Annotated in this window: 49 protein-coding genes and 2 pseudogenes (2 of these 51 running past the window's edge); 20 read left to right on the forward strand and 31 right to left on the reverse strand. The window is 71.3% G+C overall.

The window, feature by feature from the left end; translation table 11 throughout:
- Positions 1-1,016, forward strand: the end of a protein-coding gene (locus tag J7E93_RS10940) for a RecQ family ATP-dependent DNA helicase (RefSeq protein WP_215067875.1). It extends 1,168 nt beyond the left edge of the window; 1,016 of the gene's 2,184 nt are visible here — the last part of the coding sequence; its start codon lies beyond the left edge, outside the window; the stop codon is at positions 1,014-1,016.
- A 216-nt stretch (positions 1,017-1,232) separates the two neighbouring features.
- Positions 1,233-1,862, forward strand: a complete 630-nt coding sequence (locus J7E93_RS10945) for a hypothetical protein (protein WP_215067877.1) — start codon at positions 1,233-1,235, stop codon at positions 1,860-1,862.
- 148 nt (positions 1,863-2,010) lie between these two features.
- Here J7E93_RS10945 and J7E93_RS10950 read toward each other — a convergent pair whose 3' ends face one another.
- The 6 genes from J7E93_RS10950 to abc-f all read right to left on the reverse strand — a co-directional run bounded on the left by J7E93_RS10950 (position 2,011) and on the right by abc-f (position 9,127).
- The gene (locus tag J7E93_RS10950; protein WP_215067879.1) at positions 2,011-2,640 is read right to left on the reverse strand and encodes a hypothetical protein; all 630 of its coding nucleotides are present in this window, start codon (positions 2,638-2,640) and stop codon (positions 2,011-2,013) included.
- 92 nt (positions 2,641-2,732) lie between these two features.
- The gene (locus tag J7E93_RS10955; RefSeq protein WP_215067881.1) at positions 2,733-3,443 is read right to left on the reverse strand and encodes a ribonuclease HII; all 711 of its coding nucleotides are present in this window, start codon (positions 3,441-3,443) and stop codon (positions 2,733-2,735) included.
- A gap of 389 nt (positions 3,444-3,832) precedes the next feature.
- On the reverse strand, positions 3,833-5,623 hold the full coding sequence (locus J7E93_RS10960; protein ID WP_215067883.1) for a DUF4173 domain-containing protein: 1,791 nt from the start codon (positions 5,621-5,623) through the stop codon (positions 3,833-3,835).
- Positions 5,624-5,898: 275 nt separating this feature from the next.
- Positions 5,899-6,810, reverse strand: coding sequence for an ADP-ribosylglycohydrolase family protein (locus tag J7E93_RS10965; protein ID WP_215067885.1), 912 nt, complete (start codon positions 6,808-6,810; stop codon positions 5,899-5,901).
- 12 nt (positions 6,811-6,822) lie between these two features.
- On the reverse strand, positions 6,823-7,482 hold the full coding sequence (locus J7E93_RS10970) for a histidine phosphatase family protein (protein ID WP_215067886.1): 660 nt from the start codon (positions 7,480-7,482) through the stop codon (positions 6,823-6,825).
- A gap of 34 nt (positions 7,483-7,516) precedes the next feature.
- Positions 7,517-9,127, reverse strand: a complete 1,611-nt coding sequence (gene abc-f / locus J7E93_RS10975; protein WP_215067888.1) for a ribosomal protection-like ABC-F family protein — start codon at positions 9,125-9,127, stop codon at positions 7,517-7,519.
- Positions 9,128-9,302: 175 nt separating this feature from the next.
- Here abc-f and J7E93_RS10980 point away from each other — a divergent pair.
- Positions 9,303-9,902: pseudogene (locus J7E93_RS10980) on the forward strand (TetR/AcrR family transcriptional regulator C-terminal ligand-binding domain-containing protein); the annotation flags it as partial.
- Between the two features lie 147 nt (positions 9,903-10,049).
- Here J7E93_RS10980 and J7E93_RS10985 read toward each other — a convergent pair.
- Together J7E93_RS10985 and J7E93_RS10990 are read right to left on the reverse strand one after the other, a co-directional pair.
- The gene (locus J7E93_RS10985; protein ID WP_215067891.1) at positions 10,050-10,655 is read right to left on the reverse strand and encodes a YdbC family protein; all 606 of its coding nucleotides are present in this window, start codon (positions 10,653-10,655) and stop codon (positions 10,050-10,052) included.
- Positions 10,656-10,688: 33 nt separating this feature from the next.
- Positions 10,689-11,507 carry an arylamine N-acetyltransferase gene (locus J7E93_RS10990; RefSeq protein ID WP_215067893.1) on the reverse strand — a complete coding sequence of 273 codons (819 nt, stop codon included), beginning with the start codon at positions 11,505-11,507 and terminating at the stop codon, positions 10,689-10,691.
- A gap of 173 nt (positions 11,508-11,680) precedes the next feature.
- Here J7E93_RS10990 and J7E93_RS10995 point away from each other — a divergent pair, with 173 nt between their 5' ends.
- Positions 11,681-12,211 carry a TerD family protein gene (locus J7E93_RS10995; protein ID WP_215067895.1) on the forward strand — a complete coding sequence of 177 codons (531 nt, stop codon included), beginning with the start codon at positions 11,681-11,683 and terminating at the stop codon, positions 12,209-12,211.
- A 143-nt stretch (positions 12,212-12,354) separates the two neighbouring features.
- Here J7E93_RS10995 and J7E93_RS11000 read toward each other — a convergent pair whose 3' ends face one another.
- Both J7E93_RS11000 and nrdR read right to left on the reverse strand, forming a co-directional pair.
- Positions 12,355-15,243, reverse strand: a complete 2,889-nt coding sequence (locus J7E93_RS11000) for a vitamin B12-dependent ribonucleotide reductase (RefSeq protein WP_215067897.1) — start codon at positions 15,241-15,243, stop codon at positions 12,355-12,357.
- A gap of 159 nt (positions 15,244-15,402) precedes the next feature.
- Positions 15,403-15,915, reverse strand: coding sequence for a transcriptional regulator NrdR (gene nrdR, locus J7E93_RS11005; RefSeq protein ID WP_215067906.1), 513 nt, complete (start codon positions 15,913-15,915; stop codon positions 15,403-15,405).
- Positions 15,916-16,396: 481 nt separating this feature from the next.
- Here nrdR and lexA point away from each other — a divergent pair, with 481 nt between their 5' ends.
- Positions 16,397-17,188, forward strand: a complete 792-nt coding sequence (gene lexA, locus J7E93_RS11010) for a transcriptional repressor LexA (RefSeq protein WP_158991227.1) — start codon at positions 16,397-16,399, stop codon at positions 17,186-17,188.
- A 153-nt stretch (positions 17,189-17,341) separates the two neighbouring features.
- Here the strand turns inward: lexA and J7E93_RS11015 are convergent, their stop codons facing one another.
- The 5 genes from J7E93_RS11015 to J7E93_RS11035 form a co-directional block, all read right to left on the reverse strand.
- Positions 17,342-19,315 carry an ATP-dependent DNA helicase gene (locus tag J7E93_RS11015; RefSeq protein WP_215067908.1) on the reverse strand — a complete coding sequence of 658 codons (1,974 nt, stop codon included), beginning with the start codon at positions 19,313-19,315 and terminating at the stop codon, positions 17,342-17,344.
- A gap of 38 nt (positions 19,316-19,353) precedes the next feature.
- On the reverse strand, positions 19,354-21,147 hold the full coding sequence (locus J7E93_RS11020) for an IucA/IucC family siderophore biosynthesis protein (protein WP_215067910.1): 1,794 nt from the start codon (positions 21,145-21,147) through the stop codon (positions 19,354-19,356).
- 61 nt (positions 21,148-21,208) lie between these two features.
- Complete coding sequence (locus J7E93_RS11025) at positions 21,209-21,943, reverse strand: GNAT family N-acetyltransferase (protein ID WP_215067912.1); 735 nt, start codon at positions 21,941-21,943, stop codon at positions 21,209-21,211.
- A gap of 41 nt (positions 21,944-21,984) precedes the next feature.
- Positions 21,985-23,913, reverse strand: coding sequence for an IucA/IucC family siderophore biosynthesis protein (locus J7E93_RS11030; protein WP_215067914.1), 1,929 nt, complete (start codon positions 23,911-23,913; stop codon positions 21,985-21,987).
- 42 nt (positions 23,914-23,955) lie between these two features.
- A complete protein-coding gene (locus J7E93_RS11035; RefSeq protein WP_374105372.1) occupies positions 23,956-25,401 on the reverse strand; it encodes a diaminobutyrate--2-oxoglutarate transaminase family protein in 1,446 nt (481 codons plus the stop codon).
- A 321-nt stretch (positions 25,402-25,722) separates the two neighbouring features.
- Here J7E93_RS11035 and J7E93_RS11040 point away from each other — a divergent pair, with 321 nt between their 5' ends.
- Complete coding sequence (locus J7E93_RS11040) at positions 25,723-26,898, forward strand: serine protease (RefSeq protein ID WP_215067918.1); 1,176 nt, start codon at positions 25,723-25,725, stop codon at positions 26,896-26,898.
- Positions 26,899-27,074: 176 nt separating this feature from the next.
- Complete coding sequence (locus J7E93_RS11045; RefSeq protein WP_215067920.1) at positions 27,075-28,259, forward strand: serine protease; 1,185 nt, start codon at positions 27,075-27,077, stop codon at positions 28,257-28,259.
- A gap of 82 nt (positions 28,260-28,341) precedes the next feature.
- Here J7E93_RS11045 and hflX read toward each other — a convergent pair whose 3' ends face one another.
- The 6 genes from hflX to miaA all read right to left on the reverse strand — a co-directional run bounded on the left by hflX (position 28,342) and on the right by miaA (position 36,446).
- Positions 28,342-29,835, reverse strand: coding sequence for a GTPase HflX (gene hflX / locus J7E93_RS11050; RefSeq protein WP_215067927.1), 1,494 nt, complete (start codon positions 29,833-29,835; stop codon positions 28,342-28,344).
- A 118-nt stretch (positions 29,836-29,953) separates the two neighbouring features.
- Entirely contained in the window at positions 29,954-31,447 is a 1,494-nt protein-coding gene (locus J7E93_RS11055) for a M1 family metallopeptidase (protein ID WP_215067929.1), read from the reverse strand.
- Positions 31,448-31,545: 98 nt separating this feature from the next.
- Positions 31,546-33,669 carry a bifunctional (p)ppGpp synthetase/guanosine-3',5'-bis(diphosphate) 3'-pyrophosphohydrolase gene (locus J7E93_RS11060; RefSeq protein WP_215067931.1) on the reverse strand — a complete coding sequence of 708 codons (2,124 nt, stop codon included), beginning with the start codon at positions 33,667-33,669 and terminating at the stop codon, positions 31,546-31,548.
- Between the two features lie 187 nt (positions 33,670-33,856).
- Positions 33,857-34,741 (reverse strand): diaminopimelate epimerase, encoded by an 885-nt coding sequence (gene dapF, locus J7E93_RS11065; protein ID WP_215067933.1) that lies wholly within the window; start codon positions 34,739-34,741, stop codon positions 33,857-33,859.
- Positions 34,742-34,934: 193 nt separating this feature from the next.
- Positions 34,935-35,399: a hypothetical protein gene (locus J7E93_RS11070; RefSeq protein ID WP_215068004.1), complete on the reverse strand. Its 465-nt coding sequence runs from the start codon at positions 35,397-35,399 to the stop codon at positions 34,935-34,937.
- A 108-nt stretch (positions 35,400-35,507) separates the two neighbouring features.
- Positions 35,508-36,446 carry a tRNA (adenosine(37)-N6)-dimethylallyltransferase MiaA gene (gene miaA / locus J7E93_RS11075; protein WP_215067935.1) on the reverse strand — a complete coding sequence of 313 codons (939 nt, stop codon included), beginning with the start codon at positions 36,444-36,446 and terminating at the stop codon, positions 35,508-35,510.
- Positions 36,447-36,634: 188 nt separating this feature from the next.
- Between miaA and J7E93_RS11080 the strand changes: the two genes are divergently transcribed.
- On the forward strand, positions 36,635-36,913 hold the full coding sequence (locus J7E93_RS11080; protein WP_215067937.1) for a hypothetical protein: 279 nt from the start codon (positions 36,635-36,637) through the stop codon (positions 36,911-36,913).
- Between the two features lie 51 nt (positions 36,914-36,964).
- A complete protein-coding gene (locus J7E93_RS11085; RefSeq protein ID WP_215067939.1) occupies positions 36,965-37,219 on the forward strand; it encodes an antitoxin in 255 nt (84 codons plus the stop codon).
- A 171-nt stretch (positions 37,220-37,390) separates the two neighbouring features.
- Here J7E93_RS11085 and J7E93_RS11090 read toward each other — a convergent pair whose 3' ends face one another.
- From J7E93_RS11090 to J7E93_RS11115, 6 genes are all read right to left on the reverse strand, one after another.
- Entirely contained in the window at positions 37,391-38,098 is a 708-nt protein-coding gene (locus J7E93_RS11090; RefSeq protein WP_215067940.1) for a class III extradiol dioxygenase subunit B-like domain-containing protein, read from the reverse strand.
- Positions 38,099-38,108: 10 nt separating this feature from the next.
- Complete coding sequence (locus J7E93_RS11095) at positions 38,109-38,348, reverse strand: hypothetical protein (protein WP_215067942.1); 240 nt, start codon at positions 38,346-38,348, stop codon at positions 38,109-38,111.
- Positions 38,335-39,855, reverse strand: a complete 1,521-nt coding sequence (miaB, locus tag J7E93_RS11100) for a tRNA (N6-isopentenyl adenosine(37)-C2)-methylthiotransferase MiaB (RefSeq protein WP_215067944.1) — start codon at positions 39,853-39,855, stop codon at positions 38,335-38,337. The genes J7E93_RS11095 and miaB overlap by 14 nt, the downstream gene beginning before the upstream one ends.
- 97 nt (positions 39,856-39,952) lie before the next feature.
- On the reverse strand, positions 39,953-40,630 hold the full coding sequence (locus tag J7E93_RS11105; protein ID WP_215067946.1) for a HisA/HisF-related TIM barrel protein: 678 nt from the start codon (positions 40,628-40,630) through the stop codon (positions 39,953-39,955).
- 14 nt (positions 40,631-40,644) lie between these two features.
- Positions 40,645-41,682, reverse strand: a complete 1,038-nt coding sequence (pdxA, locus tag J7E93_RS11110; protein ID WP_215067948.1) for a 4-hydroxythreonine-4-phosphate dehydrogenase PdxA — start codon at positions 41,680-41,682, stop codon at positions 40,645-40,647.
- Complete coding sequence (locus J7E93_RS11115) at positions 41,679-42,896, reverse strand: four-carbon acid sugar kinase family protein (RefSeq protein WP_215067949.1); 1,218 nt, start codon at positions 42,894-42,896, stop codon at positions 41,679-41,681. Before J7E93_RS11115 ends, pdxA begins: the two co-directional genes overlap by 4 nt.
- 109 nt (positions 42,897-43,005) lie before the next feature.
- On the opposite strand from J7E93_RS11115, the gene J7E93_RS11120 reads away from it, so the two are divergent.
- Complete coding sequence (locus tag J7E93_RS11120; protein WP_215067951.1) at positions 43,006-43,914, forward strand: LysR substrate-binding domain-containing protein; 909 nt, start codon at positions 43,006-43,008, stop codon at positions 43,912-43,914.
- Positions 43,915-44,117: 203 nt separating this feature from the next.
- Positions 44,118-45,116, forward strand: coding sequence for a TAXI family TRAP transporter solute-binding subunit (locus J7E93_RS11125; protein ID WP_215068006.1), 999 nt, complete (start codon positions 44,118-44,120; stop codon positions 45,114-45,116).
- Positions 45,117-45,156: 40 nt separating this feature from the next.
- Here J7E93_RS11125 and J7E93_RS11130 read toward each other — a convergent pair whose 3' ends face one another.
- Complete coding sequence (locus J7E93_RS11130; RefSeq protein WP_215067959.1) at positions 45,157-46,584, reverse strand: HAMP domain-containing sensor histidine kinase; 1,428 nt, start codon at positions 46,582-46,584, stop codon at positions 45,157-45,159.
- A gap of 14 nt (positions 46,585-46,598) precedes the next feature.
- Positions 46,599-47,303, reverse strand: coding sequence for a response regulator transcription factor (locus J7E93_RS11135; RefSeq protein ID WP_215067961.1), 705 nt, complete (start codon positions 47,301-47,303; stop codon positions 46,599-46,601).
- A gap of 421 nt (positions 47,304-47,724) precedes the next feature.
- Here J7E93_RS11135 and J7E93_RS11140 point away from each other — a divergent pair, with 421 nt between their 5' ends.
- The 8 genes and pseudogenes from J7E93_RS11140 to J7E93_RS11170 form a co-directional block, all read left to right on the forward strand.
- Positions 47,725-48,510, forward strand: a complete 786-nt coding sequence (locus J7E93_RS11140) for an amino acid ABC transporter ATP-binding protein (protein ID WP_215067963.1) — start codon at positions 47,725-47,727, stop codon at positions 48,508-48,510.
- Positions 48,511-48,572: 62 nt separating this feature from the next.
- On the forward strand, positions 48,573-49,490 hold the full coding sequence (locus tag J7E93_RS11145; protein WP_215067965.1) for a glutamate ABC transporter substrate-binding protein: 918 nt from the start codon (positions 48,573-48,575) through the stop codon (positions 49,488-49,490).
- 160 nt (positions 49,491-49,650) lie between these two features.
- The gene (locus J7E93_RS11150) at positions 49,651-50,298 is read left to right on the forward strand and encodes an amino acid ABC transporter permease (protein ID WP_215067967.1); all 648 of its coding nucleotides are present in this window, start codon (positions 49,651-49,653) and stop codon (positions 50,296-50,298) included.
- Complete coding sequence (locus tag J7E93_RS11155) at positions 50,295-51,203, forward strand: amino acid ABC transporter permease (RefSeq protein ID WP_215067969.1); 909 nt, start codon at positions 50,295-50,297, stop codon at positions 51,201-51,203. The genes J7E93_RS11150 and J7E93_RS11155 overlap by 4 nt, the downstream gene beginning before the upstream one ends.
- A gap of 163 nt (positions 51,204-51,366) precedes the next feature.
- On the forward strand, positions 51,367-53,316 hold the full coding sequence (locus J7E93_RS11160; protein ID WP_308368317.1) for an FAD-dependent monooxygenase: 1,950 nt from the start codon (positions 51,367-51,369) through the stop codon (positions 53,314-53,316).
- A gap of 47 nt (positions 53,317-53,363) precedes the next feature.
- Positions 53,364-53,435, forward strand: coding sequence for a putative leader peptide (locus J7E93_RS38330; protein WP_322747027.1), 72 nt, complete (start codon positions 53,364-53,366; stop codon positions 53,433-53,435).
- Positions 53,436-53,519: 84 nt separating this feature from the next.
- Entirely contained in the window at positions 53,520-54,122 is a 603-nt protein-coding gene (locus tag J7E93_RS11165) for a cysteine dioxygenase family protein (RefSeq protein WP_215067971.1), read from the forward strand.
- Positions 54,119-54,502, forward strand: a pseudogene (locus J7E93_RS11170) (rhodanese-like domain-containing protein); the annotation flags it as partial. The gene J7E93_RS11165 and the pseudogene J7E93_RS11170, both read left to right, overlap by 4 nt.
- A 180-nt stretch (positions 54,503-54,682) precedes the next feature.
- Here the strand turns inward: J7E93_RS11170 and recX are convergent.
- Entirely contained in the window at positions 54,683-55,249 is a 567-nt protein-coding gene (gene recX / locus J7E93_RS11175; RefSeq protein WP_215067975.1) for a recombination regulator RecX, read from the reverse strand.
- Positions 55,250-55,253: 4 nt separating this feature from the next.
- On the reverse strand, positions 55,254-56,390 hold the full coding sequence (gene recA / locus J7E93_RS11180; protein WP_215068008.1) for a recombinase RecA: 1,137 nt from the start codon (positions 56,388-56,390) through the stop codon (positions 55,254-55,256).
- A 261-nt stretch (positions 56,391-56,651) separates the two neighbouring features.
- Between recA and J7E93_RS11185 the strand changes: the two genes are divergently transcribed.
- Positions 56,652-57,463: the 5' portion of a sensor histidine kinase gene (locus J7E93_RS11185; RefSeq protein WP_215067977.1), read on the forward strand. It continues 415 nt past the right edge of the window; 812 of the gene's 1,227 nt are visible here — the first part of the coding sequence; the start codon lies at positions 56,652-56,654; the stop codon falls past the right edge of the window.

Genomic DNA, 57,463 nt, shown 5'->3' on the forward strand with positions numbered 1-57,463 from the left:
TCGCGCACGCCGACCGGCCGCTGTCGTTGCCGGCTCTCGAGCCGCTGGTCGAGCTGCGGCGGACCCGGCTGGAGACGATGCTCAAGGTGCTGGACGTCGACGGCGCGGTGCACCGGGTGAAGGGTGGGTGGACGAGCACCGGGCAGCCATGGGTCTACGACTCCGAGCGGTACGCGTGGGTGGCGAGGCAGCGGGCGGCGGAGCAGCAGGCGATGCGCGACTACGCGTCGGGGACGGGCTGCCGGATGGAGTTCCTGCGGCGCCAGTTGGATGACGAGGAGGCCGCTCCCTGTGGGCGCTGCGACAACTGCTCGGGGCCCCGGTTCGACGCGAAGGTGACGGGTGCCGCGCTGGATGCCGCCAAGGGCGAGCTGGGACGGCCGGGCGTGGACGTGGAGCCGCGCAAGATGTGGCCGACCGGACTCCCGGCGGTCGGCGTCGATCTGAAGGGCCGTATCCCTGCGGCCGAGCAGTCGTTCGGCGGGCGGGCCCTGGGCCGGCTCTCGGACATCGGCTGGGGCAACCGACTGCGTCCGATGCTCACGGAGCGGGCCCCGGACGGCCCGGTCCCCGACGATGTGGTGCAGGCGGTGGTCCGTGTGCTCGCCGACTGGGCCAAGGGGCCCGGGGGTTGGGCGTCGGGGGCGCCGGACGCTCCCGCCCGGCCGGCCGGTGTGGTCATGGTCGCCTCGCGCAGCCGGCCGCATCTGGTGGGTTCTCTCGGGCAGCGGATCGCCGAGATCGGCCGGATGCCGTTGCTGGGTGCCGTGGAGTACGCGCCTGGGGCGGAGGAGCTGCGGATCTCCCGAACGAACAGCGCCCAGCGCGTGGTCGGGCTCCATCAGGCGCTCACGGTTCCGCCGGCACTGGCCGAGCGGCTCGCTTCGGCAGGCGGGCCGGTTCTGCTGGTTGACGATCTGTCGGACAGCGGCTGGACGCTTGCCGTGGCGTCGCGGCTGCTGCGCCGGGCGGGAGCGGAGGGGGTGTTTCCGCTGGTGCTTGCCGTCCAGGGGTGAAACGGGGAGTGAACAAGGGGTGGCTGGGCAGGGATATGAGTGTCATACCGGCTCATTCCCGTCAGCGGCCTCAATTGCTCGTTGCCGCCCGCGCACGGGCCAGGAAGAATTGGGAATCCGCCCCGCACGGCCCCTACGCGGTCCTGAAGGACTGTGCCGTGGTGCGCCCTCACTCGACCCTGCCCGCCCAGCGGGCGCGTATCCGAAGGGAGGACCGTGACCTTCGGATTCGCTCCGTCCGCAGCCACCTCGATCAGCTCGTCGTCCGGGTCCGCCAGCCGCCTCGCTCGGATGCTCGAACCCTCCGAGTGGGCGGCGGCCGGAATCCCGCTGCTCTCCAACCCTCGCGAGGTCGTCAGCGGTCTGCACAGCCGCCATCGCCCGACGCCCGCGACCGCGGTCATCGCCGTTCTCGACCATGAGGAACGGCTCGCCGCCAGCGCGTCGTTCGCCCGCCGCTCCGTCGCCGCGGACGGCTGGGAGTTCCGCAACGCGCTCCTCGCGCATCTACGCCGCGTCATTCCGCACGATCTGCGGCGCCGCACCCCAGTGCGGACGGCCGTGCTCCTCTACTGCCGCGACGGCGACGAACGGTGGACGGAGGAGGACGGTGCCTGGATGTGGGGGCTGCGGGACGCCTGCACGCTCCACGGCCTGCGCTGTGGGGCGTACATCACCCTGACGCGTGGGGGCTGGCAGGTGCTGGGCGAGGGCCGCGGTGGCCGTCAGCCCAGCTCCGACTCACGTCCGACGGCTCTCGGAGACGTCAACTCCGAGCTGGACGCCCTCACTCCGCGTAGCGCGGGCGGCGCCGCCGAGCCACTGCGCCGGACGGCGGCACGTTGAAGCACCTGCGGTAACCCACCAGCCGCCAGAGCCCACGGACGACACCGCGCCCGCGTCGATGGGGGCCGCGGCGCCACGGCCCGGCCGCCCACGCGGGGCGGCCGGGTACGCGGGGCGGCCGGGTCAGGGCCGCGTTGCTCACTCGGGCTCAGACACCCGCGCCCAGCACCGAGTTGATCCGCTGCGGGTCGCCGCACACGATGAGGAGCGCGGTCGCGCGCTCCCTCGCCAGAGGCAGGGCCCGGGCGGCGACGTCATCGGCTCCGCCGTTGATCGCCACGACGACGACGGGCCGTGCGGCGGCACGCTCCACGGCAGCGGCGTCCGCGAAGAACACGTCGTCGCGGGCGTCCTGCTGCGCCCAGTAGGCGGCGTCGCCGAAGGACAGCTCGTGCGCCGCCCACGGATGCTGCTCACCGGTCGTGAGAACGAGGATGTCACCGGGCGGACGGCCGGTCTCCAGGAGCAGATCCACCGCTTCCTCGGCGGCGTCGAGCGAGCCGTCGGCGGAGGCGGGGATCAGCTGGAGCTGCGGACCGGACGGCTGCCCGGAACGATTCTCCGGGCCGGAGGACGGGGGCTGCCCGGCACCGGAGTGCGGGCGCTGCGCCGGCGGGGCGGGCCTGGCCGGTCCGGGGCCGGGACGCCCTGGACGCGGCGACGCCGCGGAACGCGGACCGGGTACGGGACGGGGGGTCGGCGCGGGGTGGCCGGCGGCCGTGGCGCGGGGACCCTGGGCACTCTCGTGAATCTGAGGCTCCTCGGGGATGAGAGGCATGGATGGATGTCTATCAAACGCCGGTGCGCGGGGCTCCGGCGGGTGGGCACAATCGTGCGACCCGGCTGCTGAGACATGCTCGGCCGGGAGGTTCAGAAGTCGAAGCCGAGTTGGCCCCCGCTTTCCAGTGCGACCGCCTCGGCGGAGATGCGGACCTTCTTGAGATGCCGCCACTGGGGCAGCCCGTCGAGGTAGGCCCAGGAGAGCCGGTGGTACGCGGTGGGTCCCAGCTCCGCGAGGGCAGCCTTGTGGACCGGCGAAGGGTAGCCCGCGTTGGCCCCGAAGCCGTAGGCCAGGCATTCCTCCGCCTCGGCCTCCAGTTGGGCCATGATCTCGTCCCGCCGGACCTTGGCGATCACCGACGCCGCGGCTACGGCGACGCAGGACTGGTCGCCCTTGATCACCGTACGGACCTTCCAGGGGCTGCCCAGGTAGTCGTGCTTGCCGTCGAGGATCACCGCGTCCGGGCGCACGGGGAGTGCGTCCAGCGCCCGCACGGCGGCCAGCCGGAGCGCCGCGGTCATGCCGAGCTCGTCGATCTCCTCCGGGGAGGCGTGCCCGAGCGCATAGGCGGTGACCCACTTCTCCAACTCCGCGGCCAGGGCGGTGCGGCGCTTGGGGGTGATCAGCTTCGAGTCGGTGAGCCCCTCGGGAGGCCGTCGCAGACCGGTGACGGCCGCGCACACCGTGACGGGACCGGCCCAGGCTCCGCGTCCGACCTCGTCGACCCCGGCAATGATCTTGGCGCCGGTGGTGGCTCGGAGCGATCGCTCGACGCTGTGGGTGGGTGGTTCATACGGCATGGCGCCAGACAGGTTACGCCGATCGACACCGCCCGCGATACCCGGATTCCCGTCGGATGTCCGAACCCGCCGGGGAAGGGCCCTCGCACCCTCCGGGAACGGAGCAGCGGCAGCGGCAGCCGATCGGCCGTGGCGGCGCTCCCGGGGCACGCCGATTCGCTGGCGCACATCTTCGATGTGGTACGCCGTCATCACCGAAATAACGCAGGAGGTCAGATTTTTGGCACCGCGAGATCGATCTCTGAAGCCCACCGATGGACTCACAGTCGCATTCGTGAATCACGGCCGGCGGCGAGGCCACGGAGCACGAACGCCCCGGCCCGGGCGGAGGGGGCGAGGAGGCCGAGACGCTGGAGACGCGGTGGTCGGCGGCCCCCTCACCCCGGCACTCAGGGAGTGCCGTACAGCTCACCGTCCGCGTACGGGTCGTACTCCTCTTCCCTGCTCGGCTCGCCGCACTCCGCCGGGGACCGGTCGACCCCCCGCTCGGCCAGGATCGCCCGGGCCCTTGCCTCCGACCAACTGGTGGCGTACCAACTCCCGTCGTCCTCCCGCAGCCGGGTCTCGATGTCCCGCAGCGCACAGGAGCGCTGCGGTTCGGGCAGCTGGTCGAGCGCGGGGACGGCGTCGGCCGAGAGCCCTTCGAGATAGGGGAGGTCGATCTTTCCGAGACGGTCGTACCGCTCGACATTGCGCTCGGCGACGAGCGCGTCGGGCGACAGGACGCCGAAGATCAGCACGGCCACGGCCGCGCTCACCGCCAGGGCCCGGGGAAGCAGACGCGCGCCGAAGATCCCCGCGGCCATGATCAGCAGGATGACCACGCCGAGCCAGATCTCCATCGCGGTGACCGAGACGCGCAGCCGGGTGAGTCCGTACGCGTCCACGTACAGGTCCATCCTGCGCAGGGCGGAGGCGACCACGACGAGCGTCAGTACGCACAGCGTGCCGAGCACGGCGCGGACGAGCGTCCGGTCCCGGGCGTCGGCCCGGGGCGCCCAGCGCAGTGCGATCCCGATCACCACGAGTGTCAGCAGGGTGGCCATCAGTAGTTGCCAGAAGCCCTGGCGCGCGTACTCGGAGTACGTCAGTCCGGTCTCGGCGAGGACCTTGTCGTATCCGCCGAAGAGCACACCGAGTTGGACCGCGTTGAACGCGGCGAAGAGGAGATTCAGGACGATGAGCGGAAGAGCCCACTCCCACCGGTTGCGTGCTCGGCCGGGGCGGATGACCATCCGGTCCCAGCGCAGGGGCGCGGCGGCGGTCCGGGCGAGGGCGATCGCGCCGAAGAGACCGAGCAGGAAGAACGAGAGCCGCCAGGGCGCCTGATCCACGGAGACGTCGGGGATCAGCATGCCCAGCAGGTCGGCGAAGGCGGCGTCGGCGCCCGCGAACAGAGCGCCGAAGACGATGAGCAGAATGACGGCCACCCCGACCGTACGCACGGCCGGGCCCCAGCGGCCTCGGGAGCCGTCCGTCCGGTCGCGGAGCCCTCGCCAGGCCCAGTTCGTACCGGAACCCAGGGAGTCGATCAGGCCGATGGGCCCGAACAGGATGCTGGGCCAGCCCTGACCGCCGTGCAGCGCGAAGGCGGTCAGCGCCAGGGCGGAGACGAGCGCGAGGAAGGTCGGCCAGCCGGCGTCTCGCAGGGCCGGCACGGCGAGTAGCGCGAGGCCTCCGACGGCCCACACCAGCGTCCAGGGGCGCACCCGGCGGCCCGCCGCCCGGGCGGCGAACGAGGCGGCGAGGATCGCGGGAACGGCGACGATCACAAGGTTGAGACCGAGCCCGTCGCCGAGCAGCAGCGCGCTGAGGAGGGCGGTGGCCAGGATCGCCCAGAGGGTCGCGCCGGTCGCCCGGGCCGGTGGCTCCGGACGCAGCCGGGTGAGCCAGGTCTCGCTCGGACGCACCGGCGGCCCCCAGGGGTGGTGCGGCCCCGGGCCACCGGGCCGCCCCGCGGTCGCCGCGGCGCGAGACTGAGCCGAAACCGGTGGTGCGGCGCCACCTTGCTTCGCCGCCGGCGCCGGCGGAACGGGCGATACCGGCGGTACGGCGCCGGATGGCATGGCCGTGCCGTCGGACCGGCGTTCCGGTTCGGCCGGCGCTCCGTCGTGCGGGGACGGTACGGACGGTGTATCGGGCACGGGACCCCCTCCCGACCCGGGCCGCGCACGGGCCATGACGGCGGAGGGCTACGGTCCGGGTGTCTCGTCGGCGCGCTTTTGTCATGATCAGCGCTTCGGAGTGGCCGACTCTAACCCCGGCCCGGACCATCGCCCTCGATCGAGCGGCGCTGTGGCAAGACCGTGACACGCGCTCCCGGACATTCCGCCGGTACGGGCCGGATCGTCCGGAGCGTCCCACACGTCACCGGCCCCGGCGCGTGCGGAGGCGCGAGGACCAAGAGCGATCCTCACGATTCCGCATGACTCCACGCGACTCCGCGCGACGGGCTTCAGGGACGCACGTCGGCCGGCAGCCACTCCGGCAGGCCCTCCGTCTGCTGCAGCCAGGCGTCGGGCGGCGCGCCCGCCGCGTCGGAAGCGACCACTCCGCCCGCGATGGCGCAGGTGGTGTCGACGTCACCACCCACCTGTGCGGTGGTCCAGAACACCCGCTCGAAGTCGCCGAGGCCGCGAGCAGCGGACCACAGAGCGAACGGCACGGTGTCGTGGGCGCTGGTACGGCGTCCGCTTCCCAGCACCGCGGCCACCGTCGCGGCGTCGCCGTAGTCGAGCATGTCGCGGGCTCTGCGCAGCCCCGCACCGACGGCGCTGCGCGGCACGAGCGCGATGACGCCGTCGAGAAGATCCGTGGGCGTGGGCGGCCCCGCCGGATTCGCGGCAAGCGCGGCAGCGGCCGCCACGGCCATGGCGCCGACCACGGCCTCGCGGTGCTGGTGCGTGGTGTACGCGGAGATCTCGGCCTGGTGGGTCGCCTGCTCCGGATCGTCCGCGTACCAGGCGCCGAGCGGGGCGATCCGCATCGCGGCACCGTTGCCCCACGAGCCCTGACCGTTGAAGAGGGCAGCGGCGAGCTCGCGCCAGTCGCCGCCCTCCCTGATGAGCCGAAGCATCCGGTTCACGGTGGGGCCGTAGCCCCGGTCGAAGTCGTGGTGCTCGGCGAACGAGTGAGCGAGCGCGTCCTGGTCGATCCGCCCGTGCCGGGCGAGTACGGCCAGGACCGAGCAGGCCATCTCGGTGTCGTCGGTCCACTGCCAGGTGCCCGACGGCAGATCGCGTCGTTTCAGCAGCGGATAGTTGACGGGGACGAAGAACTGGGAGCCCAGGGCGTCTCCCACGGCCAGCCCTCGGAGGCTGGCCAGGGCGCGTTCGAAGCGCCGGTCGAGAGAGGAGTCAGCGGTCATCGCCCTGCCACTCTATCCGGTGTGCCCGTACGGTTCCGGGGTACGCCAGCGGTCGAACGGCCGGTCCAGGCTGTATCTCCCGTTCTCGCCCAGGAGCAGCATCCTCGTCTCACCGTTGCCCGGATTGGACAGCGACTCGAAGTCGGCGACCGTCCAGTGGAACCAGCGCATGCAGAACAGACGCATGGTCAGCCCATGGGTGACGAGCAGCACGTTCGGCGGATGGTCGGGCGCCTCGAAACTCCGGTACAGACTCTCCAGAAACGCCCCGACCCTGTCGTACACATCGGCACCCGACTCCCCCTGGGCGAAGCGGTAGAAGAAGTGTCCGTACGCGTCGCGGTACGCCTTCTGCAGGCGGACGTCCTCTCTGTCCTGCCAGTTTCCCCAGTCCTGCTCCCGCAGCCGCGGCTCCTCCCTGACCCGGACGAGCGCCGGGTCGAGCCGGAACGCCCGGAACGTCTCATGGGTGCGGCGGTACGGCGAGACATAGACGCTGACCCGTTCCTCCCCGAACAGCTCCCGAAGCCGCTCCCCCGTCTCCTCCGCCTGCCGCAGACCGGTCGGGGTGAGCCTGAGCGCGTGGTCGGGCTCCCGTTCGTACACGGTGTCATCGGCATTGCCCTCGGACTCTCCGTGCCGTACGAGAACGATGCGCCGCGGTCGTGCCATGCCCTGAACCCTAGATCGCCCGCCTCCGCCGGGCTCAGTCGAGTAGGTGTCCGGACTCCATCCGGCGTACCCGGCCGGTGAACCGCTGGCGCAGCCGCCGGTCGTGGGAGACGACGACCAGGGCGCCGGCCCACTGCTCGAGCGCGTCCTCGAGTTCCTCGACCAGGCCGAGTGCCAGGTGGTTGGCGGGCTCGTCGAGGAGCAGCAGGTCGGCGGGCCGGGCCAGGAGCCGGGCCAGCGAGAGCCTGCGGCGCTGTCCCGCGGAGAGGCTGCCGACCGGGACCCGCAGATCCGCGGGACGGAACAGTCCGTAGGAGAGGAGCAGTTCGGACTGCTCGTCCTCGGTGAGCGCCAGTCCCCGGCCGAAGGCGGCGAGGACCCGCTCCCCCGGCCGGTGGGACGCTATCTCCTGGGCCAGGTATCCGATCCGGCCCGCCCGCCGGACCTCCCCCGTCTCCGCCTCGGAGAGCCCCGCCATGATCCGTAGCAGGGTCGACTTGCCCGCGCCGTTGCCACCGTGGATCAGCAGTTTCTCCCCGGCCCGGACCGTCAGCCGGTCGACGCCCAGCCGGTCCGCGATCCGCACACCGCGGAGGCTCACCAGCTCCCCCTCGGCGCTAGCGGCGACCGGCCGGGCCGTGAAGGCGAGCGGCCGTGGGGGCTTGGGCACCGGTTCGGCGTGAAGGCGTCGCAGCCGTTCCTGTGCGTTGCGCACCCTCCCGGAGACCGAGGCCTGGACCCGGCCGGCGGCCCGGTCGTAGGCCATCTTGTTGTTGTCCTTGATGGAGCGGCCGACGGCCACCCCGTGCGCGGTGGTGGCGGCATAGGCCTCCAGCCGTGCGGTCTCTCCGCGCCACTCCTCGTACGCCTGCTCCCAACGCCGCCGGGCGGCTGCCCGCTCGGCCCGGAACCCGGCATATCCGTCGCCGTAGCGGACGACCGTGCGCCGGTCGGCGTCGACCTCGAGCACGGAGGTGGCGATCCGTTCCAGAAACGCGCGGTCGTGGGAGACGGTCACGACCGTTCCCCGGTGCGAGAGCAGCGCGTCCTCCAGCCAGTCGAGGGCCTGCTCGTCGAGGTGGTTGGTCGGCTCGTCGAGCAGGAGCACCTCGGGTGCCGCCGCGACCGCGCAGGCGATGCCCAGCCGGGCCTGTTCACCGCCCGAGAGGCCGCCGAGGGGACGGCACCTGTCCACATGGCCGAGCCCGAGTCCGTGCATGGCCTTGTCGATCCGGGCGTCCGCTTCGTACCCCCCGCGCAGCTCATAGGCGGTGAGCAGGTCGCCGTACTCGTCGAGCGTGCTCCCGTCCCCCGTGCCGAGCTGTGCTTCGAGCACCCGGAGCCGCCCTTCCATGGCACGCAGCTCCGCCAGGGACTCGTCGATGGCGTCGGCGACGGTGTGTTCGGCGGAGAGTCCGGGGGTCTGCGCGAGCAGCCCCGCACCCCCTTCGGCCAGGGTGACGACCTCGCCCTCTTCGGGGGCTTCGAGCCCGGCGAGCAGACGGAGAAGCGTGGACTTCCCCGCGCCGTTCTCCCCGACGATCCCGATCCGCTCGCCGGGGCGCACGGTGAGCGAGACCTGGTCGAGCAGCAGTCGTTCGCCGCGGGTCACGGTCACGTCTTGTAACGAGATCTGAGTGGGCAAGGGCGCCTCCAAGGTTTCGGTCGACGAAGCAGGGCGGGCAGGACGAGACAGGCGGGTGTACGAGGGCACCCACCGAGCCGCTAAATGCAACCGGTGTCGCGTTACGAGAAGTGTGGCACACTCGAACTCCTTAACGCAACGGGAGTAGCAATTGAATGCGTCGATCGAAGGCGAGATGACCCCAGCACCCGGCAGCCGTCGCCCCGGCGGCCGTACGGCACGCACCCGGGCCGCGGTCCGGGACGCCGTCCTGACAGGCCTGGCCGAGCACGGCTATCCGGCCCTCACCGTCGAGTACGTGGCGGAGCATTCCGGGGTGCACAAGACCACGCTCTACCGCCGCTGGGGCAGTCTGGAGGGGATGGTCGCCGACGCTCTGGATCTGGCGGGGGAGGACGCCTGGACCCCGCCGGACACCGGCAGCCTGGACGGCGATCTACGGGCGCTGGCCCGCGAAGTGGTCGACTCCTTCGCCGACCCGGCGGCCGCGGCCGCACCCACCGCGTTCGTCGGGGCGGCCTTCCAGTCCGAACGGGCGGCCGACGCCCTGCGCACCTTCTACGCCGAGCGCTTCACCCGCTGCGAGGCCGTCGTCGAGCGGGCACTGGTCCGCGGCGAGGCCCCTGAGGGAACGGACGCCGGCGCGGTCGTACGAGCCGTCTCCGCCCCCTTGTTCCTGCGCCTGTTCGTCACTCGCGAACCACTCGACGCCGCACTGGCGGACCAGACGGCCCGAGCGACGCTGGCGGCCGTGAGGGCGGGTGCGTTCGTCCCGCGGCCCGCGCCGGACGAGGAGCACGCCACCGAGGAGCACGCCACCAGGGAGCACGCCACCGAGGGACGCCTCACCGATGATGAACACCTCGCCGAGGGGCGCGTCACCGCGGGCCGAGCCACCGAGGGACACGTCACCGACGGGTGATCAGACCGTCCAGGACGGCTCGAGCCGCACCACGTCCCCGGTCAGCGCCGCCACGTCCGCCTCCGTCTGGGCGCGGAGCCCGAGCCGTTCGACGCGCTCCACCCGGTATTTGCCGTGCTCGGCGGCGGACCGCCACATCGACAGCACCATGAACTCGTTCCCGGGCGCCTCACCGAAGACCCCTCGCAGCATCCCCGGGGAGCCGGCCATCGCCGGATTCCACACCTTCTCCTGCATCAGCGCGAAGTGCTCGACCCGGTCCTGGTAAACACGACAGTGCGCCACCCTGGCCACGTCGGCGTCTGTGAACTTCGGCTCGAAGCCCGTCTTCACATCGAAGCGGTGGTCGAAGAGCTTGACCTGGCTGTCCTTGTACGTGCCCGCCTGCGCGGCCGCGAGCCGGTCGTGCGACCGCGCCATGAACGAGTCGTAGAACGCGCGGCTCTCCCAGAAGGCGAAGACGTGGGCGACGTCGGGCCGCGCCCGGCTCCACCCTCCGCCCTGGCCCCGGAATCCCGGCTCACCCAGCAGCCCCGCCCATTTCCGCTGCCCCCGCTCGAACCCCCGACGGTCCACCACGGTGCAGCGAATCCACTTGACCAGCACCGCGCCATCGTACGGGGCGGGACGCGGCGCCCGTCAGACTACGGCGGAGTGCACTCTCACGAGGGCGGCCGACTCCTCGGCATCCAGTTCGATGCCGAACACCTCGGAGAGCGTCCGGATCAACTCCCCCGGCCCCACTGTGCGTTCTTCCGTCGTTCCGTCCGTCCGGACCGTCGTCAGCAGATCGCGGATCAGCGCCCTGCGGACACCGGCTCCAGGCTGCTGCGCCACCACCTTGCCGACGAAGCTGGACCGCGGATGGCTGGAGCTGTAGTGGTTCATGACGGTGAAGTCACCCGGATAAAGAGTCTGTGGAGAGAAGGCGTACAGGTCCTGCCACCCCTCGGGGCGCAGCGAGCGCAGGACGTGGATGCCCTCATCCTCCGTTCCGATCCCGAAGGTCCAGCCTCCCTGCTCGACCCGGACCCCTTCGCGCAACGGAACGGGCTCCAGCAGGCCTTGCTGGCCGAACCCGGTGTCGGCGAGCCACTCCCGGCCGTCGACGGTGACGACGAGCACTGCGTGGGTCACCGGCAGTAACGCGTCCCCGCGCGTACGGTTCCTCGCCCCGCGGCCGGCCACCTGGAAGCCGAGCCGCTCCAGAACCGCGGCGAACAGCGAGTTCTGCTCGTAGCAGTAGCCTCCCCGCCGGCCGCCCACCAGCTTGGCCTGCAGGCTCTTGACGTCGAGCGCCACCACCCGCCCCAGCGCGACGTCGAGGTTCTCGAACGGAATGGCCCGGATGTGCGCCCGGTGCAACGCACTCAACGTACGGACAGTGGGAGCGAGTTCCCCCTCGTACCCGATCCGCTCCAGGTACGCGTCCAGATCCAGCTCGTCACCGCTCCACATGCTCTCCCCCTCGTTCCGGATGCGCGACCGGTCCAATGATCGCAACGAGCCGTACGACGTCACACACCGCCCGCCCCGGGAGACCGGCGCATGACACCATGAACAACCTGCTCGGGAACGCGGGCAGTTGACCGGACCAGCGGTGCGCTTCGTAGGCGGAGAGGGGAATCACGGTGAGCGGACTCAACAAGGGGGTCGGCAAGGTCGAGGTCACGCTCAAGTGGGACCCCAGCCCGGCCGGCTCCCCGCCGCACGACCTGGACCTCATCGCCGGGGTCTACACGGCGGACGATCCCTACGGTGCGGCGGCCTATCTGGTGCACTTCGGCAGCCGCTCCCCCGACGGCACGATCACACTCAACCGGGACAGTCGTACGGGGCAGGGTTTCGGTTACGACGAGGCGATGACGCTGGAGCTGGACCGGCTGGCGCCCCGCTACGCGCGCGTGGTGGTGGGTGTGGCCATACAACAGGGCGGCGGCCGGCTCACCTTCGGCGCCGTCGCCAACACCGGTGTACGGATCCGCGAGGGCTACACGGACCTGGCCACCCACGACTTCGCCTATGCCGCCGACGCCACGGCGGCGACGATCGCGGAGTTCACCCGGGACGGCACCGACGGCTGGTCCTACCGCGCGCTTCGGCGCGGGTTCGATGCCGACCCGCAGACCTTCACGACGGTGATGGGCGCCCCGCCGGCCTGATCCCCGCCCGCCTGCCCCAGGCCGCCCCGACTTCCACGGACGGCCTACATGAGTGAGGGGACCGGCCTCCCGGCCGGTCCCCTCACTTCACGCGGTCTTCAGCCGCGAACGGTTCAACCGCGGACGGTCCAACCGCTGACGGTTCAGCTGCAACCGCTGGTCGAGCCGCAGCCCTCGCAGATGTAGCAGGAGCCGGCGCGCTGCATCTTCGTACCGCAGGAGAAGCAGAGCGGGGCGTCCGCGCTGATGCCCAGCTGCATCTCGACGAGCTCCGCCGAGGTGTGCGCCTGCTTGGGAGCCGGGACCTCGGCCTTGACGACCGGGTCGACGGCCTTCAGGGGCTCCGTCTGGCGCGGTGCCGACTGGGCCAGGCCCTCGACGTCCACCTCGTCCTCGGCCGGCTCGTAGGAGCCCGTCTCCAGGTGGCGCTGACGCTCCTCGGCGGAGTGGATGCCGAGCGCGGAGCGGGTCTCGAAGGGCAGGAAGTCCAGCGCCAGGCGGCGGAAGATGTAGTCGACGATCGACTGCGCCATCCGCACGTCCGGGTCGTCCGTCATGCCGGCCGGCTCGAAGCGCATGTTGGTGAACTTGGAGACGTAGGTCTCCAGCGGAACGCCGTACTGCAGACCGACTGAGACGGCGATGGAGAAGGCGTCCATCATGCCCGCGAGCGTCGAACCCTGCTTGGACATCTTGAGGAAGACCTCGCCGAGACCGTCGTCCGGGTAGGAGTTGGCGGTCATGTAGCCCTCGGCGCCACCGACCGTGAAGGAGGTGGTGATCCCCGGGCGGCCCTTGGGGAGGCGCTTGCGGACGGGGCGGTACTCGACCACCTTCTCGACCGCGGTACGGATCGTGTCCTCGGCCTTCTCGGTGATCTCGACCTTCTCCTGCTCCTTCTTCTTGGCGGAGAGGGGCTGGCCGACCTTGCAGTTGTCGCGGTAGATCGCGAGCGCCTTGACGCCCATCTTCCAGGCCTCGAAGTAGACCTCCTCGACGTCCTCGACCGTGGCCGTCTCCGGCAGGTTCACGGTCTTGGAGAGGGCGCCGGAGATCCACGGCTGGATGGCGGCCATCATGCGGACGTGGCCCATCGCGGAGATGGAGCGCTCGCCCATGGCGCAGTCGAAGACCTCGTAGTGCTCGGTCTTCAGGCCGGGGGCGTCGATCACATTGCCGTGCTCGGCGATGTGGGCGACGATCGCCTCGATCTGCTCCTCCTGGTAGCCCAGGCGGCGCAGGGCCTGCGGGACGGTGCCGTTGACGATCTGCATCGAGCCGCCGCCGACCAGCTTCTTGAACTTGACCAGGGCGAGGTCGGGCTCGAGGCCGGTGGTGTCGCAGGACATCGCGAGACCGATGGTGCCGGTCGGGGCGATGACCGAGGCCTGGGCGTTGCGGAAGCCGTTCTTCGCGCCGAGGCGGATGACGTCCTGCCACGCCTCGGTGGCGGCGGCCCAGATCGGCGAGTCGAGGTCGTCCATGCGCACGGCCGCGGTGTTGGCGTCGGCGTGCTGCTTCATGACCCGCTGGTGCGGCTCGGCGTTGCGGGCGTAGCCGTCGTACGGGCCGACGACCGCGGCGAGCTCCGCGGAGCGCCGGTACGAGGTACCGGTCATCAACGAAGTGATGGCACCGGCCAGGGCGCGGCCGCCGTCGGAGTCGTACGCGTGGCCGGTCGCCATCAGCAGGGCGCCGAGGTTGGCGTAGCCGATGCCGAGCTGGCGGAAGGCGCGGGTGTTCTCACCGATCTTCTGGGTGGGGAAGTCGGCGAAGCAGATGGAGATGTCCATCGCGGTGATGACGAGCTCGACGACCTTGGCGAAGCGCTCGGAGTCGAACGACTGGTTGCCCTTGCCGTCGTCCTTGAGGAACTTCATCAGGTTCAGCGAGGCGAGGTTGCAGGACGTGTTGTCCAGGTGCATGTACTCGCTGCACGGGTTCGAGCCGTTGATGCGGCCGGACTCGGGGCAGGTGTGCCAGCGGTTGATCGTGTCGTCGTACTGGATGCCCGGGTCGGCGCAGGCCCAGGCGGCCTCGGCCATCTTGCGGAACAGCGACTTGGCCTCGACCTCCTCGATGACCTCACCGGTCATGCGGGCGCGCAGGCCGAACTTGCCGCCGGACTCGACGGCCTTCATGAACTCGTCGTTCACGCGGACCGAGTTGTTGGCGTTCTGGTACTGGACGGACGTGATGTCGTCGCCGCCCAGGTCCATGTCGAAGCCCGCGTCGCGCAGGGCGCGGATCTTCTCCTCCTCCTTGACCTTGGTCTCGATGAAGTCCTCGATGTCGGGGTGGTCGACGTCGAGGATGACCATCTTGGCCGCGCGACGGGTGGCGCCGCCCGACTTGATCGTTCCTGCGGAGGCGTCGGCGCCGCGCATGAAGGAGACCGGGCCGGAGGCGTTGCCGCCGGAGGAGAGGAGCTCCTTGGAGGAGCGGATACGGGAGAGGTTCAGGCCGGCGCCGGAGCCGCCCTTGAAGATCATGCCCTCTTCCTTGTACCAGTCGAGGATCGACTCCATGGAGTCGTCGACGGACAGGATGAAGCAGGCGGAGACCTGCTGGGGCTGAGGCGTGCCGACGTTGAACCACACCGGGGAGTTGAAGCTGAAGATCTGGTGCAGGAGGGCGTAGGCCAGCTCGTGCTCGAAGATCTCGGCGTCGGCGGGCGAGGCGAAGTAGCCGTACTCCTCGCCGGCCTTCGTGTAGGTCTTCACGATCCGGTCGATGAGCTGCTTGAGACCGGTCTCGCGCTGCGGGGTGCCGACGGCCCCGCGGAAGTACTTGCTGGTGACGATGTTGACCGCGTTCACCGACCAGAAGTCGGGGAACTCGACGCCACGCTGCTCGAAGTTGACCGAGCCGTCGCGCCAGTTGGTCATGACGACGTCACGACGCTCCCAGACCACCTCGTCGTACGGATGCACGCCAGGAGTGGTGTGGATGCGCTCGATACGCAGGCCCTTGCTCGCCTTGGTCCCCTTGGCGCGGGAACCTCGTGCCGGACCGCTCGCCGTCTCTGTCATGCCGCCTCCCATATACGGGCAAAACACCCTGAAGTGCCCAGAAAATCCCCGGGCACCGTCTTCTTGTCTGCTGTCACGAGCACCGCCGATGGCGCTCGTGACACGTCTTTTCGGCCGCTCACGGCCGGCCTCGGCCGGACCTCCGGTCCGGCCCGCCGGTCAGTCGGCGGCGGTGGCGGGAACGGGGACCTCGGGGGTCACTCCGGTCCCGCATTCCTCTGCGGGGGGCCGCTGGTCGCGGAGCTCCGCGACGGCGGCCTCGAAGTCGTCGAGGCTCTCGAAAGCCTTGTAAACGGATGCGAAGCGCAGGTACGCGACGAGGTCGAGCTCCTGCAACGGGCCGAGAATGGCCAGCCCCACGTCGTGGGTGGTCAGCTCGGCGCTCCCGGTGGCGCGCACCGCCTCCTCGACCCGCTGGCCGAGCTTGGCGAGGGCGTCCTCGGTCACGGGCCGCCCCTGGCACGCCTTGCGCACGCCGGAGATGACCTTGGTACGGCTGAAGGGTTCGGTCACTCCGGACCGCTTGATCACCATCAGCGATGCGGTCTCCACCGTCGTGAAACGACGGGAGCAGTCGGGGCACTGACGGCGGCGGCGGATCGACGTCCCGTCGTCGGTGGTGCGACTGTCGACGACACGGCTGTCGGGGTGCCTGCAGAAGGGGCAATGCATGGTTCCGACCCTCCCTCACGGCACGACTGTATAGCTTCGCCGGGCCCGTCAAGACCCCCTCGAAGCGACCACCAGCATAGGCGATGCGCCTACCCCCGGCAGACCGGGGGGACCACAACTTCTGGGTGGCTGATGCAATCCAACCACTAGATCTGGGGTTGAGTGGCTTTTACGGCGCTTCGCGCGTGTCGTGCGCCCGGGATGCCCGCGACCGGCCACGAGGGTACGCGAAGAGCGCGGCTCCGCCGATTCCGGCCCCTCGGATGCCACACTGGAAGGGCAGCCCCGCTGCCGTACGAGCCGACGGTGGACGGTACCGTAATGACCGAATTGCCACCGGGCCGGGGCGCACACATACACCCACCTGCGGAGACACGTAAAGCAATCTGCGATTTTTCACTCGAACGTGTGTTTGGCGCAACCTTTCGAAAGCCACTACCGTTGTGCCAGCCAGGGAGACCATTCGAGAGGGGCCGCCGACGTGACCACCACCGCAGACAGTGCCACCATCACTGCCCAGGACCGCTCCCAGGGCCGACTCGAGCCGGTGCATGCCATGAATGACGCAGTCATGAACGGGGACGGGGAGCCAGGCCGGCCTGCGCGCTCGTTGCCCGGACGACCTCCAGGCATCAGGGCCGACAGCTCCGGTCTCACGGACCGGCAGCGAAGGGTCATCGAGGTCATCAGGGACTCGGTCCAGCGTCGCGGCTACCCGCCGTCGATGCGCGAGATCGGCCAGGCGGTGGGCCTCTCCAGCACCTCCTCGGTCGCTCACCAACTGATGGCGCTGGAGCGCAAGGGCTTCCTCCGCCGTGACCCGCACCGGCCACGGGCGTACGAGGTGCGGGGCTCCGACCAGCCCAGCACCCAGCCCACGGACACCTCCGGCAAGCCCGCCGCCTCGTACGTGCCGCTCGTCGGCCGGATCGCCGCCGGTGGCCCGATCCTCGCCGAGGAATCGGTCGAGGACGTCTTCCCGCTGCCCCGGCAGCTGGTCGGCGACGGCGAGCTGTTCGTGCTCAAGGTCGTCGGAGACTCGATGATCGAGGCCGCGATCTGCGACGGCGACTGGGTGACCGTACGCCGCCAGCCGGTGGCGGAGAACGGCGACATCGTGGCGGCCATGCTCGACGGCGAGGCCACGGTCAAGCGCTTCAAGCGCGAGGACGGCCACGTCTGGCTGCTGCCGCACAACGCGGCGTACCAGCCGATCCCTGGCGACGAGGCCACCATCCTGGGCAAGGTCGTCGCCGTGCTGCGGCGAGTGTGACACCACCTCGCCGGCTCTGACCGGGCCCCGGGACCCACTGCGCCGGTCCCGGGGCCTGTTCCGTCCTCCCATGGCTCCAGGGCCCCTGCCGAGTCGGCGGGGGCCCTGAGACGTTTCTCGGGCCTTCGGTGGGTCCGTCGTCCGAGCCGAAGCTCAGACGCCCGCCGCCTTCGAGGCGGCGTCGATCGCGGCCAGCGACTTGCGCACCTGGTTACGGTCCGTGGTGTACCAGAAGTCGGGCAGCGACGACTTGAGATAGCCGCCGTACCGGGCCGTGGCGAGCCGCGGGTCCAGTACGGCGACGACCCCGCGGTCTCCGGAGGCGCGTACGAGTCGCCCCGCACCCTGCGCCATCAGCAGGGCCGCGTGCGTGGCCGCCACAGCCATGAAGCCATTGCCGCCGGCGTCCTCGACCGCCTTCTGGCGTGCGCTCATCAGCGGGTCGTCGGGGCGCGGGAAGGGGATCTTGTCCATCACCACGAGCTGGCAACTGGCGCCGGGGACATCGACCCCCTGCCAGAGCGAGAGCGTCCCGAACAGGCAGGTCTGCGGCTCGGCCGAGAAGGTCTTGATCAGCTCGCCGAGGGTGTCCTCGCCCTGGAGCAGGATCGGGAACTCGGGGATGCGGGAGCGCAGCTCCTCCGCCGCTAGCTGAGCGGCGCGCATCGAGGAGAACAGTCCGAGCGTGCGTCCGCCCGCCGCCTGCACCAGCTCGGTCAGCTCGTCGAGCATGTCGGCGCGGTCGCCGTCGCGGGCGGGGCGGGCCAGATGCTTGGCGACATAGAGAATGCCCTGCTTGGGGTAGTCGAACGGCGAGCCGACGTCGATGCCCTTCCACACCGGGACGTCCTCGCCCTGCGTGCCCTCGGGGGCGAGGCCCAGCGACGCACCGACCCCGTTGAAGTCACCGCCGAGCTTCAGGGTCGCGGAGGTGAGCACCACGGACCGGTCCGCGAAGAGCTTCTCGCGCAGCAGACCGGAGACCGAGAGCGGGGCCACCCGCAGAGAGGCGCCGAAACGGTCGTGCCGCTCGTACCAGACGACGTCGTACTCGGAGCCCTGGGTGATCCGCTCGGCGACGCCGTGGACGGTCTCGACCGACGCCATGGCCTGCTTGCGGACGGCGTCCTCGTCCTGGACGGACTTGTCGCGGGTCGAGCCGAGCGCCGTGATGACCGCGCGGGCGGCGTCACGGAGCGCCATCAGGGCGTAGCCCAGGTCCTCCGGGATCTCCTCCAGACGGCCGGGCAGCGCGAGCTCCATCACCCGCTCGAAGCCCTCGGCGGCGGTCTGGAGCTGGTCGGCGACCTTCTCGTCGACCAGCTTCGCGGACCGGCGGACCGCGCGGTTGACCTGGCCGGGGGTGAGCTCCCCGGTGGCGACGCCGGTGACCCGGGAGACCAGCTCATGGGCCTCGTCGACGATCAGCACCTCGTGCTGGGGCAGCACAGGGGCGCCGTCGATCGCGTCGATGGCGAGCAGGGCATGGTTGGTGACGACGACCTCGGCGAGCTTGGCCCGCTCGCGAGCCGCCTCCGCGAAGCACTCCGCCCCGTACGCGCACTTGCTCGCTCCCAGGCACTCGCGGGAGGAGACCGACACCTGGGCCCAGGCCCGGTCGGAGACGCCCGGCGTCAGGTCGTCCCGGTCGCCGGTCTCCGTCTCGTCGGACCAGTCCCGCAGCCGGAGCAGGTCCTGGCCCAGTTTGCTCGTGGGGGCCGCGGCCTCGAAGGGGTCGAAGAGGCCGTCCTCCTCGTCCTGGGGAACGCCCTCGTGGAGGCGGTGGAGGCAGAGGTAGTTCGACCGCCCCTTGAGCATGGCGAACTCCGGGCGGCGCCGTAGCTGCGGATGGAGTGCCTCGACCGTACGCGGAAGGTCGCGCTCGACCAGCTGGCGCTGGAGGGCCAGGGTGGCCGTGGCCACGACCACGCGCTCGCCGTGCGCCAGCGCCGGTACCAGATAGCCGAGGGACTTTCCGGTGCCGGTGCCGGCCTGTACGAGGAGGTGGGAGCTGTCGTCGATGGCCTCGGCAACTGCCTCGGCCATGGTGACCTGGCCGGGCCGTTCCACACCACCGACGGCGGAGACGGCGGCGTGGAGGAGGTCGGGGAGGGATGGCTTCGTCATAGCGCGTCCAGCCTACGGCGCGGCACTGACAAGTCGGATCACGCGAGCGGATTCGGGACCGTCCCGTGGACGGCGGCATGAGGCCGGTCGGGACGGTCACGGTAGCCGTCCAGGTGCAGACGGTTGCGGTTGAGGCAGAGTCGCTCGATGCGCGGGGTGAGCAGATCGAAGAGCTCGAACCGTTCCTTCAGCTCGGGGAAGCGTGCCTGGTGGCGCAGGATCTCGGCACGCACGAGGGCCCAGAATTCTGATGGGGGCACGGCGAGTTGTTCCTCGCAGAGCGGCGCCAGGTAGCGGAAGACGCCGACGAAGAGCCCTGAATGGATGAACTGGGTGAGGAAGTCGGGTTCCTCCGTGAGAAGGACGCTCCGCACGTCGTCCGGCATCGCGTCGTGCTCGGGCAGCGGCCGCGCGCTGATGTTCACGTCGTCGACGAAGTCCTTGATCGCCAGGCGTACGGGGACGTCCTGCTCGTCGTAGACGACGATGGCGTTCTCGCCGTGCGGGGAGAACACGGTGCCGTACCGGTAGAGGAAGTGCAGGAGCGGGGGCAGCAGCGAGGCGAAGAGGCGCTGGAGCCAGGCGAGGGGGGCGAGTCCGGAGCGCTCGACGAGTTCGGCGACGAAGGCCCGGCCGTGCGGATCGGTGTGGAGCAGGGAGGCGAGCGTGCGGGCCCGCTCGCCCGGCGGCAGCCTGAGCGGTTCGCGCCAGATCGCACCGAGGAGTTCCTTGTACTGGTAGGGGACCTCGGGCAGCCGGTCGTAGAGGGGGTGCTCGACGGTGACGGAGGCGACCTCGCCGAGCAGGATCACCCCGCACTCGTCGCGCAGGAAGGGGTCGGCGTCGCGCAGCCCGTGGACCCAGGAGGTGACGGCGGGGGCGGCGAGGGTCCGCTCGGTGGGGAGCCCGCGCCAGACGAGGGTGTTGAGGACCGAGAGCGGCAGCTTGACCGTGTGCCGGTCGGGCCGGCTCGTGTTGAGGAAGGTGCGGATGGACTGCTGCGGCATCCGCAGGTCACCGTCGGCGGGGAGCGGCACGACGGCCCCGGCGGCGATGGCTGGAGCGTAGAGCGGGAGCAGGATCTCGTCCCACTGCCAGGGGTGGACGGGCAGGAGGAGGTACGTGCCGGGGTCCAGGCCGCGCGCCCGGAGCACGGCGTGGAAGGTGTCCAGGACCTCGGCGTCGAGCTCGCGCGCGTAGAGCCGGTCGGGGGTGTCGAGGCCGGGGACGCCTCGGTAGGAGGCGAGGTCGGTGCTGACCGCGATCCAGGGCAGCCGGGTGGCGCGCCGGGCCTCGGGGGCCCAGCGGGCCGCGTCGCCGGCGGAGAAGCCGATCCGGCCCTTGTTGAGGACGAGCCACGGGTGGCCGGTCTGATGGCCTTCGAGCTCGGCGTATCCGAGGTCGGCGAGCCGGGCGGCGGTCAGGGCCGTCCGGTCGAGCCGCGCGTCCGCGGCGAGTGTGGTGCTGAGCTCGCGGATCAGATGGCCGAGGGTGGCGCCGTCGAGGCCGAGAAGGCGCCGGCCTCGGGCGAGGAAGTCGAGGGGATCGGTGAGTGCCTCCCCGTCGAGGGTGATCGTTTCGGCCGAGACGCGCCAGCTGCCGTACGCACCGCGCCGGGCGGTGAAGTGGAGGGCCGAACCGTCGTCGAGACGCAGGACGTAGCGGTCGGGGTTGCCGGGGTCGCCGGCGGGCACGGGCTCGACGATCTCCTCGTACGCGAACTCGCCGAGGGTCTTGGCCAGGAGGCGGACGGACGCGCGGGTCCAGGCGGCCGGGTTCAGCTCGGGAGGCGAGAACAGTGCGGAGTCATGGGTGACAGGGAACGACGGCACGGGGACTCCTCGGGGTGGGAACCGCTGTGGGTCGGGCGGTGTATGTAAGGCAGAGGGGTGTTCACAGGACGTGCCGAAGGGCGCGGTCGCGGACCATGAGGGCGGCTCTCTTGTCGGGAAGGTCGACTTCCGCGGAGAAGCGGAAGCCGGCGCTCAAGAAGGCTGAGACGGAGGGGGTGTTGCGCAGGTCGGGTTCGGCGATGACGCGGGTGCACCGGGGCCGGTGACCGAGGACGAGGTCGGCGACGGCTCGTAGGAGCGTGGTGCCGATACCGCGGCCGCGGTCGGCGACGCTGCCGAGGAGCAGATGGATGCCCGTGTCGTGGGGGCGTGCCGGGTAGTGCCGGGCGAGCGGGTCGAGGTCGGCCCGGTAGATCTCGAAGTAGCTCATGGGGGTGGAGTCGAGGACACCGAGACAGGGCACGCTGCGGCCGTCGCCGCCGACTTGGGCGGAGATGTGGTCCGCGGTCACGGTCTCCGGGCCGGCCAGTTCCCAGAAGGCCGCCACGGCCGGGTCGTTCATCCAGCGGCTGATGAGCGTCACGTCCCGGTCCAGCCGGGCGGGTACGAGTTGGAACGAACCGACCGGGGTGGGGGTCGGGCCCCAGGCGGCCACGGCGTCGAGGAGGTCGCCGTCGGTGGTCGCCGTGCTCTCGCCTGCTGCGAACAGGGCGACGAGCTCCTCCGAGAGGTGCAGGTCCAGGGTGTCATCCCCGCCCGTGTCGGCCGGGGGGAGGGGGCTGGTTGCGGTGCGGGGGAGGTCGTCGGTGTCGGTGCGCGCATCGGCGGGAGGCACGGAGGCGCTCTCCTCTCGGCAGTTCGGTCGGACGTGGTCTTTCAGGGACGGAGGGGGTTGGTGATGGTGACGTAGACGGACTGGGTGTCGACGGGGCCGACGAGCTCGTCCAGGCCGTGGAGTCGGGTGAGGAGATTGGCCTTGCAGCGCAGGGTCGCTGCTTCCAGGAGGCGGTGGGGCAGCGGGGAGCCGAAGCCGGTGGTGGAGGTGAGGAACTGGCGGAAGCCGGCGAGCAGGATGCGTTCGTCGGCGAGGCCTTGGGCGCCGAAGGCGCCGATCAGACCGAGGACATTGTTGATGCCGAGGTAGTAGGCGAAGCGTTCGTCGGTGACCTGGTCGGAGACGAAGGTGTCGCTGGCCGCGCCGATGCCGGGGAGGCGGCTCTCCAGCTCGTCGCGGCGGGACTCACGGAAGTAGTAGCCCTGGTTGTCGCGGTAGCGTCCGCCGACCGGCCAGCCCTCGGGGTCGAGGAGTACGAGGGTGTTCTGCTGGTGGGCCTCGAGGGCGACACCGGCGGTGCCGTCGAGCCAGAGCACGGGTCGGACGACCTGGTCGAGGTAGCGCAGGAACCACTCCGCGGCGACGGCCGCGATGGGGCGGCCGGTGCGGGCGGCGAGCCGGGTGACGATGTCGGCCAGGCGGGAGCGCATCCGGGTCGTGCCGGGCCAGGGGCGCGGGGCGGTGAGGGCGGCGATGCAGACGGCGTCGTCTCCGGCGGCGAAGGGGTTGTGCCGGATCATCACGTCGAGTCCGGCGACGGGGGCACCGTCCGGGGTGTCGACCGCGAGCCAGGCGGGGTCGCGGACGATGTCGAAGCCGGGGTGGGCGGCCTGCCACTGGTCGACGAGCCCGGTGCGCAGGAGCCGGTGGACCTCGACGCCGCGGTGGAGTTCCTTGCGGAGGTTCTCGCGGCGCGAGTTGGTGATGCGTAGGCCGAGGGAGAGCTTGAGCATCGTCCGGGCGCCGGGCCGGTGGACGGTGCGGACGGAGGAGGTGGGGTGCCAGGAGGCGCCGTGGGGTCCGAGGTCGTGGAGGAGCCCGGCGTCGAGGAGGGCGGCGACGTCCGGGCGGTGCGGCAGCTCGCGGGCCTGCCAGGGATGAAGGGGCAGGGGCACGGTGCCGGGGGGAAGTTCGAGTCCATCGGCGAGTGCGGTGGCGAGCTGGGCGGCGCTGACGGGACGGCCCTGTTCGGTCCAGGCGGAGTCGGAGGCGAGGACGGCGTGGTCGACGGCCATCCAGTGCAGGGGGAAGGAGCCGTACAGCTCGGGTGAGAAGAGCCGGGCCTCGGCGTCGGAGAGCCCTTCGCGGCTCTTCGGCGTGGGGTGGAGGGGGTGGCCGAGCAGCAGGGACTGTTCGGCGGTGAGGAAGAGATCGGCGTCGGGGCGGGGGCCGGGCCGGTGACGCCGGTCGGCGATGAAGTCCGCGGTGCGGCGGGCCGAGTCGGCGACGCGGCCGACGAGTTCGGTGCCCTCGGGGCGGCCGGTCTCCCGGCTGAGCAGGGCGGCGACGGTGACGGCGTCGGCCGTCGGGGCGGAGGGGTGCAGCCCTTCGAGGGCCGGGGCGCCGAAGCGGTGCCATCCCGTGGGCGACCAGTAGCGGACGGGGACGAGGAGGGCGGTGCCGCTGGCTTCGAGAGGGATGCGGAGGGTGGTGCACTCCGGGGCGGGCAGGTTCTTCTCCCGTACCCAGCAGCGCAGCAGGTTCTCGATGGTCGCCGTGTCGGCGGCGCGCCGGGTGTCCGGGTCGTCGAGGTGGTCCTCCCCCGTCGCCGCCCCGGCCGTGCGTGACGCGGCAGGCGCTTCCCTGGGGGCCGGCCACGCGGGAGGTACGGGGCCGGTCGTGGGCACCGGCGTGGGACGGGGGTCGTACGGGCCGGAGTGCTGGCGGGGGACGGTGGCCTGTTCGACGGTGAGCGGGCCGCTGGCGGCGCTGCCGGCGTCGGACGCTTCGGAGGCGGGGCTGGCGTTCACGGGGGGGGCTTCCTTGTGAGGGTGTCCGGGTGCGGTCCGGGATCAGTGGGACGGTCCGGTGTCGTTCCGGTGTCGCGTGTCGTATGCCGGCGGACCCGGGCGGTGGGCGCGCTCGGCAGCGGCGAGGGCGTCGGCGAAGCGGTCGAGGACGGCCTCGGCCTGCTCGTCGCTGAGGGTGAGCGGCGGCAGGAGCCGGACGACCCCGGAATGGCGGCCGCCGAGTTCGACGATGAGACCGCGGTCGAGACACGCACGCTGGACGGCCACGGCGAGGGCGGGGTCGACCGGTGGGTCGAGGGCTCCGGGGTCGTCGGTGTCGGGTGCCACGAGTTCGACGCCGATCATCAGCCCCCGGCCCCGCACATCGCCGATGCAGGGGTGAGCGGCGGCCAGGCCCTGGAGGCGGCCGAGCATCCGGGCCCCGAGGGTGGCCGCGCGGTCGGCGAGCCGGTTCTGCCGTACGTACGCGAGGGTGGCGGTTCCGGCGGCCATGGCGAGCTGGTTGCCCCGGAACGTGCCCGCGTGCGCGCCGGGTTCCCAGGCGTCGAGCTCCGACCGGTAGACGATGACCGCGAGCGGGAGGGAACCGCCGATGGCCTTGGAGAGGACCATGACGTCGGGGACGACACCGCTGTGTTCGACCGCCCAGAAGGTTCCGGTGCGGCCGACGCCGGTCTGGACCTCGTCGGCGATGAGCGGGATGGAGCGGGCGGCGGTGATCTCCCGCATGCGGCGCATCCAGGTGTCGGGGGCGGGGATGACGCCCCCCTCACCCTGGACGGGTTCGAGGATCATGCCGGCGGGCGTGGCGACGCCGCTCTTGGGGTCGTCGAGGAGGTTCTCGGTCCAGCGCGCGGACAGTTCGGCGCCGCGCTCGCCACCGACGCCGAAGGGGCAGCGGTAGTTCTGCGGGTAGGGCAGCCGGGTCACGCGTACGTCCGGCGCGCCTCCCGAGGCGTCGAGGGCCCCGGCGGTCATGCCGTGGTAGGCCCCGGTGAAGCTGAGCAGCCCGCTGCGGCCGGTGGCGGTGCGGACGAGTTTGAGGGCGGCCTCGACCGCGTCCGTCCCGGCTGGTCCGCAGAACTGGATGCGCGCGTCGTCGGCGAGCGTCGGGGGCAGGGTGGCGAACAGTTCGGTGGTGAAGGCGTCCTTGACCGGGGTGGCGAGGTCGAGGACGTGGAGGGGGGCGCCGGAGTCGAGGACTTTCTTGATGGCTTCGAGGACCACCGGGTGGTTGTGCCCGAGGGCCAGCGTCCCGGCGCCGGAGAGGCAGTCCAGGTAACGCCTGCCGTCAGCACCCTCGATGGTCAGGCCGCGGGCGCGTACGGGCACGATCGGCAGCGATCGCGCGTAGGTGCGCGCCGCTGATTCGCGCAGTGACTGGCGGCGCAGGATGCCTTCGATGGCACTGCCCTCGGCTGCCGTCCGCTTCCCGGGGCGGGCCTGTGGGGTCGACGGTACGGCCGGAGCTGGTTCGATCACGGCCACGGCTCGGTGTCCTCCCGCTGTAACGGTTGCGTTGCACATCGGTACGTTGCTCGACCGCGTGAACGGCGCCTCTGAACGCTGCCTTCCTGTCCCCCGTACGTACCAACGACGAGGGTTGCCAAGGATCACGGCGGAATCCCAAGATCCTTCGGCTGGGCGGGGTCACGGCCCGGCAACGGCTGGGCGGGGCCAGGAACCACGGACCTGCCTCGTACCGTCCCCTCCGGCACCGGCATAGTGGGGGCCGCACTTCGGCGCCGGTCACGGCGCCACCACTGTTCACTCATGCACAAGTTGACGTAGTCCCAGGGGGATCACGAGATGCGATCGATTCGTCCGCTGCTGGCCGCGGCTGCCGCCGTCGCGGCGTTGACGCTGACGGCGACGGCCTGCGGCCCGACCGAGGAGAACGCGGGAGACAAGCCCAGCGCACCCGCGAGCCCGTCCACCGGCGGCAAGATCACGATTCCGGACGATCTGAAGGACCGGCTCAAGGAGCACGGGATCGATCTGGACAAGTGGAGGAACGGCGAGTGGAAGAACTGGGACCGCGACAAGTGGCTGCGTGAGGCCAAGGACTACGTCAACCCGATCATCGAGGACCTCTGGGACCCGGACCGTATGCGGGACGCCGAGCGCCCCGACAAGCCGGTCGAGGAGGAGGACATCTCGGGTGACGAGGGGGTCACCGACCCGACGCCCGAGCCGGTCAGGGCGACGGGCGTGAAGACGCCGTACCACTCCAACGCCCCCGAGGCGGGCAAGGTCTTCTTCGACGGCCCCGAGGGTTCGATGGTCTGCTCGGCCACGGTCGTGAAGGACCCGGCGCACCCCGGCAAGTCCAACATGGTGTGGACGGCCGGCCACTGCGTGCACGCGGGCAAGAAGGGCGGTTGGTACCGCAACATCGCCTTCGTCCCCTCGTACAACGACGGTGGCAAGGCGACGGCCCAACTGGAGAACGCCACCCGTGAGGAAGTCGCTCCGTTCGGCGTCTGGTGGGGCGACTGGGCGCAGACGTCCGAGCAGTGGATCGCGGAGGGTGCGGCGACCGGCGGTCAGGGAGCTCCGTACGACTTCGCGGTGATCCACGTGACCCCGGAGAAGGGCAGCACGGGCAAGTCGCTGGAGGAGACGGTCGGTTCGGCGCTTCCGGTGGAGTTCAACGCGCCGGCGGTGTCGAAGATCGCGAACATGACGGCGACGGGCTACCCGGCGGGTCCGCCCTTCGACGGCCAGAAGATGTTCCAGTGCCAGGACAAGCCGGGCCGGCTGTCGGTGAAGGCGGAGCAGCCGACGATGTACCGCATCGGCTGCACCATGACCGGCGGCTCGTCCGGCGGCGGCTGGGTCGCCGCCGGCCAGGACGGGAAGCCCGCGCTGGTCTCCAACACCTCGATCGGCCCGGTGACGGCCGGCTGGCTGGCCGGTCCGCGCCTGGGTGCCGAGGCCAAGGGCATCTACGACGAGGTCAGCAAGAAGTTCGCCGGCCGCTAGGAAGTGTCCGGCGCTGATGCGCCGGACGACCTTTGCGCATCAGCGATGCGGAGGCGGGGCCCCGGCGGGTCCCGCCTCCTTCCTACGGGCATACTGTGCACCGCTACTGACGCGTCCATGGCAACCATTCCGTGGCAGTGCCCGGACGCGGTAACACCCCAGGGGGATCTCAACTCATGCGTTCCGCACGACTTTTTCCAGCCTTCGCCGCCGTGGGCGCGGCGCTGGCCCTGACGGCCACCGCATGTGGCCCGTCCGAGACACCGGCGGCCGACAAGCCCGCCGCGGGGGCCAGCGCCTCCGCCTCAGCCTCCGCCTCAGCCTCCGCCTCGGAAGGAGGCGGAGCCGCCCTTCCCAAGGACGTCGCCGACAAGCTGAAGAAGCACGGCGTCGACCTGGACAAGTGGAAGGACGGCGAGTGGAAGAACTGGGACCAGGACACCTGGCTCCGTGAGGCCGAGGACTTCGTCAACCCGGTGATCGACGGGCTCTGGGACTCCCAGCGCATGCAGTCGGCCAAGAGCCCGGACCAGACGATCGCGACCACGGCCGGTGCCGGCGGCAGCGATCCCGTGCCGCGTCCGGTCCAGGCCCAGCGCGAGAAGACGCCGTACCACCGCAACGCGGCTCCGGTCGGGAAGATCTTCTTCGACTCGCCGCAGGGTCACATGGTCTGCTCCGGCACCATCGTGAAGGACCCGCGCCGGCCCGGCCGGTCCAACATGGTCTGGACGGCCGGCCACTGTGTCCACGCAGGTCAGCGTGGCGGCTGGTACCGCAACATCACCTTCGTCCCCGCCTACAACGACCTCGGCAAGTCTCCGTCCGCGCTGCGCAACGCGCAGCCGCACGAGGAAGCGCCCTACGGCCAGTACTGGGCCGACTGGGCCGTGACGTCGGGCGACTGGATCAACCGCGGTGGCACGAACGCCGCCTGGCCGTACGACTACGCCGTGCTGCACGTGCAGCCGATGCGGGGCAAGAAGTCGCTGGAGGAGACGGTCGGCGCCGCGCTTGCGGTCGACTTCTCGGCTCCGACGGCCGCGCAGGCGGGCACGATCGGCGCCTGGGGCTACCCTGCGGCGCCTCCGTACAACGGTCTGATCATGCACAAGTGTCTCGACCGTGCGAGCCGCCTCACCACGGCGCCCGCCACGCCCACCATGTACCGCATCGGCTGCACCATGACCGGCGGCTCGTCCGGCGGCGGCTGGTTCCGTGCGCTGCCGAACGGCAAGACCGTTCTGGTGTCGAACACCTCGATCGGCCCGGCCGGCGGCAACGGCTGGCTGGCCGGCCCGCAGCTGGGCAGGGGCGCGAAGGACGCGCACGAGATGGTGAGCAAGAAGTTCGCCCGCTGACCGAAGGTCCACCGGGCACCTCATGCGGAAGGCCCCGCCCCCTCGTCGAGGGGGCGGGGCCTTCCGCATGAGACGGATACCGTCAGTGCGCGGCCGGGACGAACGGCATCAGGAACGCCGCCAGCTCCTCGTGCACACGCGCCTTGAGCAGCGTGCCCTCCGGCGTGTGCTCCTCGGAGAGCACCTCGCCCTCGGCGTGCGTCCGCGAGACGAGACCGCCCTGGGTGTACGGCACGAGTGCCTCGATCTCGACCTGCGGCCGGGGAAGCTCGGCGTCGATGAGCGTCAGCAGCTCCTCGATGCCCTCGCCCGTACGCGCCGAGACGGCGATGGCGTGGCGCTCGGCCCGCATCAGCCGCTGCAGCACGAGCGGGTCGGCGGCGTCCGCCTTGTTGATGACCACGACCTCCGGCACGTTCACGGCGCCGACGTCGCGGAACACCTCGCGCACGGCCGCCAGCTGCTCCTCCGGAGCCGGGTGCGAGCCGTCCACCACGTGCAGGATGAGATCGGAGTCCCCGACCTCCTCCATGGTGGAGCGGAACGCCTCGACCAGGTGGTGCGGCAGATGCCGTACGAAGCCGACCGTGTCGGCCAGCGTGTAGAGCCGGCCACTGGGCGTCTCGGCCCGGCGGACGGTCGGGTCGAGGGTGGCGAACAGTGCGTTCTCCACCAGCACACCCGCGCCGGTCAGCCGGTTGAGCAGGGACGACTTGCCCGCGTTGGTGTATCCGGCGATGGCGACCGACGGAACCTTGTGACGGCGCCGCTCCTGCCGCTTGATGTCGCGGCCGGTCTTCATCTCCGCGATCTCCCGGCGCATCTTCGCCATCTTCTCGCGGATCCGACGCCGGTCGGTCTCGATCTTGGTCTCACCGGGACCACGGGTGGCCATGCCGCCACCGCCGCCGCCACCCATCTGACGGGAGAGCGACTGACCCCAGCCTCGCAGCCGCGGCAGCATGTACTGCATCTGCGCGAGCGCGACCTGCGCCTTGCCCTCTCGGGACTTGGCGTGCTGGGCGAAGATGTCGAGGATCAGGGCGGTCCGGTCGACCACCTTCACCTTGACGACGTCTTCGAGTGCGATGAGCTGGCCGGGGCTGAGCTCACCGTCGCAGACAACCGTGTCCGCGCCGGTTTCGAGCACGATGTCCCGCAGCTCGCGTGCCTTGCCCGAACCGATGAAGGTGGCCGGGTCCGGCTTGTCACGGCGCTGGATGACGCCGTCGAGTACCAGGGCGCCCGCCGTCTCGGCGAGGGCCGCCAGCTCCGCGAGGGAGTTCTCCGCGTCCTGAACGGTCCCCGAGGTCCATACGCCGACCACCACCACGCGCTCCAGGCGCAGCTGCCGGTACTCGACCTCGGTGACGTCCTCGAGCTCGGTGGAGAGGCCCGCCACACGCCGCAGAGCCGCGCGCTCGGAGCGGTCGAACTGATCGCCGTCCCGCTCTCCGTCGATCTCGTGGCTCCAGGCGACGTCCTCTTCCATCAGGGCATCGGCCCGAAGGCTCTCGGTGCGGCTCGTCTCGGCGAAGCTCTGCTCGTCCTGGGAAGGGGATGAAGAGGAGGTCATTTGATCCTTACGTCGATGGAAAGTCGTTACGTCGATCACAACGTGTGACGGCACCGAAAGATTCCCGGGCCGACGGCGGTGTCGACCTGACGATGGTGACACGCTCGGCCCGGGCCCGTCACCCCGGTTTCGCGGGGCTCGGGGCGGCCTCGGCCGCCTGGCTGCGCCACTCGGGGTGCCCGGGCATGGCCGGCGTCTTCTTCGCGTACAGCCAGCCCGTGAAGAACGCGGTGAGATCGCGGCCCGCGACCTGGGACGCCAAGGCCGTGAAGTCGGAGGTGGTGGCGGTCGCGTCGCGGTGCTCGCTCACCCAGCGGCGCTCCAGAAGCTGGAAGGCGTCCTTGCCGATCTCCTGGCGCAGCGCGTAGAGGACCAGGGCGCTCCCGTCGTACACCACCGGACGGAAAAGGCTGATCTTGTGGCCGGGAGACGGGGGCTCGGGGGCGGCCGGCGGGCCGCCGGCCGCCCTCCACCGGTCCGAGGCGCTGTACGCGGCCTTCATCCGCTTCTCCAGGGGCTGCTTCGCCTTCTCTTCCGCGTACAGCGCCTCGTACCAGCTCGCATGCCCCTCGTTGAGCCACAGGTCGGACCAGGTGCGGGGCGAGACACTGTTGCCGAACCACTGATGGGCGAGCTCATGGACCATGATCGAGTCGACGTACCACTCCGGGAGCCCGGGTTCCGTGAACAGTCCTCTCTCGAAGAGAGAGAGGGTCTGGGTCTCCAGCTCGAAGCCGGTGGCGGCGTCGGCGACGAGGAGGCCGTACGTCTCGAACGGGTACGGGCCGACCTGGCGCTCCATCCACTCCAGGTGGCCGGGGGTGCGCTTCAGCCAGGGCTCCATGAGCTCTCGGTCGGCCGTGCGCACCACGTCCCGTACGGGAAGGCCGTGCGGTCCCGTCCGGTGGACCACGGTGGTGCGGCCGATGGAGACCTGGGCGAGCTCGGTGGCCATTGGGTGGACCGTGCGGTAGGTCCATGTGGTGGTGGCGCCGGCCGTGGTGCGGCCCGTCGGCAGACCGTTGGCGACGGCTGTCAGGCTGCTGGGGGCGGTGATCCGGAAGGTGAAGTACGCCTTGTCGGCGGGGTGGTCGTTGGACGGGAAGACCCGGTGGGCGGCGTCGGCCTGGTTGGCCATGGCGAGGCCGTCGCCGGTACGGACCCAGCCGCCGGTGTCGGCCGGGCCGCTGGGGTCGCTGGTGTGGGTGACCTCGATGGTGAGCGCCTCGCCCTCCTCCGTCTCCCGGGCCGGTGTGATCACCAGGTCCTCGCCGCTGGTCACGAACTCGGCCGGTTCGCCGTCGACGGTGACGGAGGAGACCTTGCCGTGGGTGAAGTCCAGGTTGATCCGCTCCAGGTCGGCGGTGGTGAGCGCCTCGATGCGGGTCACCGCCTCCAGCGGGCGGGTGTTGTCACCCTGATAGGTGAGGGCGATGTCGTACGAGAGGACGTCGTAGCCCGGGTTCCCGAGGTGGGGGAAGAGGGGATCCCCGATGCCGAGCGGCGCGGGCGCGGGGAGGGCGGCGGCGACGAGCCCGGCCGAGGCGGCGACCAGGACGGCGGAGCGCAGCCACCGCGCGCGTGGGGAGGGATGTCGGGGTGTGAGCGGCATGAGCTACGGCTACCAGCGCGTCCTCCGCTCCCCCCGGCGGCGCGCGCGCCGGCCACTCGAAGGAGTCACGTACGGGTGGGGCCGTGTGCCCGCCGGGGTCAGCTCTCCTGGGAGGCGGGGCGCCGGGCGCGGCTGACGTCGTACACGCCGGCCACGTCCCGCATCGCCCGCATCAGCGCGGGCAGCCCCGCCGCGTCCGGGAGTTGGAGGGTGTACGTGTGCCGGACCCGCTGTTCGCTGGGCGGTTCGACGGTCGCCGAGACGACGGCGACGCCCGCCGCCGCGATGACCTCGGTGAGGTCCGCGAGGAGTCGGGGCCGGCCGAAGGACTCGGCGACGAGAGTGACGCGGCATTCGGCGGTGTCGCCCCAGTGGACGGTGAGGGGCTGGCGCCCGAGGCGCTTCATGGTCTCGACGGCCGTGCAGCCGGTGCGGTGGACGGTGACGGATCCGCCACGCACCTGGAAACCGGTGATCTCGTCCGGGGGTACGGGGGTGCAGCAGCCCGCCGGCCGTACGGCGGCGGACTGGGCGCCGGGCAGGTCGGCGAGGAGCCTGGCGCCGGAGCGGCGGTCCGCGGTGACGGAGGCGGGCGGACGGGGATCGGCGGACGGGGCCTTCGCGGCCTCCGGGTGTGCCTGCAGCCATGCGGTGATGGCGATGCGCGCGGCGGGTGTACGGGCGTGCTCCAGCCACGCGGGGGACGGTCCGGAGGCGGAGTCCTGGGCGAGCAGCAGCTGCACCGTGTCGCCGTCGTTCAGGACCGTACTGAGCGTCGCCAGGCGCCCGTTGACGCGCGCGCCGAGACAGGCGTGCGCGGCCTCGCCGTGCTGCGCGTACGCGGCGTCGACACAGCTGGCCCCGGCGGGCAGGCCGAGGGTCCCGCCGTCGGCTCGGAAGACGGTGATCTCCTGGTCCTCGGCGAGGTCCGCGCGCAGGGAGGTCCAGAAGGTGTCGGGGTCGGGAGTGGCCTGCTGCCAGTCGAGGAGCCGGGAGAGCCAGCCGGGGCGGGTGGGGTCGGCGCGCTCTCCGTCCTCGGCCGGTTCGGTGACGCCGTCCTGGGGTACGTACGGATTGCCGAGGGCGACGACTCCGGCCTCGGCGACCTTGTGCATCTGATGGGTGCGGATGAGGACTTCGGCGACGGCGCCGTCGGGGGCGGCGACCGCGGTGTGCAGCGACTGGTAGAGGTTGAACTTGGGCGCCGCGATGAAGTCCTTGAATTCGGAGATCACCGGGGTGAAACAGGTGTGGAGCTCGCCGAGGACCGCGTAGCAGTCGGCGTCCTCAGCCACCAGGACGAGGAGCCGGCCGAAGTCGCTGCCGCGCAAGTCGCCGCGCTTGAGCCGGACGCGGTGGACGGAGACGAAGTGGCGTGGCCTGACGAGGACCTCGGCGGCGATGTCCGCCTCGCGCAGGGCGGCGGAGACATGGTCGGCGATGGCGGCGAGCGCGTCACCCGCGCCGGTGTTCTCGGCGATGAGGGCGCGGGTGTTCTCGTACTCCTCGGGATGGAGGATCGCGAAGACGAGGTCCTCCAGCTCGGACTTGAGCGCCTGGACCCCGAGCCGTTCGGCGAGCGGGATGAGGACATCGCGGGTGACTTTGGCGATCCTGACCTGTTTCTCGGGGCGCATCACCCCGAGGGTGCGCATGTTGTGGAGCCGGTCGGCGAGTTTGATCGACATGACCCGGACGTCGTTGCCGGTGGCGACGAGCATCTTGCGGAAGGTCTCGGGTTCGGCGGCGGCGCCGTAGTCGACCTTCTCCAGCTTGGTCACGCCGTCGACGAGGTAGGCGACCTCGTCGCCGAACTGTTCACGGACCTGATCGAGCGTCACCTCCGTGTCCTCGACGGTGTCGTGGAGCAGGGAAGCGGTCAAGGTCGTGGTCTCGGCGCCGAGTTCGGCGAGGATCAGGGTGACCGCGAGCGGATGGGTGATGTAGGGCTCACCGCTCTTGCGGAACTGTCCGCGGTGCGAGGACTCGGCAAGGACGTACGCCCTGCGCAGCACCGCCAGGTCGGCGTCGGGGTGGTGGGCGCGGTGCGCCTCGGCGACGTGCCCGATCGCGTCGGGCAGCCGGTCCCTGGTGGTGGGACCGAGCAGAGCTGCGCGGCCGAGCCTGCGGAGGTCGATCCTCGGACGGGCGCGCCTGCGGCTGGGCGCCTCGGGGCCGTTGGCCTCCGCTGCGCTCACAGGATTGGTGGCCTCTGTACTCATGGGGCACCTCCGGCGGCATCGACCGGCGGTGAGCGGGCAAGGCGTGCCCGCCGGGCCGGTGCTTGATGCTACCGACCCCACCACGTGGCGCAGTCACGCTCTCGCCGAGCGTGAAACGGATCACCCATTCGAGCGATGGATCAGTCGTTGACTGTTTCGATTCCGCCCGGTTCGCGCCCGGTCGGGGTCAGGCCGTCGGGGCGGCGGTCAGCCAGGAGGGGTCGATGGTGCCCTCGGCGACGATGACGGCCGGGCCGGTCATCTCGATCTCGCCGTCGGGGTGCTCGGTGATGATCAGCGTGCCACCGAGGACATCGACGGTGTACGTGACGGGGGTGCCGCTGACGGCGGGGTCGACGCCGTCCCGGCGCGCGGTGGCCACGGCGACGGCGCACGCGCCCGTGCCGCAGGAGCGGGTCTCGGCGGCACCGCGCTCGTGCACGCGCATGGCGACGTGACGGGGGCCCCGGTCGGCGACGAACTCGATGTTCACGCCCTCCGGGTAGACCTCGGCGGGGGCGTACGGCGGCTCGGAGTACAGGTCGCCCGCGTGGTCGAGGCTCTCGACGAAGGCGACGGCGTGCGGGTTGCCCATGTTCACGTTCCGGGCGGGCCAGCTGCGGCCGTCGACGGTGACGGTGACGCCGTCCTCGGGGAGACGGGCGCGGCCCATGGAGACGGTGACGGAGCCGTCCTTGTCGAGGTGGATCTTCTTGACCCCGGCGCGAGTGGCGACGGCGACCTCGCCCGCGGTGATGTGTCCGGCGTGCTCCAGATAGCGGGCGAAGACCCGGGTCCCGTTGCCGCACATCTCGGCCACCGAACCGTCCGCGTTGCGGTAGTCCATGAACCACTCGGCCTCTTCGGCCATGTGCCGGGCCTCGGGGTGAGCCGCGCTGCGGACCACGTGCAGCAGGCCGTCACCGCCGATCCCGGCCCGCCGGTCGCACAGCCGCGCGACGGCCGCGGGGGGCAGTTCGACGGCGTTGTCGGCGTCGGGGACGATCACGAAGTCGTTCTCGGTCCCGTGGCCCTTGAGGAATGCGAGCGGCGAGGTCTGCGTGGTGGTCACGGCATCAACTCTACGGGGCGGCTCCGACAAGGGCTCGACGGTCCACGGGGTGGGCGGTCGAGCCGGCGAGCGGTCGGGGCTGGGGAGCGGGGTGGGGGCGGGGGTGGGGGGGCTGGGCCGTCCGGGCCGGTGAGGCCGCGGCCCTGTGTGCCGGAAGGTGGAGCGCGGCGGCCCGACGGGTGGCCGGGCGATGTCAGCGGAGGCGGGCCACGCGCCAGACCGCCAGCGCCACCAGGAGCGCGCTGACGGAGACGTACAGGGCGATCACCCGCCAGTTCGGGCGTTCGCCGGAGCCTCGCGCCGGGAGGCCGGGCCAGGTGTGGCCGACCTTGCGGGCGGCCATCATGCCCCAGCCGGCCGCGCAGGAGCTGATCAGCAGCCCCAGCATGGCGACGACGGCGCCGCCCTCGCCGGAACCGAAGGCGAGGGGGAAGGCGAACATCAGGGAGCCGACGGCGGCGAGGCCCACGATGGGCGCGAGCTGCCAGATCCGCAGGCGACGCTGAGGCCGCAGCTCGACCTCGACCTCGTCGGCGTCGACCTCGACGGACGTGCCCTCGGCGTCGTCGGGACCGTCCGGGGTCAAACCGGGCGCGTCACCCGGGGCTTCGCCCCGGGCCGCGTCGTGCTGTTCTCTGTCGCGAGGGCCGGCCTCCATCGCCACGCGCCCTCCCAACTCGGACTCCACTTGGTCGATCGATGCTCGATGATGGCACGCCAAAGACCGCTGGAATGACGGGCATGGCGTCCCGATGCCATCACGTGATCAGGCTGTAACCGCTCGTTCGACCAAGCTCAGCGCCTCTCGCGGGAGTTCCCCCCGGTGTTCCGCGGCACCGCTCAGCCAGTGGACCCGCGGGTCGCGCCGGAACCACGAGTCCTGACGGCGCGCGAAGCGCTTGGTGGCGCGCACGGTCTCGGCGCGCGCCTCGTCCTCGGTGCACTCGCCCGCGAGCGCCGCGAGCACCTGCTGGTAACCGAGCGCGCGCGCTGCCGTGCGCCCCTCCCGCAGTCCGAGCGCCTCCAGCGTGCGCACCTCCTCCACCAGACCGGCCTCCCACATCCGGTCCACGCGCGCGGTGATCCGCTCGTCGAGCTCGGGGCGCTCCACGTCCACACCGATCTGCACCGTGTCGTAGACCGAGTCCGGGCCGGGCAGGTTGGCCGTGAAGGGCTTGCCGGTGATATCGATCACCTCGAGGGCGCGGACGATGCGACGGCCGTTGCTCGGCAGGATCGCGCGGGCGGCCTCGGGGTCGGCCGCGGCGAGACGGGCGTGCAGCGCACCGGAGCCCCGCTCCTCCAGCTCCGCCTCGAGGCGGGCCCGTACGGCCGGGTCGGTACCGGGGAACTCGAGGGCGTCGATGGCACCGCGCACGTACAGGCCGGAGCCGCCGACCAGGACCGGCGTGCGGCCGGCGGCGAGCAGTCGGTCGATCTCCGCGCGGGCGAGCCGCTGGTACTCGGCGACGCTGGCGGCCTCCGTCACGTCCCAGATGTCGAGGAGGTGGTGGGGGACGCCACCGCGCTCCTCGAGCGTCAGCTTGGCGGTTCCGATGTCCATCCCTCGGTAGAGCTGCATCGAGTCGGCGTTGACGACTTCGCCGCCGAGCTGTTGGGCGAGGAAAACACCCAGATCGGACTTTCCGGCCGCTGTGGGACCGACGACGGCGATGACCCGCGGGGCGGGAGCTGGACTTCTCACCGCCCCAGTCTCGCAAACCTCTCGACGGGTCCCCGAATGAGCGACGTGACGGGCCGCATCCGGGTTCGTTGCCAGTTGCGAGGTTCCGACCGCCGGTTTCCGTACCGGCTGCACTTGCACCGGGTGGCGCATTGGGGCGCACCGGGCGCCGCGGGGCTTCTCCCACACGAGTACGCTATGGAGTGGAAATGGGCGTTTTTGCAATGTTTCGCCGCAAGAGCAAGGAAGCTGCCGAGGCGTCAACGGAGGAGGCCCAGGCCGTCACCCTGACGGGCGAGGCGGAGGACGCGCAGGCCGCCACCGAGGCCGTCGACGCAGCCGATGCCGAGGCGCCGGTGGCCGCCGGGGAGGCGGAGACCGACGAGTCGTCCGACGCCGTCGAGGCGGTCGAGGCCGTGGAGATCCCCAAGCAGCAGTCGGCCGAGGAGGCCGCGGACAACGAGGCCGGCGAAAGCGCCCGGAAGTAGGTCCTGGAGACAGGGCAGACGGATACGGACTCACCGGAGGGAAGGTGACCCATGGGTCTCCTGGATTCACTGAAGGCCAAGCTCGCCCCTGCCAAGGACAAGGTCTCTGATCTCGCGCAGCAGCACGGGGAGAAGATCGACCACGGCTTGGAGAAGGCCGCGAAGCTGGTCGACGAGAAGACCAAGGGCAAATACAGCGACAAGATCGAATCGGGCACCGGCAAGGCCAAGGACGCGCTGGACCGGATCGCCCACAAGGACGGCGACGCCAAGGGCGAAGGCCCGACCCCGCCACCGGCCGCCTGAAGCCCGGCGTCACCTGAACGACCCTCCGCACGGCGGACGGCCGCGGAACACCTCGCTCCGCGGCCGTCCGCCGTTCGTCATGGGCGGGTGCCCGGGGTTCGTCACGAGCCCGGCGTCCACCGTGCGTCATGAGCCGCGTCCGCCGCGCCGGCGGGTCGGACGACCGAGCGGCTAGGACCAGGCGGCGACGATGTAGCCGACGCCGTAGGGGGCCTCCTCGTACAGGAGCCGGCCTTCGAGCCCCGCGCCTTCGGCGGCGCCCGCGAGGACCTGCCAGGGAGCCCGGCCTGCCGCCTTGAGCTCGTACGCGAGGTTCTCGTCCAACGCCCGAAGGGCCTCCAGGTCCGCCGCTCCCAGCGCCCTGGCCGCCGCCGCGTCGAAGGGGGCGGCGCGTTCGTCCAGGTACCCGGGCGCCTTGAGCGTCCGGCAGGCCGACCCGTCACCCATCACGAGAAGCGCCACGCGATCGGCGGACGCGGCCAGCTCCCGGCCCACGGCGCCGCAACGGGCCTCATCCAGCCGCTCCGCGACGGCGAGGCCCTCGATCGGAGCGTCGGCCCAGTGGGCGCGCTCCAGGAGCCATGCGCCGACGGAGAGGGAGGTGGGCAGCGGGCGCTCCCCCACCGGCCCGGTGCCGAGCCGCACGGAGAGATCGACTCCGAAGCCGGCGAAGCTTCCCACCGAACCGGCGGGGAAGGTTCCGGCGGCGTCCTCGCCGGCGGGACCGACGACGTACAGCCGGTCGGGCCGGGAAGCCGCCAGCAGCCCGACGGCGTCGGCACAGGCCGTCCGCGCTCCAGCGAGCTCATCGGCGGCCCCCACCGCCACGTCGGGCACGAGCAGGGGAGGACAGGGACAGACGGCTGCGGCGACAAGCATGATCCGCAGCCTACTGGGACGGAGCGACGCCCTCCGGTCCCGGCGCACTCCACGCGGGCCGGGACGTGCCCTCGGGCTCGGTCGCCTTCGCGACCTCGGCGTCGGCCGAGTCGCAGACCGGCTCGGCGATGCCGATCCGGGTCTGTGTCTCCGACGCCAGGCCCTTGACGATCACAGAGGCGCCCGGCGCCGCGGTGTCCGGCGTGTCATTGCCCGACGTGTCAGTGCCCGACGTGTCAGTGGCTGCCACAGGCCGGGGCGTCGGCCACCGGGAGCGGCTCCGGGACACCGATCTTCGGCAGGCCCAGCAGAACGCCCGTCGGCTTGGCTGCGGCCGCGGTGGTGCGCTTCTCCCAGGCGTCGCCGGCGCGAGTACGGCGTACCGACGTCGTCGGGCCCTCGGCCAGCAGGTGGTGCGGGGCAGCGTAGGTGATCTCGACGGTCACCACGTCGCCCGGGCGGACCTCCTGGTCCGGCTTGGTGAAGTGGACGAGCCGGTTGTCGGGGGCCCGGCCGGAGAGCCGGTGCGTGGCGCCGTCCTTGCGCCCCTCTCCCTCGGCGACCATGACCTCGAGCGTCCTGCCGACCTGCTTCTTGTTCTCCTCCCAGGAGATCTCCTCCTGGAGGGCGACGAGACGCTCGTAGCGCGCCTGCACGACCTCCTTGGGGATCTGCCCGTCCATCTCGGCCGCGGGCGTGCCGGGCCGCTTGGAGTACTGGAAGGTGAACGCGTTGGCGAACCGTGCCTCGCGGACCGTGTGCATCGTCTGCTCGAAGTCCTCCTCGGTCTCGCCGGGGAAGCCCACGATGATGTCGGTGGAGATGGCGGCGTGCGGAATGGCCGCGCGGACCTTCTCGATGATGCCGAGGAAACGCTCCTGCCGGTACGAGCGGCGCATCGCCTTCAGGATCGGGTCGGAGCCGGACTGCAGCGGCATGTGCAGCTGCGGCATCACGTTCGGGGTCTCCGCCATGGCCGCGATGACGTCGTCCGTGAAGTCGCGGGGGTGCGGGGAGGTGAACCGGACCCGCTCCAGGCCCTCGATCTCGCCGCAGGCGCGCAGCAGCTTGGAGAAGGCCTCGCGGTCGCCGAGGTCGGAGCCGTAGGCGTTCACGTTCTGGCCGAGCAGGGTGATCTCGGAGACGCCCTCGGCGACAAGGGCCTCGATCTCGGCGAGGATGTCGCCGGGGCGGCGGTCCTCCTCCTTGCCCCGCAGCGCCGGGACGATGCAGAAGGTGCAGGTGTTGTTGCAGCCGACGGAGATCGAGACCCAGGCGGCGTACGCGGACTCGCGGCGGGTCGGGAGTGTGGAGGGGAAGGCCTCCAGCGACTCGGCGATCTCGATCTGTGCCTCTTCCTGGATGCGGGCGCGCTCCAGGAGGACCGGCAGCTTGCCGATGTTGTGCGTGCCGAAGACCACGTCGACCCACGGGGCCTTCTTGACGATGGTCTCGCGGTCCTTCTGGGCGAGACAGCCGCCGACGGCGATCTGCATGCCCGGGCGCGTGGTCTTCATGGGGGCGAGGCGGCCGAGGTTGCCGTACAGCTTGTTGTCGGCGTTCTCGCGGACGGCGCAGGTGTTGAAGACGACGACGTCGGCGTCACCGTCGGAGCCCTCGGGGGCCCTGACGTAGCCGGCGTCCTCCAGCAGACCGGAGAGCCGCTCGGAGTCGTGGACGTTCATCTGGCACCCGTAGGTGCGCACTTCGTAGGTTCGCTGGACGTCCACTGCCTGGCTCCGGTCGCTGCTGGTCATGGGACAAGGGTATGCGGTGTCGGCCGTTGCCCAGCCCCGAGCTGTCCGGAGCCACCCGGAGCCGTCCCCCGGCCTCGGCCCGTACGGTCCGCGACCGTCAACGGGTGGGGGCGGCCGCGGCCGAGACGGCGGTGGTGAGCTGGGACCGGAGGCTTCCCGCGTCCGGTCGGAGGGCGCCGCTGAAGGCCGCGGAGCCGATGGTGAAGGCGTCGGCCCCGGCAGCCGCGAGGGCGGCTATCTGTTCGGGGGTGGTGATGCTCCCGGCCACCACCAGCCGGCCTGTGGTGGCGGCCCGGGCGGCGCGGACGAGGGCGAGCGGGTCGGCGTCGGCGGCCCGGTGGGCGAGCAGGTCGACTCCGGCGCAGCCCGCGGCCTCGGCCCGGCGGCAGTCCGCCGCGATCCGCTCCGGGTCCCCGGCCAGGCGGGTGGGGTGACCGAGTGGTTCGCCCACGAAGGGGAGGTAGTGGATGCCCGTGCCGGCGAGGAGGGCCAGTGTCTCGTCGATCCAGGTGCCGCCCATGAGCTGGTCGACACCGAGGTCGATGGCGGCCTTCACCGAGGCGAGGGCCTGGTCGCGCGTGGTGCTGACCACTTCGAGGTAGCTGCTGGCGCCCATGGCCTTGATCTGCCGGTGGAGCCGGGCGAGTGTTCCCGGGTCGACACCTATGTCCTTGAAGCCGATGTGACCGATGCCCAGCTCACCGACGGTGTCGAGGACGTCGAGGCAGTCCGTGACGGTCCTGTCGTCACGGGTGAGCATGAAGATGAAGTCCACGGGGGTCCTCCGGATCATGAGATGGGGGCCGGGGCGGGGGCCGGGGGTTCGGTCGGGCCGGTGGCGGGCCCGGCGGCCAGTCCGTCGGCCTGGTGCAGGGCGGTGAGGAGGCTCGTGTGGTCGGCGGTGCCCTGTCCCGCGATGTCGAAGGCGGTCCCGTGGTCGACGCTGGTCCGTACGAACGGCAGGCCGATGGTGATGTTGACGCCGTGCTCCAGGCCCAGGTACTTGACGGGGATCAGCCCCTGATCGTGGTACTGGGCGACGACGGCGTCGAACTCCCCGGCTCGGGCCCGCATGAAGACCGTGTCGGCCGGCCAGGGCCCGCTGGCGTCGATGCCTTCCCGACGGGCGGCTCGGACGGCCGGTTCGACGATTTCGAGATCCTCGCGTCCGAAGAGCCCGTTCTCCCCCGCGTGCGGGTTGAGGGCGGCGACGGCGATGCGTGGACGGGAACCGGTCCGGCCGCCGCCTCGGAGGGTGTGGTGGGTCAGCCGGATGATCTCCAGCTCGCGGGCGGTGGTGAGGGAGTCCAGTGCTGAACGCAGCGACTGGTGGACGGTGACGAGGACGACCCGGAGCTCGTCGTTGGCCATCATCATCGCGTAGTCACGCGTGCCCGAGAGCTCGGCCAGGATCTCGGTGTGCCCCGGGTAGGGAAGTCCCGCCAGCCGCAGCGCCTCCTTGTTGATCGGTGCGGTGGTGAGGGCCCGGATCTCTCCATGGAGAGCGAGCTCGATGCCCCTGCGCACGTACCGGAAGGAGGCGGCACCGGCGCGGGCGTCCACGGTGCCGAGCGTCAGGTCCGGGGGAAGCGCGCCGCCGGCGTCGGTGAGTACGTCCATGACCCCGGGCGTGTGGGCGGCCTCGGCCATCGAGTCGATCGGCCGCACGGTCAGCTCCGTGCCGGTGGTGCGGCAGGCCCGCGCCAGGCAGGCCGGATCGCCGATGACGACGACGGGAGGGCGACGCCGAGGGTCCGCGTATGCCTTGACGGTGATCTCGGGCCCGACGCCGTTCGGGTCGCCCATGGTGACGGCGATCGCGTTCATGCGTCCCCTCCCGTTACGTGATCGACGCCGGCGACGAGAAGACGGCACAGCCGGTCGAGCGTGATGCGGTCGCCGAATCCGCCTGCCTTGATCAGGACGGGGATGGGTGGCCGGCCGAGGAGGAGGCCACGGGCGATTCCGGGCTCGGGTTCGTCGTACAGCTCGATCCCGGCGGTGCCGAGCGCTTCGAGGACCATGACGGCGCTCTCGCCGCCGGTCAGCACGAGCCCGTCCGCCGAGCCGTCCGCGACCAACTCCTTCACCACCAGGGCAAGGTCACGGGTGAGCGTGTCGGAGTCGGTGGCAGCACGGCGCTCGTCCGGGGTGTGGGCCACCAGGACCGGCGCGGACGCCCGCCGAAGAGCTTCGACGGCCGCGCCGGGATCGTCGCTGTCCGCGCAGGCCACGTCCTTTCGCGTGCGCAGCAGTTCCAGTTGGCGGCGGGAGGCCGGATGGGCACTGCCGACGGCGACCAGCGGGCGGAGAACGGTGGGCAGGCCGTGGGGCGCAGTGGCGGGGGTACGGGGGTGACGGCGGGCCAGGGCCGCGGCGAGCCCGGGCGAGCCGACCCAGAGCACGTCCCCCGGCCGGGGAGCCGAGGAGACCAGGCGGTCGAGATCGGCGTCGGTTTCGGCCGAGCAGACGAAGAGGCCCCCTTTTTCGATCAGTTCGGGCAGTCCACCCAGGTCGTCGGGGTCGACGAGGTCCGCCTCCGGCAGGAGATCCGCGAGATCCGAGGTGCGCACGGGGTGCGCCGGGTCGCGGGCGAACTCGGTCTCGTGCACCGGCACGCCCCGGACGTACTGGATCCCGCGCAGCGTGGTCCGGCCCTCGGCGGGGAACGCGGGGGCGATCACCACGGCCCGCCGCTCCGAGCCGGCGTGGGCGGCGCGGATCTCCGCCGCGAGATGCCCCCGCAGCGTGGAGTCGACCGTCTTCAGAAGCAGTTCGGCGCCCGCCAACCGCCGGGCGGCCCGCTCGGTCCGGCTCACCGCCTCCGCCTCCACCAGCAGCCTGCTGCCGAGATCGACCGCGATCACCCCCTCGGCCGTGTCGGGAAGGGTCTCGGGGGTGCTGAGCAGGGCGCGGGCTCGGTGGCCCGCTCTGCGGAACGGCGCCGCGCCGTCCCCCGCACTGGTGAGGTCGTCCGCGAGGACGGCGATGCGTGAAACGGAATCGGCCTGTGCGGCGGCCGTGCGGGATTCCACCCTCATTCGTCGTCGCCCTCCTCGGGTCGCCGGTGGTGACGACATCAACACTGGCGTTCGCAAAGCGGCTGGACAAGCGATTCCTTCTCACCTCACCTGTGAGTAGATTTCACACATGCGTTGGCCCGACCTCCCCCCGCTGAACTCTCTGCTGCCCTTCGAGGCGACGGTGCGGCACGCGAGCATGACCCGGGCCGCCCAGGAGCTCCATGTCACCCACGGTGCGGTCAGCCGCCAGATCCAGACCCTGGAGAAGGCCCTCGGCACCACCCTCTTCGAGCGCGGGACCCGGTCGCTGCGGCCGACCGCGCAGGCCCGCCGGCTCGCGGCCGCCGTCCGTGACGCGCTCGACCAGGTCGACACGGCCGCTCGGGAGGTCTCGCGCCGGGAGCGTGGGGGCCCGCTCGCCCTGTCCTGCGAGCCGACCCTGCTGATGCGCTGGCTCATCCCGCGCCTGCCCGACCTCGCCGCCCAGGTACCGGGCCTCACGGTGCACCTGTCGGCGGGCGGCGGGCCCGTCTCCTTCGAAAGGGACCCGGTCGACGTCGCCCTGCGTCGCGACGACTTCCTGGTACCCGAGACGGTGAGCCGCTCGCCCCTCTTCACGGAGAGGATCGGTCCGGTGTGCAGCCCTGAGCTGGCGCAGCGGATCACCGCGGCGGCATCCCGTTCCCGGGCGGAGCGGGCGGAGTGCTTCGCCGGCATGACGATCCTGCACACGAACACACGGCCCACGGCATGGGACGACTGGCAGCGGATCACCCGTACACGCGTCGAAGGTGCCGGTGAGCAGAGCTTCGAGCACTTCTATCTGGCGCTGCAGGCCGCCGTCGCGGGCGTCGGCGTCGCGATCGGACCGTACGCGCTCGTCCACGACGATCTCGTGCGCGGGCAGTTGGTGGCCCCCTTCGGTCTGGTCGCCGACGGGACCGGATACCACCTGCTCAGCCCGAGACCGCCCGAGCAGGACAGCCGGATCGCCCTGCTGCTCGGCTGGCTCCGGAGCCAGGCGGCCGAGTTGTGACGTGACGCGGTGCGGCGCCGCGTCCGCCGTACTGACGCCGGCCTCCCCACCCGGCGCCGCGTCCGCCGTACTGACGCCGGCCTCCCCACCCGGCGCCGGCATGCCCCGGCACCACTCCCGCCCCCCGCCAGGACAGAGCGCGACACCCGTTCCCGGGAGGCCGGGCCTGGCCAGCACGGGGCGTGAGCTGGCAGGATCGCGCCATGCTCGCCTCCCTCTCCCGTGCCGCCCGTCGCCGCCTCCTGCAGGTGTCGGCGGCGCTGCTCGTGGTGTGCGGACTGCTGATCTGGTGGCTTGTTCCGTTCGGTCCACAGGCGCCGAGTGGGCACGTCACCTTCAGTACAGGCGTGCCCACCGGCGTCTACCAGCGCTACGGGGAGCTGTTGCGCGAGGCGCTCGCCCGTGATCTTCCGGATGTCTCGATAACGCTCGAGGACAGCGAGGGCTCGCAGCAGAATCTCGCCCGGCTGGCCTCCGGCGAGGCCGACTTCACGATCGCCACGGCCGATGCCGTGGCCCAGTACCAGAGGGACCGGAAGCCCGGGTTCGACCGGTTGCGCGGCTGCGCCCGCCTCTACGACGACTACGTCCAGCTGGTGGTCCGTAAGGGGTCCGCCGTGCGCTCCGTGGCCGATCTGCGCGGGCTGAGGGTCGGCGTCGGCCAGGAGGGCTCCGGAGTCCGGCTCATCGCCGACCGGGTCCTCGCGGCGGGCGGCCTCACCCCCGACGTCGACATCGAGCCGGTCTCCGCGGGCATCGACACGATGCCGGCCCTGCTGGAGCGCGGGCAGCTGGACGCGTTCTTCTGGTCCGGCGGCCTGCCCACGCATGCGGTGCAGGCCCTGTCCGAGCGTTTTCCGGTGCGGCTGGTGCCGCTGGACGCGACCCTCATGGACAACCTCCACGCCGTCGGCGAGTCCACCCGCCACTACCGCTCCGCGGTCATCCCGGCGGACGCCTACGCCAGGGCTCAGGACGGGCAGCCGGTGGACACCCTGGCCGTCGCGAACCTCCTGGTCACCACGGACACGGCGGATCCGGCCCTGGTGGAGGGTTTCACCCGTACGGTGATCAGAAGCCGGGATCGGATCGGCAGCCAGGTCCACCCCGCGCAGCTCGTGGATCTGCGGACCGCGATCTACACCGAACCGCTGACACTCCACGAGGGCGCGCGGCGCTACTACCGCTCCGTGAAGCCGTAGCCGGCCGCCGCTCGCCGCCCCCAGCCGCCCGGTCAGCCCCTCAGCGCACCCCAGTGCCCCTCGGCGCACCCCAGTGCCCCTGCGGCCCCGTCCGCGGCACCGTGACCGTCACGCGCAGCCCGTGCGGTTCGTTCGGCGCGTAGTCGATCGAACCGCCCCCCGCCGCCAGCAGCACGCGGGAGATGGAAAGGCCCAGCCCGGACCCCTTGATGTTCTGGTGCCGGTTGCTGCGCCAGAAGCGGTCGCCGACCCGTTCCAGCTCGTCGCTCGTGAGCCCCGGACCATGGTCCGCGACCACGATGGTGCAGGTCTCGCCCTCGGACGCCACGGTGACGGTGACCTCCTCACCCGCCGGCGTGAACTTCAGCGCGTTGTCGATCACCGCGTCGAGGGCGCTGGAGAGCGCCACCGGGTCCACCCAAGCCGTCACCGCCCGGCCCTCGCCGCTCAGCCGGACCCCCTTCTCCTCGGCGAGGGGACGCCAGGCGGCGACCCTCTCGGCCGACAGGGCGCCGATGTCGGTGAGGCGCAGATCCGCGGCGGCGTGCTCGGCGAGCGCGAGGTCGAGAAGGTCGTCGAGGACCTGCGCGAGCCGCTTGCCCTCGGTGCGGACCGAGGCGATCTCCTCGTTGCCCTCGGGCAGTTCGAGGGCGAGCAGCTCGATGCGCAGCAGCAGCGCGGAGAGCGGGTTGCGCAGCTGATGGGAGGCGTCGGCGACGAAGGCCCGCTGTTGTTCGAGGACGTCTTCGACGTTGTCGGCCATCTCGTTGAACGAGCGGGCCAGACGCCGCAGCTCGGGCGGCCCGCCGGCCGCGGCGACCCGGGACTTCATCCGGCCGGTGGCGATGTCGTGGGTGACGGAGTCCAGCACGCGGACCGGCCGCAGCACCCAGCCCGTGAGCCGGAAGGCGGCACCGACGGCGAGCAGCATCGCCGCGGACTCGCCCGCCACGATGATCAGCCAGCCGGCCAGGATGCGGGAACGCAGCTGCCCGGTGGGCGAGTCGGTGACCACGACGGCGACGACGTCACCGTCGCGTACGACCGGCGAGGCGATGACGAGACGGGCGTTTGGCTGCCACGGCCAGACCTGCGGCGGGTCATGGCTGCGGCGGCCGAGCAGCGCCTCCTGGAACGCCCGGCGCCCCTCCCCCTCGGAGGGGACGACCCAGTCCTCGGGCGCGGCGGCCATGGCCCGGTTGTCGCGGTAGAAGATGCCGGTCCGAATGCCGTAGACGTCGTGGTAGCTGGCGAGTTCCCCGCGCAGCGTGGTCCGGCGCTCGTCCATGCCGGGGTCGGTCTCGCTGACGAACTGGGCGAGCGCGGCGAAGCGCGCCCCGTCGTCGAGCCGGTCGACGACCACACGCTGCTGCTCGGAGGCGGCGAGGCTGGCGGCGAGCGGGAAGCCGAGCGCCAGCAGCACACCGGCCATCAGGACGATGAGGAGCGGGAGGAGGCGAGTGCGCACGTGAGACCCGGGGGTTAAGCGGCCGGGGCGACCAGGCGGTAGCCGACGCCGCGCACGGTCTCGATGAGCGCGGGCATCCGCAGTTTGGAGCGCAGCGAGGCGACGTGCACCTCCAGCGTGCGGCCGGTCCCCTCCCAGTTGGTGCGCCACACCTCGCTGATGATCTGCTCGCGCCGGAAGACCACGCCGGGGCGCTGGGCGAGCAGGGCCAGCAGGTCGAACTCCTTGCGGGTGAGCTGGACGGGGGCGCCGTCGACGCTGACCCGGCGGGTGGGCAGCTCGATGACGACGGAGCCGAGCCGGAGCGCCGCGCCCTCGCCCGACGTGCCGGACTCCTCGCCTCCGGCGGTGCGCCGGCTGACCGCGTGGATCCGGGCGAGCAGCTCCCCGGTGTCGTACGGCTTGACGACGTAGTCGTCGGCCCCGAGGTTGAGCCCGTGTATGCGCGACCGTACGTCGGCCCGTGCGGTCACCATGATCACCGGGGTGGTGGTGAGCTTACGGATGCGGCCGCAGACCTGGTAACCGTCCTGGTCCGGCAGGCCGAGGTCGAGCAGGATCACTCCGTACGACGGGCGCTCGCCGTGGGCCGCGGGGAGCACCGCCTGGAGCGCCTCCTCGCCGTTGCGGGCGTGCGTGACCGTGAACCCGTGCTTCGCCAGTACGGCGGACAGGGCCGCGGCGACGTGGTCGTCGTCCTCGACGAGCAGCAGTCTCATGACCCTCCTCCGGGGCGGGGCGATGCGGCCGGGCGATCCGGCCAGGGGTTCCAGCCGGACGGTCCGGCGTGCGGTCCACCGCCGGCTCGCCGACGGGCGGTCCGGCGGGCGGTGCGGCGTGGTGCGGCCGGAGATCCGGCCGGGCGGTCCGGCCGGGCGGTGTGGCGCGTTCTCGTGTGATGACCAACATGTACCAGCTGGGCACAGGGCATGAACGCCGATCATCGGCGTCAGAGTCAAGTCTCCGCCTGTTACCCGAGCGTTTCCGTTATGGACCCGGTACGCCATGAGCCGCCCCGTTCACGCAGTGTGTCCGGTTGCGGCCGGATCGTTATCCTCAATTTCCGCTCAGATGTAATGACGCTCGTCGCACCACGTGCCTAGTGTCCTCCCCAACCGAGGAGGACGGAGCAAGAAGCCGATGAGCGGAGTGTCAGTGACCAAGGGCTCGGAAGACGCCGTACCGGCGGCGGGCGACCTGGTCGTGCTGTCCAACGTGAACAAGCACTTCGGCGCGCTGCATGTGCTCCAGGACATCGACCTGACGATCGCCCGTGGCGAAGTCGTGGTCGTCATCGGGCCTTCCGGGTCCGGCAAGTCCACACTGTGCCGCACCATCAACCGACTGGAGACGATCGACTCCGGCACCATCACCATCGACGACCGGCCGCTGCCCCAGGAGGGCAAGGAACTGGCCCGGCTGCGCGCCGACGTCGGCATGGTCTTCCAGTCCTTCAATCTCTTCGCGCACAAGACCGTGCTCGAGAACGTCATGCTGGGCCAGGTCAAGGTCCGCAAGACGGAGAAGAAGGCCGCCGAGGCCAAGGCCCGCACGCTGCTCGACCGGGTGGGTGTCGGCACCCAGGCGGACAAGTACCCCGCGCAGCTCTCCGGCGGCCAGCAGCAGCGCGTCGCGATCGCGCGGGCGTTGGCCATGGACCCGAAGGTCATGCTGTTCGACGAGCCGACCTCCGCCCTCGACCCCGAGATGATCAACGAGGTCCTCGAGGTCATGCAGCAGCTGGCGCGTGACGGCATGACCATGGTCGTCGTCACCCACGAGATGGGCTTCGCGCGCTCCGCCGCCAACCGCGTCGTCTTCATGGCCGACGGCAAGATCGTCGAAGAGGCCACGCCCGACCAGTTCTTCAGCAATCCGCGAAGCGACCGGGCCAAGGACTTCCTGTCGAAAATCCTGCACCACTGACGACGGTCATCCCCCATGCTTCACCTGACGATCAACAAGCCACGAACAAAGGGATGTTCACCATGAAGCTCCGCAAGACCGCGGCCGTGGCCGTCGCCGTCCTCGCCCTGACCGCGACCGCCTGTGGTGGCAAGGAGGGCTCCGCCGGCGACAAGCCCGCCGTGAAGCCCGGCGACTCGAGCGCCCCCCAGCTCCCCAAGTACATCGTCGCCACCGATGTGAAGCTGGAGTCGCCGACCTTCAAGGAGGCGCAGAAGCGCGGCAAGCTGATCATCGGTTCCAAGGCCGACCAGCCGTACCTCGGCTTCGAGGACCAGGCCACCAAGGAGCGGTCCGGCTTCGACGTCGAGATCGCCAAGATGATCGCGGCGGAGCTCGGCTTCACCGAGGACAAGATCGAGTGGAAGACGGTCGACTCCAAGCTCCGTGAGACGGCGATCTCCACGGGCCAGGTCGACTACTACGTCGGTACCTACACGATCAACGACAAGCGCAAGGCGCAGGTCGGCTTCGCGGGTCCGTACTACAAGGCCGGCGCCGACCTCCTGGTCCGCAAGGACGAGACCTCGATCACCGGTCCGGAGACCCTCAAGGGCAAGAAGGTCTGCTCGATCACGGGCTCGACCCCGCTGCAGGAGATCAAGAAGCCGAAGTACGGCGCCCAGACCACCGAGCTCGCCAAGTACTCGGACTGTGTGCAGCAGCTGCTCACCAAGCAGGTCGACGCCGTCACCACGGACGACTCGATCCTCAAGGGCTACGCCGCGGCCAACGCCGGCAAGCTCAAGGTCGTCGGCAAGCCGTTCACCGAGGAGCCCTACGGCATCGGCATGAACAAGGACGACAGGGTCCTGCGCACCAAGATCAACGAGATCCTGGAGAAGCGCACCCAGGACGGCACGTACAAGAAGATCTACGAGGCCACTCTGGGCCTCTCCGGCTCCGCGTACGTCGCGCCGCCGGCGATCAACCGCTACTGATCCTCGGCCGGACGCCGGCGCCCCGTACCGACGTACGGGGCGCCGCTCCCCCTGCCCGCACCTCGCCCGTATGCCGTTGCCCGTATGCGTTGCCCTATGCCGTTGCCCCTGCCCTGGCACGCCTTGTCCGTAGGCCGCTGACCGCCGACGCGGAGACCTCATGAACGTACTGCTCGACCATTTCCCGGAGTTCCGCGACGGCTTCATAGGAACCGTGTCGATCACCGCCGTCAGCTCGGTCATCGCGCTGGTCCTCGGCGTCATCGTCGCCGGCTTCCGGGTCTCGCCCGTCCCGCCCCTGCGCTTCTTCGGCACCCTCTGGGTGACCCTGCTGCGCAACACCCCGCTGACGCTGCTCTTCCTCGTCTCGTTCTTCGTGGTCCCGGAGATCCTCTTCCCGGGCATGAGCCCCTTCGTGCTCGGCTCGCTCGCGCTCGGCTTCTACACCTCGGCCTTCGTCTGCGAGGCCGTCCGCTCCGGCATCAGCACCGTGCCGCTCGGCCAGGCCGAGGCGGCCCGTTCGCTCGGCATGACCTTCTCGCAGACGCTGCGGATGATCGTGCTGCCGCAGGCGACCCGTACCGTGCTGCCCCCGCTGAGCTCGATCTTCATCGCGCTCACCAAGAACTCGGCCATCGCCGGCGCCTTCAGCGTCACCGAGCTTTTCGGCTGGCAGACGCTGATGAGCGAGCAGGGCTACGCGATCGGCCCGATCTTCGTCTGGGTGGCCGCCGCGTACCTGGTCGTCACCTTCACCATCAGCGGGATCTTCCGCGTCCTCGAGCGCCGCATGGAGGTCGCCCGATGAGTGCCAGCGTTCTCTACGACACCCCGGGCCCCAAGGCGCGCGTCCGCAACCGGATCTACGCGGTCCTGGGCACCGTCGCCATCGTCGCGCTGCTCGCGGTGAGCGTGCTGCGGCTGAGCGACAAGGGTCATCTCGACCCCGCGATGTGGGACATCTTCAACTACGCGGGCATCCGGCAGAACATCGCCGACGCCCTTCTCTCCACCCTCAAGGCGTTCGGTCTCGCGGCCGTCGGCTCGCTCGTCCTCGGTGTGCTGCTCGCCGTCGCCCGGCTCTCCGACCACCGGCCGGTGCGCATGCTGGCCACCGGCTTCATCGAGCTCTTCCGCTCCATCCCGCTGCTGATCACGATCTACGCCGTGTGGGTCGCCTTCCTCACCGACTACTCGATGTGGGCACTGGCGCTCGGCCTGTCGATCTACAACGGCTGTGTGCAGGCCGAGGTGCTGCGCGCCGGCGTCAACGCGGTGCCCAAGGGCCAGCGCGAGGCGGCGTACGCCCTGGGCATGACGAAGACCCAGGTGATGACGACCGTCCTGATGCCGCAGGCGATCCGGTCGATGCTGCCGACGATCATCAGCCAGCTGGTGGTCACCCTGAAGGACACCTCCCTCGGGTTCGTCATCCTCTACCCCGAGCTGCTCTACTCGGCCCGGCTGATCGCGTCCAACACCCAGGTCAACGGCCAGTACCCGTACGTCTCCACCATCGTGGTCTTCGGCGCCATCTACATCGCGCTGTGTCTGGCGCTCTCCGCGCTCGCCACCTGGATCGAGAAGCGCGGCCGCCGGGCGAAGACCGGGATCGCGGTGGCCCATGCCGGGGCTCCGGGCACGGATGCCGAGGCAGGAGCCCTCGAACCGGCCGGTGACGCGGCCGACGGGCCTGGCATCACGAAGAACTGACAGTATGTGACATCATCCGGGGGCAGTGGCGGTCGCGCCGCTGCCCCCGTCGCTTGACGCAAGCACCCGCAATGGGTTGCATACGTTCTGTGATCACGCACCGGGCTCGCGCCACTCTTCGCTGTGCTACCCGCATGACCGAACGGCCTTCAGGAGCCGCGCCGTGGACCCGGTGATCATCGTCGGCGCAGGGCCCGTGGGCCTCGCGCTCTCCCTTGCCCTGGCCTCGCAGGGCGTGCCGAGCATCGTCCTCGACGAGGGGCCCGGCAAGGAGGAGCCACGCCCCGCCCGTACGGTCGTGCTGCGCGCCGACATGGCCGCGATGGTGGAACGGCTCGGCTGCACCACCCTGCGTGACGAGGGAGTCCGGTGGGTCGGCTGGCGCTCACTGCGCCGCAAGCAACAGATGAGGCACATCGAGCTGAATCTCGGTCTCGGCGGTACGGAGAGTGACGGCGACGGCCCGGCGGCTCCCCTGCACATCCCGCAGCACGCCCTCGCGCGCGGCCTGCGCGACGCGATCGCCGGGCAGGAGCTCGTCCGCCTCGTCACCGAGGCCCGGCTCGACGCGATCGAGCAGGACGCCCACGGCATCACCGCCCACACCCGCGGGCCGGGAGGGACCTGGTGGCGCGGCAGCCACCTGGTCGGCTGCGACGGCGCCCGCTCCACCGTGCGCAAGCTGCTCTCCGTCCGCTTCCCCGGGCGCACGGCGGTGGAACGGCACGCCGTCGCCGCACTGCGGACGGAACTCCCCTGGGCCGGCGAAGCCCTGTTGCACCGTCAGCCTCCGTGGCGAGGCGGCGGCGACGAGATCACGGCCCGCCCGCTGCCCGACGGCGTCTGGAGGATCGACTGGCTGCTGCCGCCGCGCGGGGACCTCGTCACCCCCGACGCTCTGATCACCAAGATCCGGGACACGCTGGCAGGGTGGTGCGGCGGCGAGACTCCGCCGTACGAACTGATCGACACCGGCGTCCACACGCTGCACCATCGGCTCGCCCGGCGCTGGCGGGTGGACCGGGTCTTCCTCGCGGGCGACGCGGCGCATCTGCTCGGCGCGGTCGGCACCCAGGGCCTCGACGAGGGGCTGCGGGACGCCGACAACCTGGCCTGGAAGCTCGCCCACGCCTGGCACCACGGGGCGTCCGACACACTGCTCGACAGTTACCAGAGCGAGCGCCGGGCCGCCGTCGCCTCCCGGCTGCGGGCCGCCGACCAGTCTCTGCCCGTACTGCGCGGCGGTGGGGGTCTGCGGACGTACATCCCCGGTGGAACACGGGGCCACGACACTCTGCTGGCCGACGGTCACCTGGGGCGCGGCCCGCTCGGCGCGCCTCCCTCCTACCCGCACTCCCCCCTCGCGCCCCCGGACGCCGGGGCCGCCCGGGTCGCGGTCGGCACGGCGGAGGGCTCGCCGGTGGAGGACGTCCGGGTGACCGCGCCGGACGGCACGACCGTACGGCTCCGGGACCGGCTCGGTCAGGGGCGGCTCCTGGTGGTGCTCGTCGCGCCCGGCACCGGTGTGTGGGACCGGCGGCACTGGATGAGCGCGGGTGTGATGCCCCGGCTCGTCGACGCGGTGCGGGCCCTGCCGGCGAAGGCGGAGTTGCTGGTGACCGAGGCCTACCCGGGCGCGGCGGCTCACACCGTCCTGCTGGTGCGCCCGGACGGGCATCTGGTCGCCGCGTTCTCCGGGGTCCAGCCGGCGGAGCTGTACGCGGCGGCGGACGCGACCCGGGGCGGAGCGGCGAAGACGCCCGAGGAGCCGCCGGAGCCCGCGAAGCCGGCGAAACAGGGGGCGGCGCGGTCCGCTCCGAAGGCGGCTACGGGCCGGAAGGATCCGAAGGGCGCGACGGTCACCAAGGGCGCGAAGGTCACCAAGGGCGCGACGAGCGCGAAGGGTACGAAGGGCGCGAAGATGGCCGGCGGCGGTTCGAAGCCGGCTTCGAGGACGACCTCCAGGGCCGGGAAGAAGGCCGGCCCCCGAACGCCGTCCCCCGCGCGGTCCCAGCCACCCGAGGCGCCGTCCGGAGCGCTGCCCAAGACACCCGTCAAAGCGCCCTCGCAAGCGAACGCCCAGACGCGCGACCGCACCGCGGACATCAATTGACCGTCGCGGGCGCACATGGTGTACTCCGGAACGTGACCGACACCGATGTGCGCCTGTGGCGGAGGGTCCATATGGACCTGATCCGCTATGCGGGCTGCGTGTGTCGCCCGTCCTGCTGACTTCGCCTCTCCTTCCGCGCGCCCTTCGCCGCTGACGTCGGCGTACCGTCGCGCGTTCCCCGCGAACCCTCAGGACGGTCTTCCGTGCCCCAGCACGTCTCCACGCCTCCCCTCGCCCCTGCCCCGGCCCTTGCCTCTGGCTCTGCCTCCGCCTCTGGCTCTGGCTCTGCCTCTGCCGGCCGCTCCGGGTCCTCCGCCCCCACCGCGGCCGACCTTCTGGACTTCGTCCGCCGTACCGCCGCGGACATGGAACTCATCGACTCCCTGCCGCTCGACCCCGAGGGCCGTACCTGGGTGCGGCTCGACGGGCCCGGCGGCAGCGAGGCCTGGCTCATCGGCTGGCCGCCCGGCACCGGCACGGGCTGGCACGACCACGCCGAGTCGTACGGTGCCTTCACCGCCGCGCGCGGCACCCTGAAGGAGAACTCCCTCGCGGTACGGCTTCCGGCGGGCGGCTGGAAGACCCTGGAACTGTCCGACGGGTTCGACAGGCATCGGCGGTTGACGGCCGGCAAGGGGCGCGCGTTCGGGCGGCACCATGTGCACGAGGTGCTCAACGAGTCCCGGGACACGCACGCCGTGTCGGTGCACGCCTACTATCCGCCGCTCCCGCTGCTCCGGCGTTTCAGCCGGTCGGGCGCGGTGCTCCGTCTTGAGCAGGTCGAGCGTCCGGAGGACTGGCAGTGAGCAGCGAGCGCGTGGGGATCGACGAGCACCTGGAGCGGGTCAGGTCCGGCCTGGACCGGATCGAGGCGCGTGCCGCCTACGAGGCGTACCGAGCGGGTGACGCGCTCCTGGTCGACACGCGGTACGCGGCGCTGCGGGAGCGGGACGGGCTGATCCCCGGCGCGCTGGTCGTGGAGCGGAACGAGCTGGAGTGGCGGCTCGACCCGCTGGGCAGCCATCGGGCGCCGCAGGCGGACAGCCACGACCTGCGGGTGGTCGTGTTCTGCAACGAGGGCTACGCGTCCTCCCTGGCCGCGGCCTCACTACGGCAGTTGGGGCTGCACCGTGCGACCGATGTGATCGGCGGCTTCCAGGCGTGGAAGGTCGCGGGCCTGCCGGTGCTGCTGCCGTCCGATCCCCGACGCCCCGTGGAGGACGCCCCTGCAGGGGGCTCGGTGGAGGACACCCCGTTGGGAGGGCCCCTTTGAGAACGCCCTGCTGAGAAGAGCCCGTTCCGATGGGCCTGTTCAGAGTCCCGTTCCGATGGGCCTGTTCGGAAGGCCCCGGGGAGGGCGCCGCTTTCAGAAGGGCTCTTCCAGACCTTCCGTGTCCTCGCCCTCTTCCTCCAGGGCCTGCCTGACGACCCGTAGGGCCATGCCCTCCGCGTACCCCTTGCGGGCGAGCATCCCCGCGAGCCGGCGCAGCCTGCGGTCGCGGTCGAGGCCGCGGGTGGCACGGAGTTTGCGGTCGACGAGCTCGCGGGCGGTGATCTCCTCCTGCTCGGAGTCCAGTTGCCCCACCGCCTCCTGGATGAGCGAGGGATCGACACCCTTGGTGCGCAGCTCGCGGGCGAGGGCCCGGCGGGCGAGGCCCCGCCCGTGGTGCCGCGACTCCACCCAGGCGTCCGCGAAGGCCGCGTCGTCGATCAGTCCGACGTCCTCGAAGCGGGAGAGGACCTCTTCGGCGACTTCGTCGGGGATCTCACGCTTGCGCAGGGCGTCGGCGAGCTGCTTGCGGGTGCGGGGGGTCCCGGTGAGCAGGCGCAGGCAGATCGCCCGCGCCCGCTCAGCCGGTTCCTGGGGCGACAGCTCTTTCTCGGCCCTCGACGAGTCGGGGCTGTCGCCCGGCCATTCGGTACGACCGGTCACCGGATCAGCTCTTGGCCGCCGGGGCCTTGGTCGCCTTGGCGGTCTTGGCCGCCGGTGCGGTCTTGGCCGCCTCGTCCGTGGCCGCCGCGTCCGTGCTCACGGCGCCCGGGGCCGGCTCGGCCGTCACGGCCTCCGGTCGGACACCGACGCCGAGCTTCTCCTTGATCTTCTTCTCGATCTCGTCGGCGAGGTCGGGGTTGTCCTTCAGGAAGTTGCGGGCGTTCTCCTTGCCCTGGCCGAGCTGGTCGCCCTCGTACGTGTACCAGGCGCCGGCCTTGCGGACGAAGCCGTGCTCCACGCCCATGTCGATCAGGCCGCCCTCGCGGCTGATGCCCTGGCCGTAGAGGATGTCGAACTCGGCCTGCTTGAAGGGGGGCGCGACCTTGTTCTTGACGACCTTGACGCGGGTGCGGTTGCCGACCGCGTCCGTGCCGTCCTTCAGGGTCTCGATGCGGCGGATGTCGAGGCGCACGGAGGCGTAGAACTTCAGGGCGCGGCCACCGGTCGTGGTCTCCGGCGAGCCGAACATCACGCCGATCTTCTCGCGGAGCTGGTTGATGAAGATCGCGGTGGTCTTGGACTGGTTGAGCGCGCTGGTGATCTTTCGGAGGGCCTGGCTCATCAGACGGGCCTGCAGACCGACGTGCGAGTCACCCATCTCGCCCTCGATCTCCGCACGCGGGACGAGCGCGGCGACGGAGTCGATGACGATCAGGTCCAGGGCGCCGGAGCGGACGAGCATGTCGACGATCTCGAGCGCCTGCTCGCCGTTGTCCGGCTGGGACAGGATGAGGTTGTCGATGTCGACGCCGAGCTTCTTGGCGTACTCGGGGTCGAGGGCGTGCTCGGCGTCGACGAACGCGACCTGGCCGCCGGCCTTCTGGGCGTTCGCGACGGCGTGCAGGGTCAGGGTCGTCTTACCGGAGGACTCCGGGCCGTAGATCTCCACGACACGACCGCGCGGCAGGCCGCCGACGCCGAGGGCGATGTCGAGGGCGGTCGAACCGGTGGAGATCACCTCGATCGGCTCCTGGGTACGGTCGCCCATGCGCATCACGGCACCCTTGCCGAATTGCCGTTCAATCTGTGCGAGTGCGGCTTCGAGGGCCTTCTCGCGGTCGGTTCCTGCCATGGGTTCCACCCGGTTTGCTTGAGTCGATCGCTTCATGTGAAAGACGCTAACCCCTGCCACTGACAATGGGCCCCGACGTCCCTCCGGCCTGTGGAAAACTCGGCGGCGTCCTGGCCGAGAAGCCCGTGATTCCAAGGGCCGGACCTTCATAAGAATGGATGTTCGATTTTGGTGTCAAGCGCACCACGCCGCCTGTGGACAGCCCTTCGCGGCACCCCCTCCCGGTCGGCGGATCACGGCGTGCGCCACGCCCCACCTATCCTTCCTGGCATGGCCCTCCCCTTCCGCGTCCCTGGCGGCCGTGTGTCCCCACGGGTCGCCGACGCCGTCGTGGCCCTGGTCGTCGCCGTCGTCGTGGCCGTCTGGACGCTGGTGTCGGCGCGGTACACGAGCGAGCCCACCGCCCGTACCGTCATCGGCTGGCTGCTCGTCGTGATCGGCTGCGGGGCGCTCTGCTTCCGGCGCCGGCTGCCGGTCACGGTCGCCGTCGTCACGCTGCTGGCCTGCGCGGTCTACTACCCGCTGTCGGCCCAGGACGGGCCTCTGATGATCGCCTTCGCGCTCGCGCTCTACACGACGGCCGCGGAGGGCCGGTTCGTCGCCGCGGTCACACTCGCCGCGGTCACCCTGCTCGCCGTGGGCATCGGCGAGATCCGTCAGGAGCCGGGCCGGCGCCAGATCGACGACACCTCGCTCGCGATGCTCGCCGGCTGGCTGATCAGCCTCGTCGCCGTGGGCCGCGCCCAGCGCACCCGGCTCGCCTATCTGCACGAGGTGGAACAGCGGGCGCTCGCCGCCGAGCGGGAGCAGGAGGCGCGGGCCCGGCAGAGCGCCTCCGAGGAACGGCTGCGCATCGCCCGGGAGCTGCACGACGTGCTCGGCCACAGCATCTCCCTCATCAACGTCCAGTCCGGTGCGGTGCTGCACCGGCTGAGCAAGAAGCCCGGACCGGACGTCGCGCTGGCCGCCGCCGAGGAGGCGCTGGAGGCGGTGAAGGCCACCAGCAAGGACGCGCTGCGCGAACTGCGTGCGACCCTCGGGGTACTGCGCCAGGCAGACGAGGCCGCGCCGACCTCACCGAC

It is taken from the genome of Streptomyces sp. ISL-36, assembly GCF_018614205.1.
Taxonomy (GTDB): Bacteria; Actinomycetota; Actinomycetes; order Streptomycetales; family Streptomycetaceae; genus Streptomyces.

What these genes read in the sequence shown, in the direction of transcription:
- J7E93_RS10950 (WP_215067879.1), bottom strand. Translation starts at nt 2,640, where the DNA reads ATGCCTCTCATCCCCGAGGAGCCTCAGATTCACGAGAGTGCCCAGGGT.
- J7E93_RS10955 (WP_215067881.1), bottom strand. Translation starts at nt 3,443, where the DNA reads ATGCCGTATGAACCACCCACCCACAGCGTCGAGCGATCGCTCCGAGCC.
- J7E93_RS10960 (WP_215067883.1), bottom strand. Translation starts at nt 5,623, where the DNA reads ATGGCCCGTGCGCGGCCCGGGTCGGGAGGGGGTCCCGTGCCCGATACA.
- J7E93_RS10965 (WP_215067885.1), bottom strand. Translation starts at nt 6,810, where the DNA reads ATGACCGCTGACTCCTCTCTCGACCGGCGCTTCGAACGCGCCCTGGCC.
- J7E93_RS10970 (WP_215067886.1), bottom strand. Translation starts at nt 7,482, where the DNA reads ATGGCACGACCGCGGCGCATCGTTCTCGTACGGCACGGAGAGTCCGAG.
- J7E93_RS10990 (WP_215067893.1), bottom strand. Translation starts at nt 11,507, where the DNA reads ATGTGGAGCGGTGACGAGCTGGATCTGGACGCGTACCTGGAGCGGATC.
- J7E93_RS11000 (WP_215067897.1), bottom strand. Translation starts at nt 15,243, where the DNA reads ATGACAGAGACGGCGAGCGGTCCGGCACGAGGTTCCCGCGCCAAGGGG.
- nrdR (WP_215067906.1), bottom strand. Translation starts at nt 15,915, where the DNA reads ATGCATTGCCCCTTCTGCAGGCACCCCGACAGCCGTGTCGTCGACAGT.
- J7E93_RS11015 (WP_215067908.1), bottom strand. Translation starts at nt 19,315, where the DNA reads ATGACGAAGCCATCCCTCCCCGACCTCCTCCACGCCGCCGTCTCCGCC.
- J7E93_RS11040 (WP_215067918.1), top strand. Translation starts at nt 25,723, where the DNA reads ATGCGATCGATTCGTCCGCTGCTGGCCGCGGCTGCCGCCGTCGCGGCG.
- J7E93_RS11045 (WP_215067920.1), top strand. Translation starts at nt 27,075, where the DNA reads ATGCGTTCCGCACGACTTTTTCCAGCCTTCGCCGCCGTGGGCGCGGCG.
- hflX (WP_215067927.1), bottom strand. Translation starts at nt 29,835, where the DNA reads ATGACCTCCTCTTCATCCCCTTCCCAGGACGAGCAGAGCTTCGCCGAG.
- J7E93_RS11055 (WP_215067929.1), bottom strand. Translation starts at nt 31,447, where the DNA reads ATGCCGCTCACACCCCGACATCCCTCCCCACGCGCGCGGTGGCTGCGC.
- J7E93_RS11060 (WP_215067931.1), bottom strand. Translation starts at nt 33,669, where the DNA reads ATGAGTACAGAGGCCACCAATCCTGTGAGCGCAGCGGAGGCCAACGGC.
- J7E93_RS11070 (WP_215068004.1), bottom strand. Translation starts at nt 35,399, where the DNA reads ATGGAGGCCGGCCCTCGCGACAGAGAACAGCACGACGCGGCCCGGGGC.
- J7E93_RS11080 (WP_215067937.1), top strand. Translation starts at nt 36,635, where the DNA reads ATGGGCGTTTTTGCAATGTTTCGCCGCAAGAGCAAGGAAGCTGCCGAG.
- J7E93_RS11085 (WP_215067939.1), top strand. Translation starts at nt 36,965, where the DNA reads ATGGGTCTCCTGGATTCACTGAAGGCCAAGCTCGCCCCTGCCAAGGAC.
- J7E93_RS11090 (WP_215067940.1), bottom strand. Translation starts at nt 38,098, where the DNA reads ATGCTTGTCGCCGCAGCCGTCTGTCCCTGTCCTCCCCTGCTCGTGCCC.
- miaB (WP_215067944.1), bottom strand. Translation starts at nt 39,855, where the DNA reads ATGACCAGCAGCGACCGGAGCCAGGCAGTGGACGTCCAGCGAACCTAC.
- pdxA (WP_215067948.1), bottom strand. Translation starts at nt 41,682, where the DNA reads ATGAACGCGATCGCCGTCACCATGGGCGACCCGAACGGCGTCGGGCCC.
- J7E93_RS11115 (WP_215067949.1), bottom strand. Translation starts at nt 42,896, where the DNA reads ATGAGGGTGGAATCCCGCACGGCCGCCGCACAGGCCGATTCCGTTTCA.
- J7E93_RS11120 (WP_215067951.1), top strand. Translation starts at nt 43,006, where the DNA reads ATGCGTTGGCCCGACCTCCCCCCGCTGAACTCTCTGCTGCCCTTCGAG.
- J7E93_RS11125 (WP_215068006.1), top strand. Translation starts at nt 44,118, where the DNA reads ATGCTCGCCTCCCTCTCCCGTGCCGCCCGTCGCCGCCTCCTGCAGGTG.
- J7E93_RS11135 (WP_215067961.1), bottom strand. Translation starts at nt 47,303, where the DNA reads ATGAGACTGCTGCTCGTCGAGGACGACGACCACGTCGCCGCGGCCCTG.
- J7E93_RS11140 (WP_215067963.1), top strand. Translation starts at nt 47,725, where the DNA reads ATGAGCGGAGTGTCAGTGACCAAGGGCTCGGAAGACGCCGTACCGGCG.
- J7E93_RS11145 (WP_215067965.1), top strand. Translation starts at nt 48,573, where the DNA reads ATGAAGCTCCGCAAGACCGCGGCCGTGGCCGTCGCCGTCCTCGCCCTG.
- J7E93_RS11150 (WP_215067967.1), top strand. Translation starts at nt 49,651, where the DNA reads ATGAACGTACTGCTCGACCATTTCCCGGAGTTCCGCGACGGCTTCATA.
- J7E93_RS11155 (WP_215067969.1), top strand. Translation starts at nt 50,295, where the DNA reads ATGAGTGCCAGCGTTCTCTACGACACCCCGGGCCCCAAGGCGCGCGTC.